The organism is Peptococcus niger (genome assembly GCF_900101835.1).
Lineage (GTDB): Bacteria > Bacillota > Peptococcia > Peptococcales > Peptococcaceae > Peptococcus > Peptococcus niger.
Genome location: NZ_FNAF01000010.1, coordinates 1 through 57,671, shown reverse-complemented (window position 1 = coordinate 57,671; position 57,671 = coordinate 1). Strand labels below are relative to the sequence as shown.

48 protein-coding genes (1 of these 48 running past the window's edge) are annotated in these 57,671 nt (G+C 50.8%); 44 read left to right on the top strand and 4 right to left on the bottom strand.

What is annotated here, in order from left to right; all coding sequences use genetic code 11:
* The 24 genes from BLQ16_RS07615 to BLQ16_RS07500 form a co-directional block, all read left to right on the top strand.
* Positions 1 to 1,815: the 3' portion of an FAD-dependent oxidoreductase gene (locus BLQ16_RS07615; protein WP_091792144.1), read on the top strand. The gene continues 78 nt to the left of window position 1, outside the view; the window shows 1,815 of its 1,893 coding nt (coding positions 79–1,893); the start codon falls outside the window, past its left edge; its stop codon occupies positions 1,813 to 1,815.
* A 32-nt stretch (positions 1,816 to 1,847) separates the two neighbouring features.
* On the top strand, positions 1,848 to 2,771 hold the full coding sequence (locus BLQ16_RS07610) for a DUF1385 domain-containing protein (protein ID WP_091792143.1): 924 nt from the start codon (positions 1,848 to 1,850) through the stop codon (positions 2,769 to 2,771).
* Between the two features lie 24 nt (positions 2,772 to 2,795).
* A complete protein-coding gene (locus tag BLQ16_RS07605; RefSeq protein WP_091792142.1) occupies positions 2,796 to 3,428 on the top strand; it encodes a GNAT family N-acetyltransferase in 633 nt (210 codons plus the stop codon).
* Positions 3,425 to 4,891 carry a nitrite/sulfite reductase gene (locus tag BLQ16_RS07600; RefSeq protein ID WP_091792141.1) on the top strand — a complete coding sequence of 489 codons (1,467 nt, stop codon included), beginning with the start codon at positions 3,425 to 3,427 and terminating at the stop codon, positions 4,889 to 4,891. Before BLQ16_RS07605 ends, BLQ16_RS07600 begins: the two co-directional genes overlap by 4 nt.
* 95 nt (positions 4,892 to 4,986) lie before the next feature.
* On the top strand, positions 4,987 to 6,063 hold the full coding sequence (gene prfA / locus BLQ16_RS07595; RefSeq protein ID WP_091792140.1) for a peptide chain release factor 1: 1,077 nt from the start codon (positions 4,987 to 4,989) through the stop codon (positions 6,061 to 6,063).
* A complete protein-coding gene (gene prmC, locus BLQ16_RS07590) occupies positions 6,053 to 6,886 on the top strand; it encodes a peptide chain release factor N(5)-glutamine methyltransferase (protein WP_159428040.1) in 834 nt (277 codons plus the stop codon). The genes prfA and prmC overlap by 11 nt, the downstream gene beginning before the upstream one ends.
* Position 6,887: 1 nt before the next feature.
* On the top strand, positions 6,888 to 8,312 hold the full coding sequence (locus BLQ16_RS07585) for a DHA2 family efflux MFS transporter permease subunit (protein ID WP_091792138.1): 1,425 nt from the start codon (positions 6,888 to 6,890) through the stop codon (positions 8,310 to 8,312).
* A gap of 156 nt (positions 8,313 to 8,468) precedes the next feature.
* Entirely contained in the window at positions 8,469 to 8,723 is a 255-nt protein-coding gene (locus tag BLQ16_RS07580; RefSeq protein WP_091792137.1) for a GlsB/YeaQ/YmgE family stress response membrane protein, read from the top strand.
* Positions 8,724 to 8,738: 15 nt separating this feature from the next.
* The gene (locus tag BLQ16_RS07575) at positions 8,739 to 9,389 is read left to right on the top strand and encodes an HAD family hydrolase (RefSeq protein WP_091792136.1); all 651 of its coding nucleotides are present in this window, start codon (positions 8,739 to 8,741) and stop codon (positions 9,387 to 9,389) included.
* Positions 9,390 to 9,463: 74 nt separating this feature from the next.
* Positions 9,464 to 10,411, top strand: coding sequence for an NAD(P)-dependent oxidoreductase (locus BLQ16_RS07570; RefSeq protein WP_091792135.1), 948 nt, complete (start codon positions 9,464 to 9,466; stop codon positions 10,409 to 10,411).
* Positions 10,412 to 10,639: 228 nt separating this feature from the next.
* Positions 10,640 to 11,077 carry a division/cell wall cluster transcriptional repressor MraZ gene (mraZ, locus tag BLQ16_RS07565; protein WP_091792134.1) on the top strand — a complete coding sequence of 146 codons (438 nt, stop codon included), beginning with the start codon at positions 10,640 to 10,642 and terminating at the stop codon, positions 11,075 to 11,077.
* An 8-nt stretch (positions 11,078 to 11,085) separates the two neighbouring features.
* The gene (rsmH, locus tag BLQ16_RS07560) at positions 11,086 to 12,021 is read left to right on the top strand and encodes a 16S rRNA (cytosine(1402)-N(4))-methyltransferase RsmH (protein WP_091792133.1); all 936 of its coding nucleotides are present in this window, start codon (positions 11,086 to 11,088) and stop codon (positions 12,019 to 12,021) included.
* A 14-nt stretch (positions 12,022 to 12,035) separates the two neighbouring features.
* Positions 12,036 to 12,500, top strand: coding sequence for a septum formation initiator family protein (locus BLQ16_RS07555; RefSeq protein ID WP_091792132.1), 465 nt, complete (start codon positions 12,036 to 12,038; stop codon positions 12,498 to 12,500).
* Positions 12,497 to 14,707, top strand: coding sequence for a penicillin-binding transpeptidase domain-containing protein (locus tag BLQ16_RS07550; protein ID WP_091792131.1), 2,211 nt, complete (start codon positions 12,497 to 12,499; stop codon positions 14,705 to 14,707). Before BLQ16_RS07555 ends, BLQ16_RS07550 begins: the two co-directional genes overlap by 4 nt.
* 92 nt (positions 14,708 to 14,799) lie before the next feature.
* Positions 14,800 to 16,170 (top strand): UDP-N-acetylmuramoyl-tripeptide--D-alanyl-D-alanine ligase, encoded by a 1,371-nt coding sequence (locus BLQ16_RS07545; protein ID WP_091792130.1) that lies wholly within the window; start codon positions 14,800 to 14,802, stop codon positions 16,168 to 16,170.
* A gap of 18 nt (positions 16,171 to 16,188) precedes the next feature.
* Entirely contained in the window at positions 16,189 to 17,184 is a 996-nt protein-coding gene (gene mraY, locus BLQ16_RS07540; protein ID WP_159428039.1) for a phospho-N-acetylmuramoyl-pentapeptide-transferase, read from the top strand.
* Between the two features lie 2 nt (positions 17,185 to 17,186).
* Entirely contained in the window at positions 17,187 to 18,536 is a 1,350-nt protein-coding gene (gene murD, locus BLQ16_RS07535) for a UDP-N-acetylmuramoyl-L-alanine--D-glutamate ligase (RefSeq protein ID WP_091792128.1), read from the top strand.
* Position 18,537: 1 nt separating this feature from the next.
* The gene (locus BLQ16_RS07530; protein WP_159428038.1) at positions 18,538 to 19,944 is read left to right on the top strand and encodes an FtsW/RodA/SpoVE family cell cycle protein; all 1,407 of its coding nucleotides are present in this window, start codon (positions 18,538 to 18,540) and stop codon (positions 19,942 to 19,944) included.
* 52 nt (positions 19,945 to 19,996) lie between these two features.
* Positions 19,997 to 21,112, top strand: a complete 1,116-nt coding sequence (murG, locus tag BLQ16_RS07525; protein ID WP_091792126.1) for an undecaprenyldiphospho-muramoylpentapeptide beta-N-acetylglucosaminyltransferase — start codon at positions 19,997 to 19,999, stop codon at positions 21,110 to 21,112.
* A gap of 19 nt (positions 21,113 to 21,131) precedes the next feature.
* Positions 21,132 to 22,511: a UDP-N-acetylmuramate--L-alanine ligase gene (gene murC / locus BLQ16_RS07520; RefSeq protein WP_091792125.1), complete on the top strand. Its 1,380-nt coding sequence runs from the start codon at positions 21,132 to 21,134 to the stop codon at positions 22,509 to 22,511.
* Between the two features lie 27 nt (positions 22,512 to 22,538).
* Complete coding sequence (locus BLQ16_RS07515; RefSeq protein ID WP_091792124.1) at positions 22,539 to 23,516, top strand: cell division protein FtsQ/DivIB; 978 nt, start codon at positions 22,539 to 22,541, stop codon at positions 23,514 to 23,516.
* 108 nt (positions 23,517 to 23,624) lie between these two features.
* Entirely contained in the window at positions 23,625 to 24,707 is a 1,083-nt protein-coding gene (gene ftsZ, locus BLQ16_RS07510; RefSeq protein WP_091792123.1) for a cell division protein FtsZ, read from the top strand.
* Between the two features lie 176 nt (positions 24,708 to 24,883).
* Positions 24,884 to 25,093, top strand: coding sequence for a hypothetical protein (locus BLQ16_RS07505; RefSeq protein WP_091792122.1), 210 nt, complete (start codon positions 24,884 to 24,886; stop codon positions 25,091 to 25,093).
* 18 nt (positions 25,094 to 25,111) lie between these two features.
* Positions 25,112 to 25,504, top strand: coding sequence for a hypothetical protein (locus BLQ16_RS07500; protein ID WP_091792121.1), 393 nt, complete (start codon positions 25,112 to 25,114; stop codon positions 25,502 to 25,504).
* A 248-nt stretch (positions 25,505 to 25,752) separates the two neighbouring features.
* Here the strand turns inward: BLQ16_RS07500 and BLQ16_RS07495 are convergent, their stop codons facing one another.
* The 4 genes from BLQ16_RS07495 to BLQ16_RS07480 form a co-directional block, all read right to left on the bottom strand.
* Positions 25,753 to 27,210 carry a DUF2828 family protein gene (locus BLQ16_RS07495; RefSeq protein WP_091792120.1) on the bottom strand — a complete coding sequence of 486 codons (1,458 nt, stop codon included), beginning with the start codon at positions 27,208 to 27,210 and terminating at the stop codon, positions 25,753 to 25,755.
* Positions 27,211 to 27,691: 481 nt separating this feature from the next.
* The gene (locus BLQ16_RS07490; protein ID WP_091792119.1) at positions 27,692 to 28,597 is read right to left on the bottom strand and encodes a WYL domain-containing protein; all 906 of its coding nucleotides are present in this window, start codon (positions 28,595 to 28,597) and stop codon (positions 27,692 to 27,694) included.
* Complete coding sequence (locus BLQ16_RS07485) at positions 28,584 to 29,831, bottom strand: helix-turn-helix transcriptional regulator (protein ID WP_091792118.1); 1,248 nt, start codon at positions 29,829 to 29,831, stop codon at positions 28,584 to 28,586. Before BLQ16_RS07485 ends, BLQ16_RS07490 begins: the two co-directional genes overlap by 14 nt.
* A gap of 215 nt (positions 29,832 to 30,046) precedes the next feature.
* Positions 30,047 to 30,628 (bottom strand): 5-formyltetrahydrofolate cyclo-ligase, encoded by a 582-nt coding sequence (locus tag BLQ16_RS07480; RefSeq protein ID WP_091792117.1) that lies wholly within the window; start codon positions 30,626 to 30,628, stop codon positions 30,047 to 30,049.
* Positions 30,629 to 30,815: 187 nt separating this feature from the next.
* On the opposite strand from BLQ16_RS07480, the gene BLQ16_RS07475 reads away from it, so the two are divergent.
* From BLQ16_RS07475 to nifJ, 20 genes are all read left to right on the top strand, one after another.
* Entirely contained in the window at positions 30,816 to 31,103 is a 288-nt protein-coding gene (locus BLQ16_RS07475) for a co-chaperone GroES (RefSeq protein ID WP_091792116.1), read from the top strand.
* 46 nt (positions 31,104 to 31,149) lie between these two features.
* Positions 31,150 to 32,775 carry a chaperonin GroEL gene (gene groL, locus BLQ16_RS07470; protein ID WP_091792115.1) on the top strand — a complete coding sequence of 542 codons (1,626 nt, stop codon included), beginning with the start codon at positions 31,150 to 31,152 and terminating at the stop codon, positions 32,773 to 32,775.
* 153 nt (positions 32,776 to 32,928) lie between these two features.
* Positions 32,929 to 34,782, top strand: a complete 1,854-nt coding sequence (gene asnB, locus BLQ16_RS07465; protein ID WP_091792114.1) for an asparagine synthase (glutamine-hydrolyzing) — start codon at positions 32,929 to 32,931, stop codon at positions 34,780 to 34,782.
* A gap of 93 nt (positions 34,783 to 34,875) precedes the next feature.
* The gene (locus BLQ16_RS07460; protein WP_091792154.1) at positions 34,876 to 35,154 is read left to right on the top strand and encodes a GIY-YIG nuclease family protein; all 279 of its coding nucleotides are present in this window, start codon (positions 34,876 to 34,878) and stop codon (positions 35,152 to 35,154) included.
* A complete protein-coding gene (gene polA, locus BLQ16_RS07455) occupies positions 35,151 to 37,736 on the top strand; it encodes a DNA polymerase I (protein ID WP_091792113.1) in 2,586 nt (861 codons plus the stop codon). Before BLQ16_RS07460 ends, polA begins: the two co-directional genes overlap by 4 nt.
* 16 nt (positions 37,737 to 37,752) lie before the next feature.
* A complete protein-coding gene (mutM, locus tag BLQ16_RS07450) occupies positions 37,753 to 38,583 on the top strand; it encodes a bifunctional DNA-formamidopyrimidine glycosylase/DNA-(apurinic or apyrimidinic site) lyase (protein ID WP_091792112.1) in 831 nt (276 codons plus the stop codon).
* Between the two features lie 8 nt (positions 38,584 to 38,591).
* Positions 38,592 to 39,194 carry a dephospho-CoA kinase gene (gene coaE / locus BLQ16_RS07445; RefSeq protein WP_091792111.1) on the top strand — a complete coding sequence of 201 codons (603 nt, stop codon included), beginning with the start codon at positions 38,592 to 38,594 and terminating at the stop codon, positions 39,192 to 39,194.
* Complete coding sequence (locus tag BLQ16_RS07440) at positions 39,181 to 40,359, top strand: MFS transporter (RefSeq protein ID WP_159428037.1); 1,179 nt, start codon at positions 39,181 to 39,183, stop codon at positions 40,357 to 40,359. Before coaE ends, BLQ16_RS07440 begins: the two co-directional genes overlap by 14 nt.
* Positions 40,360 to 40,496: 137 nt before the next feature.
* A complete protein-coding gene (gene rpsB / locus BLQ16_RS07435) occupies positions 40,497 to 41,219 on the top strand; it encodes a 30S ribosomal protein S2 (protein WP_091792109.1) in 723 nt (240 codons plus the stop codon).
* An 80-nt stretch (positions 41,220 to 41,299) separates the two neighbouring features.
* Positions 41,300 to 41,959, top strand: coding sequence for a translation elongation factor Ts (gene tsf, locus BLQ16_RS07430; RefSeq protein WP_091792108.1), 660 nt, complete (start codon positions 41,300 to 41,302; stop codon positions 41,957 to 41,959).
* A 60-nt stretch (positions 41,960 to 42,019) separates the two neighbouring features.
* The gene (gene pyrH / locus BLQ16_RS07425) at positions 42,020 to 42,748 is read left to right on the top strand and encodes a UMP kinase (protein WP_091792107.1); all 729 of its coding nucleotides are present in this window, start codon (positions 42,020 to 42,022) and stop codon (positions 42,746 to 42,748) included.
* A complete protein-coding gene (gene frr, locus BLQ16_RS07420; protein WP_091792106.1) occupies positions 42,741 to 43,298 on the top strand; it encodes a ribosome recycling factor in 558 nt (185 codons plus the stop codon). Before pyrH ends, frr begins: the two co-directional genes overlap by 8 nt.
* Positions 43,299 to 43,516: 218 nt before the next feature.
* Positions 43,517 to 44,281 carry an isoprenyl transferase gene (locus BLQ16_RS07415; RefSeq protein ID WP_091792105.1) on the top strand — a complete coding sequence of 255 codons (765 nt, stop codon included), beginning with the start codon at positions 43,517 to 43,519 and terminating at the stop codon, positions 44,279 to 44,281.
* Entirely contained in the window at positions 44,278 to 45,069 is a 792-nt protein-coding gene (locus BLQ16_RS07410) for a phosphatidate cytidylyltransferase (RefSeq protein WP_091792104.1), read from the top strand. Before BLQ16_RS07415 ends, BLQ16_RS07410 begins: the two co-directional genes overlap by 4 nt.
* Before the next feature lie 19 nt (positions 45,070 to 45,088).
* Entirely contained in the window at positions 45,089 to 46,243 is a 1,155-nt protein-coding gene (dxr, locus tag BLQ16_RS07405; RefSeq protein ID WP_091792103.1) for a 1-deoxy-D-xylulose-5-phosphate reductoisomerase, read from the top strand.
* Complete coding sequence (gene rseP / locus BLQ16_RS07400) at positions 46,243 to 47,310, top strand: RIP metalloprotease RseP (RefSeq protein WP_091792102.1); 1,068 nt, start codon at positions 46,243 to 46,245, stop codon at positions 47,308 to 47,310. The genes dxr and rseP overlap by 1 nt, the downstream gene beginning before the upstream one ends.
* 7 nt (positions 47,311 to 47,317) lie before the next feature.
* A complete protein-coding gene (gene ispG, locus BLQ16_RS07395; protein ID WP_091792101.1) occupies positions 47,318 to 48,385 on the top strand; it encodes a flavodoxin-dependent (E)-4-hydroxy-3-methylbut-2-enyl-diphosphate synthase in 1,068 nt (355 codons plus the stop codon).
* Positions 48,382 to 50,091 carry a proline--tRNA ligase gene (locus BLQ16_RS07390; RefSeq protein ID WP_091792100.1) on the top strand — a complete coding sequence of 570 codons (1,710 nt, stop codon included), beginning with the start codon at positions 48,382 to 48,384 and terminating at the stop codon, positions 50,089 to 50,091. The genes ispG and BLQ16_RS07390 overlap by 4 nt, the downstream gene beginning before the upstream one ends.
* A 10-nt stretch (positions 50,092 to 50,101) precedes the next feature.
* Positions 50,102 to 53,788, top strand: coding sequence for a PolC-type DNA polymerase III (locus BLQ16_RS07385; protein ID WP_091792099.1), 3,687 nt, complete (start codon positions 50,102 to 50,104; stop codon positions 53,786 to 53,788).
* A gap of 226 nt (positions 53,789 to 54,014) precedes the next feature.
* On the top strand, positions 54,015 to 57,533 hold the full coding sequence (gene nifJ / locus BLQ16_RS07380) for a pyruvate:ferredoxin (flavodoxin) oxidoreductase (RefSeq protein ID WP_091792153.1): 3,519 nt from the start codon (positions 54,015 to 54,017) through the stop codon (positions 57,531 to 57,533).
* Positions 57,534 to 57,671: the final 138 nt, after the last annotated feature.

Below are 57,671 nucleotides of genomic sequence, written 5' to 3'. Positions count from 1 at the left end.
AGCGGTGACCAGGAATCGAGTGCCTCTGGGGTGACGAATGCCAAAAAAGTGGCCTCCAATTACGATGTGATTGTTGTCGGCGGGGATCCGGAAGGGATTTCCGCAGCCGTATCAGCGGCTCGTAACGGGCAACAAACCCTTCTCTTGTGCGCATCTGACCAGCTTGGCGGTTTGTATACGGACGGTGAGTTGAATTTTATTGACGTGCCGGAAACACGTGCTGGCAAGCAATTGGTCTATGGCATTTACGATGAATTTTTCAAAGCGGTCGGCGGGTCCGGATTTGACCTGGAAAAAGCTCATAAAACTTTTTTAGATATGGTTCAAGCGGAAGAAAATTTAACCCTGCGGATGAACAGTCAATTTGATAAGCCCCTGATGGATGGCAATATTTTGCGTGGCGTCACCGTCAAAGAAGACGGCAAAGATAAGACTTATCGTGGAGATGTTATTATTGATGCCACCACCGATGCGGATGTTGCCGCTGCAGCCGGTGCGCCTTACACCTATGCCGGGGAAGACATCGGTGAAAAAGACCGGGCCATGGGGGTGACCCTGGTCTTCGGTCTGAAAGGGCTGAACTGGGATAAGATCACACGTCACCTGAACGTGCAGAGGGCCAAGGGGGAAGTCACCGGCGGTTCAACGGACATGGGCGCCAAGGATAACTTAGCCTGGGGCTATCTTCGGGAAGGCTATGACTACAAGCCGAGCAATGACGCCATTCGCCTGCGCGGATTCAATATGAGCCGCCAGGAAAATGGAACGGTCTTGTTCAATGCTTTGATCATATTTGATGTCAATCCGCTGGATCCCAAAAGTCGGGCCGACGGCATTGCCCGTGGTAAAAAAGAATTGGAGCGGATTGTCCCTTATTTGAAGAAAACCTGTGTCGGCTTTGAAAAGGCTGAGTTGGCCACGACCGCAAAAGAATTGTACGTGCGGGAGAGCCGCCATATTGATTGTGAATATATGTTGACCGTTGACGATGTGCTGGAAAACCGGCCTCAGCCGGATATGATTGCCGTGACGAGCTACCCGGTAGATGTTCAACCGACCAAGACCCAGTCTTTCGGCATTGTTGTCGGCTTCCCGGACCAGTACGGTATTGGGCTTAAATCCTTGGTGCCGAAAAAAGTTGACCATCTTTTCGTTGTCGGGCGCAGCGCCGGTTTCCGCTCTATGGCAGCCGGCAGTGCGCGCATCGTACCGACCGGGATGGCCTGCGGACAAGCGGCCGGTGCAGCAGCTGCCCTGGCCAGAGAGAAAAAACTGACGCCGCGTGAACTATGCTACAGTGAGGCAGACATTAAGACCTTACAGAAACGGTTAAGAGATCAAGGGGTCAATTTGAACCACCAGCAGACAAAAGAAGCGGTTATGGACAACTGGGCCTATCCGGGCCTTAAAACGCTCCGCAGTCTAGGCTTTTTGGGCGGCGGATATGACAACAATTACGAGCTGGATGAACCCTTGAGTAAAAATCGCTATCAGAATATGCTCAACGGTTCTTTGCGCAAACTCGGTTTTCCGCCGGAGCCGGCAATTCAAGTGAACGATGATCCTCCAGTACGCCAAGTCATTGGGACGATGGCCCGGGCCGCGGCACAGCTTGAGGGCGTCTCCCTGCCGGATGATTTTGATACCTACAGGGGGTATTTAAGTCAGAAAGGGATTTTGACAGAAGACCTGGCCCCCTATTTCTCAGAAGCGGAAAAACGACCGAATGGTGCTGAAACCATCCAGCTGGTGGCCAATTTCTACCACTGGGGATTAAAAATTCCCGGAGCCCGGCAATTGATTGCCGTGGACTGACCAGATTGCAAGACAGATGAAAGGCGGTTTTTATGCAAAAATCTTACGGCGGACAAGCGTTGATTGAAGGGGTGATGATGCGTGGCAAACATCATCAGGCCATGGCCGTACGATTAGATAGCGGGCAGATTGAAAGTGTGGTTGAACCCATTTCTCCTTGGGGCGACCGGCATCCGATTTTGCAACTGCCCTTGATCCGCGGCAGCGTGAACATGGTTGAGTCCATCGTGATCGGCATGAAGGCGCTGAGCTGGTCAACCAATGTGAATTTGAGTGGCGGGACAGAAGAGGAAGAGGCCTTAAAACCTTGGCAAATGGCCTTGACGGTCATGTTTTCCTTGGTCATGTCCATTGGCATATTTTTCCTTCTGCCGGTGCTCCTGGCACATGCCGCCAATGGAATCGTTAGCGGTACTTTGGCACAAAATATTTTAGAGGGTGTGTTGCGGGTCGGTGTATTCTTGCTGTACATTTTTCTTATTGCCCAGATGCCGGATATTCGTCGGGTCTTTCAATACCACGGTGCGGAGCACAAGAGCATTCATTGCTATGAAGCCGGAGCTCATTTAGTGCCTGGTGAAGCGGCGCATTTTTCGCGGTTGCACCCCCGCTGCGGCACCAGCTTTCTCTTTATCGTTATGATCATCAGCATTTTCGTTTTCTCTTTTACAGGGGTGGACAATATTTTCTTGCGCCTGGTCTCCCGGGTGGTCCTCTTGCCGGTGATTGCAGGCATCAGCTACGAGCTGCTCAAGTGGACCGGACGCCATATGGATTCGGCGGCGGTGCGGGCCATTGCTTGGCCGGGATTACAGATCCAGCGGATGACAACGGCAGAACCGGATGAAGACATGCTGGAAGTGGCCTTAACAGCCCTGGAAAAAGTTCGCCAGGCAGAAAAAGAAGCGGACGCGCTGCCGGTGAACAAGGCCTGCCCGGCCCCGGTGCGCAGTTAATATCCGAAAGGAGTCGGAACCGGCATGAAAGATATCGCTCGCATACGGTTGGCAAGGCTGGCGGACAGCGATGCATTGCTGGATATTTACCGCCCCTATATTAGCATGACCTGGCTGACCACCGAGGAAGAAGTGCCAACGTCTGCTGCCTTTCAGGCGCGTGTGGCGGCCATTATTGACCAATATCCATACGTCGTTGCGGAAGTGGGCGATGAAATATGTGGCTATGCCTATGCCCATCGTCATCGCGACCGGCCGGCCTATGATTGGAGTGCAGAGTTGTCCATTTACCTGGATGACGATTGGTCCGGTTACGGCTTGGGTAAACTTTTATACGGAACGGTGATTCAACTGCTGGAGTACCAGCATGTTCAAACCGTTTATGGCATGATTGTGAGGGACAATGAGCCGAGCGCCGGCTTGCACTATGGCCTGGGCTTTACACCGATTGCCAGGTACACGAAAGTGGCCTACAAGCGAGGCGCTTGGCTGGATTTAGTCCTATTTGAACGCCATATTGGCGATCATCCGATTCCACCGGCGCCCTTTATCCCCATTGATAGAGTGACAAAAGACACAGTAGACCACATCTTAACGGTGGCAAGCAGAACATTTGTAAGTGAGTTGGAGCAAAAGCCCATGAGGAGGAGCAAATGACACAAGAAAATCGATACGATGCGCCGACCCTGCCGGGGACGTATTGGGAACGGGATGCGGAGCACGTGGTCGTGCGGGCACATTTGGCTGCCGGCCGGATGTCCGTTAGCCAATGGCATACCCTGCGGCAGATTTTGGACGATTATCCGGACTTGGATTTGCGCATTACCACACGTCAAAACGCGCGCATTTACGGCGCCGATAAAGCCTTGGCTGAAAAACTCTTGTCGCGTTTAACGGAAGCCGGATTTCAGCCGGTTGGTAAAAAAGGAGATATTGTCATCAATTGGGATTCCGGTTTGCGCAGTGATGAAGTTTTTGACATTTATCCCTATGCCTTGGCGATCAGTGATTGGCAAAGCAGTGGCCTGGGACGGGCTGCCCAGGTGCCGGGTAAATTAAAAACATCTATGACATCATCACCGGGTGCTCTGGAAACGGTGTCCTATGCGGATCTGGGCTTCATTGCCAAACGCAATGATAAGGGTGAACCCGGTTTTGCCGTCGTTGGTGGGGGTAGCTTAGGGGCCATGCCGCGTCTGGCTGCCCAGCTGTTAGACTTTGTTCCGGCAGGGGATATCTTGCGCGTCATGGAGGCTTATGCGCAGGTGTTCATTGATTTATTTGCAGAGAGCAAGGTCGGTAAAAAACGGATGCGTTTTGCCATTCGCAAAATGGGCGAGGAAGCTTTTGTCGCCGCCTTTCATAAGGCTTATGATGACGTTAAGGCAAAAAATTTGACCGGTCTGCCGCAAAATGCCCTGCGCAAGCGGGATTGGGGGGAAGGGATTGACGCCAACCACCCCAACTTGCGGGCCACGCGTTTTGAAGGGATTTACAGCCTTTACCTGCCAATTCCCGCCGGTATCGTACCGAATGAGTTTGTAGCGGCCCTGGATGATTTTGTCAATTACTTGGAATACCGTCCGGAACTTGCCTTGGCTGCAGACCAGGCAGTGGTGGTCCGCGATTTGGCAGGCGATGACGCTTTGGCGCTCTTGGATGCCTTGGCCCCTCTGATGGAAAAATTCGGCATCGGGGCGGCCCAGTCTCACATTGCCTGTGTTGGTGCTGACCTTTGCCGGTTCGGCCTGGCCCATAACTCGGCTTTAAGTGCCGTGCTGCGCCGCTTTAATGCGGAAGAGCTGCCTGAAATCGGCATTTCCGGTTGCATGAATTCTTGCTCCGGTCATCAGGTAAAGCCCTTGGGCTTCTGGGGCAAAAAGTCTGATCATAATGATTTTGCCAACGATATTTATGAAGTGGTCATTGGCGGGTCAGCTTGCCGCGATGCGGCCGGTGCCATTATCGGTGAAAACATCGGCAGCCTTTCCGTTAAGGATGTAGAGGCCTTCCTCACTGATTTGATTGCTCAGCAAAAGGATTCAGGTGAACCCTGGGAACAGTTTGTTGTCAATCACGCCGACGCTTTAAAGGCCTTGGTTGAGACCTACAAGGCCTAGGCTTGCCAAGAGCGAATAATACGCGTAAAATAGATATGCCCCTGGACTTGTCAGGGGCATTCTTTTGTAAACCATCAGCTCAAAAGGAGACGACCATGTTTGAACAACTTCCTGCATTAGATAAACGTTTTGAAGAGCTTAATCTGGCCATGGCCGACCCGGCCCTCCTGGCTAATCAAGAGGAATTTCGCAAAACCGCTAAAGCCCGTGCCGACCTTGAAGATGTGGTGATGGCCTGGCGGGCTTACAGCGCTTTATTGAGCGAAAAAGAAGATACCAAAGAAATCATTGAGGCTGAAGACGATCCGGACATGGTCGAAATGGCCAAGGAAGAGTTGCACAGCTTGAACGATCAGATTCAGGCCTTGGAAGAAAAAATAAATGTCCTGCTCTTGCCCAAGGATCCCAATGATGAACGCAACGTTATCATGGAAATTCGCGCCGGTACCGGTGGGGATGAGGCGGCTCTCTTTGCCAGCGATCTTTTCCGGATGTATGCCAGGTATGCAGAGGATTGCGGCTGGAAAGTGGACATTATGAACTCTAACATGACCGATGGCGGTGGTTATAAAGAAATTACCTTTATGATTGTCGGCAAGGGGGCCTATTCAAAATTGAAATTTGAGGGCGGCGTTCATCGGGTGCAGCGGGTCCCGGCAACGGAAAGCGGTGGCCGCATTCATACCAGCGCGGCAACGGTTGCTGTGCTGCCGGAAGCTGAAGACGTGGAAGTGGACCTGGATATGAACGATGTGCGTGTAGACGTCTTTTGTTCCTCCGGGCCGGGCGGGCAGAGTGTTAACACCACCCAGAGCGCCGTTCGCGTCACCCATGAACCGTCCGGGATTGTGGTCAGCTGCCAGGATGAAAAATCCCAGCAGATGAACAAGGAAAAGGCGCTGAAGGTGTTAAAAAGCCGCCTTTATGAAAAAGTAATGGCCGAACAGCACGGCGCAGAAGCTGAAGCCCGTCGCTCCATGATCGGCTCCGGAGACCGGAGCGAACGGATCCGCACCTATAACTTCCCCCAAGGGCGGATCACCGATCACCGGATCAACTTGACCCTACATAAGTTGGACCAGGTATTGGATGGTCATCTGACCGAGCTGATTGATGCCTTGGTTTCCACCAACCAGGCGCGCCAACTGGATGAGGCAGCCCGTGACCTCTAAAACATGGCGGCGCCTTTTGGCCGATGCCCTTGACCTGCTGGGCCCTGCAGAACGGTTGTCAGCAGAGCGGTTGATGGCTAAGGTACGGGGTATGAGCCGGGCTTCTGTCTTGGCCCATTTAGACGACGCACCATCGGCGGAAGAAGCAGAAGCCTTTCAAAAAGATGTAGGGGCTCTGCACGAGCATACGCCGCTTCAGTACTTATTGGGGGAAGCGCCCTTTGCAGACTTTAGCTTATGCGTTGATGACCGTGTGCTGATTCCCCGTTTTGATACGGAAATTTTAGTGGGCCGGGCTGCAGAGAAGGCTCAAGGCGGTTGCAGACGCATCTTAGACCTTTGTACCGGCAGCGGGGCGGTGGCCCTTGCTTTGGCTCGGGCCTGTCCTGAGGCCGAGGTATATGCTTCGGATATCAGCGGCGGTGCCTTGGAAGTGGCTCAGGACAATGCTCGGCGGTTGGACCTTGACTTGACCTTGCGCTGCGGAGATTTGTTTGCCCCCTGGCAGGGGGAAAGCTTTGACCTCATTACAGCAAATCCACCCTATATCAGCACGGCGGAGATGGAAACCTTGGCACCGGAAGTTCTGCGTGAACCGCACAGGGCCTTGTGGGGGGGCGACGACGGGCTCTTATTTTACAAGCGGCTGGTCAAAGAGGCGCCGGCCTATTTGAAGCCGGACGGTTACCTCTTGTGTGAAATCGGCGCCGGCCAAGGGGCAGCGGTATCGGCTATTTTTGAAAGGGCCGGCTTTACAGATCTTGTTATCAGTCAGGATTGGGGTGAGCGGCCGCGGGTTGTTGAAGGAAGAAGGGGGAGATAAGGTGTCCAATAAAAAAACGCCGACGCAAACGGCCCTGGAAAGCCGGAAAAGAGAGCGGGCAATGGGGGGCATTATTCTCATTGCCGCTTTTTTGGCTCTGTTTAATGTATCGTCGGTGAACGTGGCAGTGCCACGCTTTATGACTGAATTTAAAACGTCGGTGACCCTGGTTCAGTGGATCAGCATCGGCTATACCTTGGCAATGGGGGTCGTCAGTCCCCTGGCCGGCTATTTCACCAGACTGTTTACCCTGCGTGGTTATTTTATTATGAGCATGGGTGCTTATGTGGTGCTCTCGATTGTTTCCGGCCTGGCGCCGAACATTTATCTTTTGGTGGTGGTGCGGGCCGTACAAGGCCTGGCCGGTGTGGCCCTGATCCCGACGACGATGATCATCATTTACAGCTACATTCCGCGTCACCGTCAATCCCTGTACCTGACCGTTCAGAATATGAGCCTTTCTTTAGGGCCGGCGCTGGGACCGGTGATTGCGGGGCTTATTTTAGCGGTGGCCTCTTGGAAATGGATTTTTTGGTTTAACGTTCCCCTGGGGCTTGTGGCCATTTTCCTGGCGATGCACTATTTGCCGAAAGAGCTGGCGGACCGCAGTGAAAAAGTCGACTGGCTCAGCTTCGGCCTGGTTGCCATCGGTTGCTTACCGGTCTTGCTGTCCTTTAGCTTGGCCACCAACCTAGGCTTTAGCTCGCCGATTGTACTGGGGATGCTTGTCGGTGGCAGCATTTTTATTGTTTGCTTTGTGCGCCGGCAATTGAAGTTGGAAAATCCGGTATTGGATTTTACAGTGATGCGCAACCGGGAGTACACCTTGACCTTAATTGGCAATGCCCTCCTGTCCATGGGGCTGGCGCTGGGGCCCTTTATTTTTGCCATCTACTTTCAAGTGGTCAAGGGCTACAGCCCACTGACCATGGGACTGCTCCTGCTCATTCCGGCTATTTTTTCAGTCGGTGGCGCCCCGGTGGCCCAAGCCATGTATGACCGGATGCCTTCCAAGACGGTTATTATTTTGGGCTGGATTGCGATTGTCATCGGCAGTGTGACCTTGGGCTTTATGAAGCTGACCACGCCCATTGCCGTGGCCATGATTTTCTTTTGCTTCCGTTACTTGGGCATCGGCCTTTTGGGCATGCCCATTACCGACCATGGCATGCGTGAATTGCCCAAAGCCAGCAGCGATGACGGGTCTACCTTAATCAACTGGGTTAAGCTGATGATTACCGGTCTGTCTTTATCGGTTTTTACCTTGCTGTATGAACGGGTGACGGCTTTCTTTTCTGGGTCAATGTCTGTACAGGGAGCCACCCTCATGGGTGTGGACGCTGTCTTTCTCTCTTCCGGCATCACCTGTGTTGTTGGTTTGGTCTTATCACTGATGCTGAAACGTGTCCACCCTAAAGAGGATTAATTTTTAGCGCTGCCTCGGGCGGCGCTTTTTTATTTATGGGTAGGCGCAAGCTAGGTGAAAGAATTTTTGTTCTGACCGTAAGTTATGTTTAAAGTTTTCGCAGAGTGTTTATATAAAAATTGTCGAATAAAGTGAAGGAATAAAGGAGGTTTTATCATGGGCATTATTTCTTGGATTATTGTAGGTGCCTTGGCCGGCTGGATTGCCAGCATGATTATGGGCAAAAATGCACAAATGGGTGCTTTGGCAAACATTGGTGTAGGGATTGCCGGTGGCTTTATCGGTGGTTTTTTGCTGTCACTGATTGACAAGGGACAACTCACCGGTATTAATGTGCCGACCATTGGTACAGCTGTTTTAGGGGCTGTTGTTTTGCTCTTTATCGTTGGCAAGGTACAGAAAAAATCATAATAAAAGAGGTGTCGTATGACGGTCAAAGGTATTGTTTTCGACCTTGACGGTACGCTCTTGGATACACTGAACGATCTCGCAGATGCCGTTAATGCCGCACTGCGAGATTTTTCATTTCCGGAGCGCCGCCTGGAAGAGGTGCGTCGGTTTGTGGGCAACGGTGTTGGCAATTTAATTCGCCAGGCCGTGCCCGACCATACCGATGCAGAAACCATTGCGCAAGTGCATGAACACTTTATGAAGTATTATATGAACGGGCTTATGAACAAGACAAAACCCTATCCGGGCATTGTAGATCTTTTGGAAACGCTGAAACTGTCCGGCTATCGGCTGGGTGTTTTGAGCAACAAGCCCCATAAGGCCACCCAAGACTTGATTCAACATTATTTCCCGGATGTTTTTGACCTGGTTTTGGGCCACCGGGCTGAGGCACCGCGAAAACCGGATCCGACGGTGCTCTTGCAGATGCCGGCAGCCTTTAATTTATCGGCTGAAGAAGTCTGCTATATCGGAGATTCGGAAGTGGATGTGGCCACGACCCTGGCGGCAGACCTTAGGGGAATCTTCTGCTTATGGGGATTTCGCTCTGAAAATGAATTGCGGTCGGCCGGTGGTGAATGCTTTATTCATGAGCCGGGTGAGCTGCTGCAACATTTATTTGTTTAAACAGTGGGATTGCGCCGCAGACAGAATTGTTGTATATTTTAATCAATTGGCGTGCCAGAAAGAAAGGTGATTTTATGAAAAAGATTGTCGTATTGGAACCGTTGGCGGTTTCAGATGACCTGCTGCACCGGTTGGTTGATGAAAAGCTTGGCGGACAAGCTGAGCTGGTGCTTTATGACAGCCGGGCAAAAGATGACGATGAAATGATTGAACGCGCAAAAGATGCGGAAATCGTTGTTATTGCCAACCAGCCGATGAGTGAAAAAGTGGCTCGGTCTTTGGAAAAAATCGAACTCTTGGCTGTCGCTTTCACAGGCTTTGATCATATTCCGGTGGATGTGTTTAAAGAACGGGGCGTTACCGTTTGCAATGCCTCCGGTTATTCTAACGAAGCGGTAACGGATCTTGTTTTCGGGATGGTCATTACCTTACTGCGCAATATTCGCGAATGTGACGCGGTGGTGCGCAAAGGCGGCACGAAAGACGGCTTGGTGGGCCAGGAGTTATCCGCTCTTACCTTCGGGGTCATCGGTGCCGGTGCCATTGGTCAACAAGTCATTAAAGTGGCCAATGCCTTCGGTTGCCGGGTCCTTGCCTTTAACCGGAGTAAAAAAGAGGTGCCCAATTGTGAATTCGTTGATTTGGACACGCTCTTGACCGAAAGTGACGTGGTTTCAATTCACCTGCCGAATAATGCAGAAACCCGTGGCTTTATCGGTGCTGATGAATTGGCAAAAATGAAAGCAACGGCACTTTTGATCAACTGTGCTCGTGGGCCGATTGTGGATATTGATGCTTTGGCCAAAGCCTTAAAAGCGGGCGCCATCGGTGGCGCAGCGGTAGATGTTTTCTACACGGAGCCTCCTTTGGAAGCGGACAATCCGCTCTTCGATACCCCCCATACCCTATTGACGCCGCACGTGGCCTTTGCAACGGATGAAGCCTTTGTCAAGCGCGCACATATTGTCTTTGGCAATATCGAAGCCTTCTTACAGGGGAAACCGGAAAACGTGGTTGTATGACCGGTTTATCAATCAAATTATCTAATCGAAAAGTATAACTAAAACTTATTTACAAGCCGACCGCTATAGGTCGGCTTTTTTGATGGGAAAGAACGTTCGGAACATATGTCTTGGAAATCCCTGGACGGCGTGGGGACTGGATATTCTTGGCGATGTGGTGTAAAGTGGTGTAAAGTGGAGTAAAAGGGGTGGAAAAGGGCGCATAAAAGTCAGAAAGGGGATGACAGAATGTTTTTAGGCGAATATCAGCACAGTTTAGACGCCAAAGGCCGTCTGATTGTCCCCAGCAAATTTCGCGATGGGTTGGGAAATCGTTGCGTCATCACCAAGGGCTTGGATGGCTGTCTCTTTATCTTCCCTATTGACGCCTGGCAAAATCTTTCTGAAAAGTTGGCCCATTTGCCGCTTACGCGCCAGGACGCCCGCTCTTTTACGCGCTTCTTTTTCTCCAGTGCCAGTGAACTGGACTGTGACAAGCAGGGGCGTATCGCCATTCCGCAAGGCTTACAAACGTATGCGGATTTGGGAAAAAATGTGGTGGTCATCGGCATGAGCGAACGTATTGAAATTTGGAGTACTGAGCGCTGGCAAGCCTATGAGGCCGGCAACGCCGGTTCTTTTGAACAATTGGCTGAGCTGATGGAGCCCTTTGATATTGGGTTATAGGAGGATCTATGTTTCAACACATACCGGTTTTAGCGGACGAAGTCATCAGTTACTTGGCCGTTCAACCGGGCGGCAAGTACGCAGATGGCACCCTGGGCGGGGGCGGTCATGCCCGGCTCTTGCTTGAAGCGTCGGCGCCGGATGGTCAATTGATCGGCACGGACCGCGATGAAATTGCTCTTGCGGCAGCGCGGGAAAATTTGGCCGAATATGGCTCTCGCTTGCTCAGCTTTCACGCCAATTATACAGAACTGGCCGGCTTTATTAAGACCCATTATGCCGATGGGGCGGATGGCATCTTACTGGACATCGGTGTATCTTCACCGCAAATTGATACCCCGTCTCGCGGATTTAGCTACATGCACGATGCCCCCCTGGACATGCGGATGGATCAGACTTGCGGTCAAAGCGCCAAAGACTTGATCAATACCCTTCCCCAGGCAGACCTGCGGCGCATCATCCAGGAATACGGTGAAGAAAAGTGGGCCGCTCGAATTGCCGATATTATTTGTGAACGGCGGGCCCTGGCGCCGATTGAAAGCACTTTTCAGCTGGTTGATGTTATTGAGCGGGCAATTCCCAAAGGCGCCCGTGAAAAAGACACCCATGTGGCCAAACGCACTTTTCAAGCCTTCCGTATTGCCACCAATGATGAGTTGGGGGCCTTGGAAAAAGCCATTGATGACCTGGTCGGGGCGCTAAAAACCAGCGGTCGATTGGCAATTATTACCTTTCATTCTTTAGAAGATCGTATTGTTAAAAATAAATTTAAATACTTGGCGGCTTCTTGTATTTGTCCGCCGAAATTACCGGTCTGCACCTGCGATAAAGTATCGGAAGTTCGCATCATTACGCGGAAACCGGTTACAGCCGGACAACATGAATTAAAGAACAATCGACGTGCTGCCAGTGCGAAGTTGCGCGTCGTTGAAAAAATCATCTGACAGGAGAGATAAAGATGACGCAGTCAGGCTATTATAATGACTACAAGGGCCGGGTCAATGGATTTGACACAACGGCACCGGACCTGCGCTACAAACGGGCTTTACGGCTTAAGAAAAACAAGGCCGAAACCGCTAAACCGGCGGCCGCGTCTCGTACTTTTTTTAGGTTTCCGCGGCTGCGTGCTGTTGCCTTGATTTTCCTCTTGGGCCTCTTGGTGGCAGCCCAATACAGCGCCGTCCAGACGATGGGCTACCGGGTCAGTGAAGCCCAATCAAAGCTTTCAGAAATTAAAGCGGTCAACGAACAACTGGAGCAGGAGTATGCTGCCTTAGGCAACCTGTCGCGGATTGAAAAACGGGCAACGGATAAATTGGGCATGGTGATGCCGGAAAAGGTCCTAACCTATCAACCGTCGAAAGCCACCGTTGATGCGCAAAAAAAAGAGGCTGATGAAGCCACCGCTGGGGGACGCGGATGAACAGTAAAAATCGTATCGGCGTCATCATGGGCATTGCTTTTGTCATCGGCTTCTTGATTATGGCGAAATTGCTCTATGTGCAAGTTTTTGCCAATGAGGCCTATAGCAGCATGAGCCTGTCCAATCGTTTGCAGGAAGTTTCTATCATGCCGGATCGCGGATTGATTTACGATTGCAAGGGTGAGGCCCTGGCCATCAGCGTTAAGCGCAAATCCGTTTACATTACCCCTTCTGAAATTCGCAAGTTGAAAAACAAAGAAAAAGTTATTAACACACTGGCAGAGACCTTGGCCATTCCTAAAAGAGATGTGGAAACGGCTGTGAATACGAAAGACAGCGATTTCCGCTGGCTGAAACGGCATGCCGATACGGCTGCCGTGAAAAAATTGGAAAAAGAAGATTTCCGCGGTGTGGGCTTTACGGATGAAAACAAAAGGGAATACCCGAAAGAACGCCTGGCTTCCCAGGTCCTGGGTTTTGCCGGGATCGATAACCAAGGCTTGAGTGGTGTTGAATTACAGTTTAACGATGTGCTGGCCGGCAATCCCGGGAAATTACTGGTGGAATATGACGGCAAGGGCAACATTATCCCGCAATCAATTCGAGAATCAACGCCGGCCACAGCCGGCGATGACGTTTACTTGACCATTGACGGGACCATCCAATACATTGTGGAGCGACAATTGGCGAAAGCTGCGAAACAATATGAACCCCGACAGATTACCTGTATTGTCCAGGAAGTTGATACAGGTAATATTCTGGCCATGGCCAGCTTGCCGGATTTTGACCCGAATAATTATGGGAAATCAGACGAAAACACTTGGAAAAATGCGGCCATTTCAAAAGTTTACGAGCCCGGCTCTGTTTTTAAGGTGGTCAGCGCCTCCATGTTCCTGGACGATGATGTGGCCACCCCACAAAGTCAGTACAACTGCCCGGGTAGTATCATGATTGACGGCCATGAGTTGCGGTGCTGGACTTACCCGGACGGTCAGGGTCCCATGACGCTGCGTTCCGGCGTGGCCATGAGTTGCAATATTGTGATGGCAAAAAGCGTGGCCCGCTTGGGCAAGGAACGGTTTTACGATTACCTGCACGGTTTCGGGTTTACCCGCAAGACCAATATTGACTTGCCGGCTGAATCAGACCCGGTCCTGGTGCCAAAAGACCAGGCAGTTCCCTTGGACTTGGCGGCTATGGCCATTGGTCAGGCAAATGCCTACACGCCGATTCAAATGATTGACGCCATATCGGCCATCGCCAATGGTGGGACCTTGATGAAGCCGCAAATTGTTGATAAAATTACAGACCGTAAAGGGAAAACCGTTCGTCAAAACAAACCGGAAGAAGTGCGCCGAATTTTAAGCAAGGAGCGCGCCGAACAGGTCCAGGAAATGATGGAAGCTGTTGTGACGGAAGGCATTGGGAAAGAGGCGGCTGTGCCCGGCTATCGCGTAGCCGGTAAAACCGGGACAGCTGAGATTGCGCGTGAAGGCCGCTATGAAAAAGGCGATTACATTATGAGCTTTGGCGGTTTTGCGCCGGCAGGTGATCCTAAGATTTCCTGCATTGTCATTGTGAATAGCCCACGGACGAATGCCTCCAGTGGGACCGTTGCCGGCCCTGTTTTTTCGGCCATTGTGAAAGACGTCATGCGGTATTATGAAATCCCGTCATCGCTACCGGATAAGAGCATTGAAGAACCTTCGACAGGGAATTTGACCAAGATGCCGAAGGTGTCCTATCCCATCGACGTGAACAGCTTCCAGGCAGCCGTTCAAAAAGCCGGCCTCACTGTTGACTTTGTCGGTGAAGGGAGCCAGGTGGTCAGCGCCTTACCCTTGGCCGGTGCGCAAGTGTCCGGCGGTGATAAGGTGCGCGCTTATTTGAGCGAACCGGATGCAAAAGAAGTAACATTGCCTGATTTTTCGGGAATGACGCTTAAAGAAGTAGACCATATCCTGTCCGGATTCGGCTTACAGGCAGCCTTGGAAGGCAGCGGCTTGGCCTGGTACCAAACCCCGGCCGCCGGCAGTCGTGTCAACGTCGGCAGCAGTGTGTCGGTGCAGTTTGCATCAACAGCTGAACAATCCGAAATTCGCAACGTAGAAGAGGAAAAGGCGGCCAAAGCAAAGAAAAAAGCCGCCCAGGCTGCGGCAAAAACCAAGGCAAAACAGACGTCAACAGGATCACCTCCGAATCCTTGAGGTGAATTGATTTCATAGCTAGAAGAATGATCCGGGTTTTCCTTGCCGAGGACCCGGCTTCTTCGTTTTATCAGATAATATTGAGGTGACCCATGTATCAATTAAACACAGAACAACTGGCACATGCGCTGGGCTACGCGCATCGCGGTGCAGCGGTACAAGCGCAACGGGTGGTATTTGACAGTCGAGAGGTTTTACCGGGAGATTTGTTCGTGGCCATAAAAGGTGCCCGGGTGAACGGGGCCGACTATATAGACGCTGCTTTGGAGCGAGGGGCAGTGGCCTTTGTAGCAGCTGGCGATATAGAGCGGTCTAAAGCGAGTCAGATTGTGGCTGGCGACGGCCTTGAATTTATCCAGAAGCTTGCCCGGCTCATGCGCGCCCGGTTTAATGGGCCGGTGATTGCCGTTACCGGCAGCCAGGGCAAAACCAGCAGCAAAGACCTGCTGACCCATATTCTAAGCCGACACCACCAAATCGTGGTGACGCATGAAAACCAAAACAATGAACTGGGCCTGCCCTTGACGCTCACCCGGCTGACAGAGTCTACGGAAATGCTGGTGGTGGAAATGGGCATGTCCGACTTTGGCGAAATCGCTTTTTTGGCGGAGATTGCCCGTCCCACCCACGCGCTGGTGACCAACATCGGCATTGTGCATGCTGAAATTCTTGGCAGTCAAGCCGGAATTGCAAAAGCAAAAACAGAATTATTCCCATATGTGTCGCAAAATGGTACAATTGCAGTACGGGAATCGGACAAGCCGCTTTTGGCCCCGTATTTGCCGGAAGCCTTGGCGGATACGCTGTGGACAGCCATGGACGGTGCGCCTGGTGACGGCGGCTATTGGGTTGAAGACCTGCAGCTTTCGACCGAATACAGCGACTTTGTTTTTTGCGGTAGAGGCGAACCCTTTGCTGTGCGGTTAAATTATGCCGGCCGCCACCAAGTGGAGAATGCTCTCCTGGTCATTGCCACAGCCCTGGCACTGGGCGAGTCGCCTGAAACGATCCGTACAGCCTTGGCTGAAGCCACGCCACTGTCGTCCAATCGTATGGAAAAAATTGCGCATGGCCAGGGCTTTATTTTAAATGACAGTTATAATGCCAACCCTGCGTCGGTTAAAGCAACGCTGGCCATTTTGGCCGGCTATACCGATAGACCGCGCTGGGCTTGCATTGGCAATATGTATGAATTGGGCCCTTATGAAACAGAAGGCCATCGCGCTGTGGGCCAACAGTTCGCCCAATTGGGATTAGAAAAATTAATTTGTGTCGGTGAATTGACGAAAGATACCGCTAAGGCAGCCTTGGCTGCCGGTGTTGCCGCTGAGTCGGTGGTGACCGTCAATAACAGCCAGGAAGCGCTGGCGTATTTGCAGGCGCATTTACCATCTGATGCGGTCCTCTTGGTAAAGGGGAGTCACAGCATGGATATGGCTGCGATTGTGAGCGGCTTGGTCTGACGTCTGGAGGGAGCTATTTTGAATTTTTTACTGTCGATATTGGCCTTGGTTATCGGATTTCTTGTTGCGGTTTTTGCAACGCGTCGGCTGATCCCCTTATTAAAGCGGATTAAATTAGGCCAGGAAATTCGTGAAGAAGGGCCGCAGAGTCATTTGCAAAAGCAAGGAACGCCCACCATGGGTGGCGTCGTTTTTTTGCCGGCGGTGGCCTTGGCCACTTTTATCGGCAATGGGATTAACCGTTACTCGGTTTTTTTAGTCCTGTGTGCAACCTTATTCGGCTTAATCGGCTTTTTGGACGATGGCTTGAAATTGCTTCACCATCGCTCCTTGGGCCTGCGGGCTTGGCAAAAAATTGCCGGGCAATTGATCGTGGTGGTCATCGTCTTGGCTGTGGGCATTGGCATGGTGGACCTATTGCCACATTTCTGGGTGCCCGGTTTTCAACTGACGCTGAACAACGCAGCCTTTTATGTGGCGGTTATGTTTGTCGTTTTAATTGGCACGACCAATGCAGCCAACTTAACGGATGGCTTAGACGGCTTGTTGAGCGGCACCAGCGTCATCATCGCTATCGGCTTTTTTGTCATCTCGACTTGGTTCCTCTTGCCGGCAGGGATGGTGTTTTCAGCGGCCTTAGTGGGGACCTTGTTGGGCTTCTTTTATTTTAACCGCCACCCGGCTGCTATTTTTATGGGGGACACCGGCTCCTTCTTTGTGGGCGGTGCCATGGCCGGATTGGCCATGCTGACCAAGACGGAGCTTTTGCTGCCGCTCTTGTGCTTAATTTATGTGCTGGAAGCCTTGTCGGTAATGATTCAGGTGGCTGTATTTAAAAAGACCGGTAAACGTGTTTTTCGCATGTCGCCCCTGCATCACCACTTTGAATTGGGTGGCTTAAAGGAAGAGCAGGTCCTCTATTTATTTGCGATTATCACCGGCATCAGCGTGTTGTTGGCCTTGCTCGTGGTGCATGGCGCAGATCCGGCTTTACTGCAGCAGTTAAGGAGATAGATATGAAACGCTATTTGGTCATCGGTGCGGCGAAAAGTGGATTGGCCAGCGCCGCCTATTTGCTCGACAGGGCGGATACGGAAGTCATCCTGAACGATTCGGATGTCACAAAAAAAGAAGCGGTGGAAGGCTACTTCACCGATAAAAAACCGCAATTTATCTGGGGCTTGCCGGATGTGGCGGAAATTAAGCCGGACCTTGTGGTGCTCAGCCCGGGTGTCCCGCCGCGGATTAAACCGGTGCAGGCGGCACTTGCAGCCGGGATACCGGTTATCTCCGAGCCGGAACTGGCCTATGAAAACAGTTCTGCCCGTTGGTTCGGCATTACCGGAACCAACGGTAAAACCACCACCACCGCCTTGGCGGCCCATTTGCTGGAAGGCTTCGGTGCACCTGTCTTTTGCGGTGGCAACATCGGCACGCCGCTTATTTCAGCGGTGCCGAACCTGCCGGCCGAGGCAGTGGTGGTGGCTGAACTGTCCAGTTTTCAGTTGGAACTGATCAACCGTTTTCATGCAAATGCAGCGGTCTTTTTAAATTTAACGCCCGACCACTTGGACCGGCATGGCAGCATGGCGGCCTATGGGGCAGCAAAGGCACGTATTTTTGAAAATCAAGGGCCACAAGACGTTTTGATTGCCAATTATGACGATGAAAGGGTACGGCAAATGGCGGAAAAGGCACCAGGTAAAGTCTGGTACTTCAGCTGTCAAACAGTACCCCCCTTAGGCATGTGGCAGGAAGAGGGCCGCTTGATGGTTCGCTTATCTGAAGACGAACCGGCGCATGCCCTGATTGACCGGGCGGATATCGCTTTGCCGGGCCGTCACAATACAGAAAATATTATGGCTGCTGTCCTAGGGGCCCTCTACTTCGGGGCATCTGAAGCCCATATCTGTGCCCAGCTGAGAACCTTTAAAAGCGTTGCCCATCGCTTGGAAGCCGTACGTACCGTTGACGGCGTTTTGTATGTCAATGACAGCAAAGGCACCAATCCGGATGCGACGGAAAAGGCTTTGAATGCCTATGAACGGCCGATTGTGGCCATTATGGGCGGACGCAATAAGGGCAATTCTTTCCTGCCCTTGGTCCCCTTGATTGACGAAAAATGCCGCCATGTTGTTTTGGTCGGTGAAGCAAGGGGGGACTTCATAGAGGCCTTTCAGGAAAAAGACTTTCATCGCTACAGCCTAGCCGATGATTTTGAACAAGCGGTTGACCAGGCCCGTTTAGCGGCTCAAGAGGGTGATGTTGTTTTGCTGAGCCCGGCTTGTGCCAGCTGGGACATGTTCCCGAGTTACGAAGTGCGTGGTGATTTATTTAAGAAGTTGGTGAATGATATAGATGGCTAAGATGCCCAGAAATCGATGGTCCGACCAAAGTGAAGCGGAAGATCATCGGCGAAAATCGCAAAAAGAAGCGATGGTAAGACAGCTTAGCGGGGAAAAAGAACCGGTGGAGCCGGTTCAAAGGGTGCACCCTCACAAGGCGCCTTCCACTTTGGCCCAGACCGCCGAAACAAAAAACCACCGGCAGCCACAGGGGCCAGGTTTGCACCAGACCAGGAAAAAGAAAAAGGCGAACAAGAAAAATCATAAAAGATCAAAAGGATGGCTGAGCGGTTATCGCCGGGCGGACTGGGCACGTGTTCGCGGGATGTACAGCGGTCCAGACCTGATGCTGCTGCAGATTTCGCTTATTTTACTGGCCATGGGCCTGGTGATGGTTTTTTCATCCAGCTCCTATGAAGCGCTTATGCTTTATGGCAAAGGTGGCTATTATTTTCTGCGTCAATTGACAATGGCGGTGGGCGGTCTGCTGATTGTTTTCATCCTGCTCTTTGTGAACACGGAAGTGGTCCGGCGAATTGCGCCTTACTTGTTATTTATCTCGGTTGTCCTAATTCTGGTGGCATCGTTTTTTACAGAAGCCCAATACGGGGCACACCGCTGGATTACTGTGGGGCCCATTACTTTTATGCCCTCTGACCTGGCCAAACCGCTCTTGGTCGTGGTTGCTGCAGGACAACTGGAGCGCGTACGAGACCGGCTGGATTCCTTGCCGGAATATGGCATGACGCTCTTGACCATGATGATTATTCCCTGCTTGGTTCTAATTGAAGACCTGGGCACAGGCGTGGCAATGGCCGGTGCCTTGTTTGCCATGCTTTACATTGCCGGGGCGCCTAAGCAATATGTGGTTGGCACCATGGGGCTGGGCCTGATGGTTTTTGTGGCGGCGGTTATTGCAAAGCCTTATCGGATGATGCGGTTGACCAGCTTTATCAACCCCATGGATCCTGATAAAATAGAGGCTGGCAGCTTTCAGCTGGTGCAAAGCCTTTACGCCTTTGGCGATGGAGGTCTCTTCGGTGTCGGTTTAGGTAACGGGGGGCAAAAGATGAGCCACTTGTTTGGCTCGCACACCGACTTTATCTATGCCGTCATCGGAGAAGAATTGGGGCTTATCGGGGCCCTTTGTGTCTTGGCGCTGTTTATTGCTTTTGCTTGGCGCGGATTTTGGCTGGCCATGCACATCCGTGATTTCTACAAATCGCTGATTGTCTTTGGCTTGACGGCCATGATCACCCTGCAAGCGCTCATCAATATGGGCGTTGCCGTCGGTGTTCTGCCGGTCACCGGGATTGCCTTGCCCTTTATCAGTTACGGGGGCTCTTCTTTGGTGGTCACCTTGGCAATGGTCGGCTATCTTTTGAATTTATCGCGGTACGTGCAGCGCCCCAATAAAAGAAAGTCATGAATCCTTGCGCATTGCATGCTATAATTAGCCGAGACGTGAAGGGAGACAGAGTATGGGCGTTGTGGTGACAGGCGGCGGCACAGGCGGGCATATTTATCCGGCCCTGGCCATCGCCGAAGCGATACAGAAAAAACATCCCGGAATTGATATTCTATACATTGGCAGCGAGACAGGCTTGGAGGCGGATATTGTCCCGAAAACAGGCTTGCCTTTTGCTGCGGTCAGTGCCAAGGGCTTGAACCGTCAGTTGTCAATAGATACCTTGCGCACCTTGACGACAACCGTTAAGGGGCTGGATATGGCCCGGCGGATTCTTAAGAAATTTAAAGCCAATACCGTCATCGGAACCGGCGGATTTGTTTGCGGACCGGTGATGTTGGCCGCGAAAGGGCAAGGGGCCAGCCTGTTCTTACATGAACAAAACGCTTATCCGGGCATTACAAATCGTCTTTTAGCGCCTTTGGCTGATGGGGTGATGCTGAATTTCAGTGAAGCACGCGCCCGGTTTAAGGGCAGGACCCCACTTTATGTAACGGGCTTGCCGGTAAGACATGATGTTGGCAGGTATTCCCGGACGGAAGGGGCAGCGCATTTCGGACTGGATCCATCTAAAAAGACCCTTTTGGTGACCGGCGGAAGCCGGGGCGCCCGTACCATTAACCGCACCATGGCACAAGTATTGCCCCAGCTTTTGCAGCGCCCGGACCTACAGGTGATTTTTATCAGTGGCCGCAATGGTTATGAAGAAACCCGGGGGCTTTTAACAGCCACCGGCCTATCACCGACGGACACGCCGGGCCTTGTCTTTATCGATTATTTGTATGAAATGCCACTTGCCCTGGCAGCGGCAGACCTTGCTATAGGTCGCGCCGGGGCAACATTTTTGGCAGAGTTGTCGGCCTGTGGTTTACCGGCTGTTTTATTGCCCTACCCATATGCCAGCGAAAACCACCAGGCCCATAATGCCCAGGCCATTGTTGATGCCGGCGCTGCTGAGATGATTTTGGATGCGGATTGTACAGGGCCCTTAATGCTGGATACGGTGGCGCGGTTACTGGATGATGACAATCGTTTGGCCACGATGGCTGTACAAATGAAGGCCTTGGCTAAGCCTAATGCCTTGGCGGATATTATGCAGGTGTTGGAGGAAGGTGGACACCTGCAATAAGAGAGGAGTGGGCGCATAGATGACGCTTGAAGGAATGAAGAAAATACATTTTATCGGCATTGGTGGCATTGGCATGAGTGCCATTGCTGAGATTCTCTTGGCCCTTGGCTATGAGGTCAGCGGATCGGACGTTGCCTTGTCATCGCGCGTAGAGCGCTTGATGGCTTTAGGGGCTCAGATCAATATCGGTCAGTCGGCCGAGCATATTCGACCGGATATGGACTTGGTGGTGCATTCTACCGCTATCCGACCGGAAAATCCTGAGCGTCAGGCGGCCAGCCAACAGCAGATCCCGGTTTGTCATCGGTCGGAAGTCTTGGGCGAACTCATGCGCACCCGTAAAGGTATTTGCGTCGCTGGCAGTCACGGCAAAACGACAACCAGTTCCATGATTTCCCTTATCTTGGAGCAGAATGGACTTGACCCGACCATTGTGGTCGGTGGCGTGATCAATGAAATCGGCAGTAATGCCAAGCTGGGCAAAGGCCCTCATTTGGTGGCAGAAGCCGATGAAAGTGACGGAAGCTTTTTGAACCTATACCCTTGGTACACCATTGTGACCAATGTAGAAGAAGATCACCTGGATCATTACAAGGACATTACCGCCATTCAGGAGATTTTCAGGCAGTTTGTTCAAAAGACGGATGAGAATGGTCGCGTTGTTTTATGCGCGGATTGTCCGGAAGCCTTGGCCTTGCGTGAAAAATCGCCGGCAAAGGTCGTCACCTACGGGTTTTCGGAGGCGGCAGACTATCAAATCCGTCACCATGCGCAAAAAGGGGCGCTTAATGAAGCGGATATTTATTACGCTGGGGACCGGCTTGGCCATTTAAGCTTGACCATTCCGGGTAAACATAATATGTTAAATGCCTTAGCCGCTACGGTGTGCGGCTTGGACCTGGGCCTTCCCTTTGACAAGGTTGCCCAGACCTTGTACGCCTTTCACGGCACACGACGCCGGTTTCAATTGGTTGGCGCTGTAGCAGATATTCAAGTGATTGATGACTATGCCCACCATCCGACGGAAATCGCTGCCACTATTCAGGCAGCCCATGATTGTCATGAGGGGCGTGTGGTTGCTGTTTTTCAACCGCACCGTTACAGTCGCACCAAGTTTTTGGCGGAAAAATTTGCAGAAGCCTTATCGGCAGCGGATGAAGTCTATTTGCTGGATGTCTACCCGGCAGGTGAAGACCCCATAGAAGGCGTTTCCAGTCAGCTGATTTTGGATTATTTGCCGAAGGGGCACGAAGGCGTTTTATTTAAAGAAGAAGCCATGGCACATGAATTGCTGGACCACTTACAGCCGGGCGATATGGTTTTGGTCATGGGCGCCGGTTCCATTTGGCAGGAAGCCCCCAATATTGTGGAAGCATTGAAGGAAAAATATCTGGCTTAGTGGATAGGGAGCATAAGGAGGTGAACGATGCTTAAAAGAAAATATTTTGCGCAAAACGCTCATGTGGAACGCGAAACAGATGATGCCGAGGTCAATGCAGAACGCACGGCGGACAAGGGCCGTACGCCACGCAAACGACGTTTCAGCCGTGAATTTATTCTGACTCTGGTATTATCCCTTGTCTTTACAGTCATCGTTGCCATCGCCCTGTCACCGCTGATGAACATTGATGCGGTTACCATTACAGGCAACCGTGCCATCAGTGACCAGCATGTCACCCGTTTGGCAGGAAGGCCGGTCGGAACCAACCTTTTCCTATATAAAAAGAGCGATGCGGTACGCGCCTTGGAAAGTCATCCCTATGTCAAAGAAGTCACCATTCATCGTCACTTGCCGCACAGTCTTTCCATCAGCATTAAAGAGCGGCGTGCCGTCGGCGTATTGGTGAATCGGGGAATATTTCTTCAGTTCAGCACAGACGGCTTGCTTTTAAACAGCACTCCCACCTTGGAAAACACGAGCATTCCTATCATTACCGGGATTTCTTTGGCGTCTGTCCCACAGCCCGGTGGTAAAATAAAAAACGATGCTTTTGAACAGGCTTTGGCCGTCATCAATGCGATGCCGAAAGAACTCCTGGGCAATATCCAGGAAATTAACGTGGCAAAAACAGATAATATTTTGGCCTACACATCCAACGGCATAGAAGTCCGTATCGGCAATACACGGAAAATTGACGGGCGGATGTCGGCCTTGAACGATATTATGAACCAGATTATTTTTTCCAATTCGATTCAAGGTCAAGTCGAATATATCGATATGCGCTACAGTAAATCTCCCATTCTGAAATTAAAAGGAAAAGACGCAGCCGATATTGATTTGGATATGGACGGCGCCAGCTTAAATATTTCTGCAGAACGGGAAGCCCAGCGTGTCCAAGGCACCACGGAGGCCGTTGTTGAAGAAGACCCGAATGGGGACAATGATACCAACACAGCCAATTAGTAGATCTGATTTTGATATAAAAGCTGATTCCAGCAAGAATTTAATTGCACGAAAGGGTTATATGGTATATCATAAAGATAAATATTGCGATTTTGCGGAGGGGATAGCATGTTCCAACTTGATGATAATGTTGAAAATAACGCCGCTGTCATTAAAGTCATTGGTGTAGGCGGTGGCGGCGGTAATGCCGTTAATCGTATGATTGAAGCAAAAGTTCAAGGTGTCGAATTTATTGTTGCCAATACGGATGCCCAGGTTTTGGCGCATTCGGAAGCGGATCAAAAAATTCAATTGGGCACCAAGTTAACACGCGGCTTAGGTGCCGGCGGTAACCCTGAAGTTGGTGAGAAAGCGGCTGAAGAAAGCCGTGAAGAGTTGGCTGCAGCCCTGGAAGGGGCAGACTTGGTCTTTGTAACCGCCGGTATGGGCGGCGGCACCGGGACGGGCGCTGCACCGGTTGTAGCAGAAATTGCCAAAAGTCAAGGCGCCTTAACCATTGGTGTGGTGACCAAGCCCTTTGCCTTTGAAGGCAAAAAACGCAAGAGCAATGCGGCTGAAGGCATCTCTATCTTGACAGAAAAAGTGGACTCATTGGTGACCATTCCCAATGATCGTTTACTGGAAATTGCCAGCAAAGAAACCACCCTGGAAGAAGCCTTTGACATTGCCGATGACGTTTTGCGCCAAGGTGTTCAGGGGATTTCCGATACCATTACCAAGGTGGCCATGATTAACCTTGACTTCGCCGACGTTCGCTCGACGATGCAGAATACCGGTACCGCCTTAATGGGTGTCGGTTACAGCAAAGGGGAAGACCGTGCCGTGTCTGCCGCTAAGGCTGCTATTTCCTCGCCCCTCCTGGAAACGTCTATTGACGGGGCCACAGCGATCCTGATGAACATCTCCGGTGACAACCCGACCCTTTTAGAAGCACAAGCAGCTGCTGACTATATTTATGAAGCAGCCGGTGCTGATGCGGATGTTATCTTTGGGGCCATCAACGATCCTGATGCGAAAGATGACATTAAAATTACCGTTATTGCAACCGGTTTCCATCCGGATGACCGCAACACCTATGACACAAATGCTTATAAGCCGAGCAGTGCCCCAAGGTCTGGCCGGTCTTCAAGCGGAAACTTTGCAGACGTACACATTCCTGAATTTTTGAGAAAAGGAAACCGCAACTTTTAAGCGAAACATCAGTGTCTTAAACAGCGAAGCTTAGCCGCTTCGCTGTTTTTATCGTATTGTTCTTTAAAAATACGAACATACAATCGAAAAATCTCTTGACAACGAATATGTGTTTGATAAAATATAGGAAAACATGTTCTAGGAACACATGATCTTAATTGTCGGGAGGTTATAAGATGAAATACATCGGCATTGCTTTTTTAACTTTGGCATCAATGGTTTCGTTCGTGGCATCTGTTGGCTTATTAGAGAGTTCGACGCTTCCTTTATTTGTAACGTCGTTAACCACATTATTGAGCATTTTCGGTCTGTTTATCGGTTTAGCGGCATTGCGAATTATTGAATTTCGCCCGTATTTGACAGATGCGCGAACCCATCGTGATTGATGCCCGATAGGAGGCAGCATGGGTAGAAAATATTCACGTAGTGGCAAAAAAAAGAGATCCCAATATCGGAAAACAGCAAAAGAACAAGAAAAAATGACGACAGTCATCACGCCGGAGCAACGCTTGCAGGAAAAGAAACGTCTGCGTTTTAACGGCGTTGCGCTGGGCCTATTGACGGCAGCCCTGCTCCTGATGCTGGGGGCCCCGCAGTTTGACCGTATGGGGCTGCCATATCATGTCAGCACTCTTTTGGCCTACGTCTGCTCTTTGATTGCAGGGGCTCTGATGCTTTATTCCGTTAAATATGCCCGTGAAGAAAAGAAAAAAACCGCTCGGATTACCGGCGGCTTGATGGTGGGGGTCGGCTTCATTGGCCTTCTAACAACGCTTTCGCCCTTGTTAATGGGTTAGCTAGTGATTGTGACAGAAAGCCTATAAAAAGAGTTATATTAAAATAAGCAAGGCACCGTCCGGCAAAAGGAATTTTTAAATTCGACTTTTGCCGGGCGGTGCCTTGCTTTTATCTTTTTCTCGGTTTCAAATACTAGCTGTATCCTTCGCTGAACAAACAAGATAAGACCTAGCCTTGTTCGCTCTGATTTTTACCTTGTGCACCTGTCTAGAGGCTTTTTTAAGTATTGCTCACCCAGAGTTTCCACCTAAGCGACAATGCTGGCATAGCGATTAGTGTCTAGGAGGTCCATCATGGCGGTATAGGGGGTTAGGCCGCCGACGGTAATCATGGTAAAAAGCCGGGGGCTGCAGCCGGAGACAAGGACGACGCCGGCTTCATTCATGGTGACAGGTTGGTAGCTGTTACGGCTAGCAACGTTCCAGAAGACGATGTTTGGCAGTTGGTACCCATGGAGGGCGAATTGCTGCTTGGCATTTTCGTAGTTAGACAGGGAAGCGTTGCGCATACAGATATTAAATTCCATATCAGAAATTATGTAGAGGGTTTCCGGAAGCTCTTCCTGGGGGAGCTCGTTGTGTACGGCGGCAGCCAGGATGAGGCTAAAGACGGCTTCAATATTGGTATCGGCAACTTGAGTAAAAGTGGACAGGTAGGACAGACGGTCGGTAAAGGTCTTGCCTTTGATCTCAAGGAGCTGGGGGGTATCGGAGAACTCAATAAAGTGGTTGTGGAAGAAGCCGGTATTGCGTTCGCCGAAATAAAGGCCCAGGGAGAAAGCCACTGCAGCAGGTAGGCCCTTATCATACCAGTACATAGACGCGGAAGTGTCTATGATGGCCAGGGCATTTCGGTTGTCGCAATAATCCGGTAGGGCCGCCCATGAGGCGTTCAGGCTGGCTTTTTCTCCTTCGGACAGCTCATTCAGAGGGCTGCTAAAGGCGGAGCGGACGATTTCATAGGGGTAGAGCGCATCGGTGTGGAGTTTGGCTTCTCCACGTTGAACGGCAGCTAAAAAGGCTCTATAGCGTTCACCGTCATGATGCAGGAAGGCTTTGCGGTATTTGAACATGGCTTTAGAGGGCTGCTTGGCGTAGTCAAAGGTATAGTCCTTACTGCAGAGATGGTGTTCCAAAATATTGATTCTTTTTCTCAAGGCCGTCAAGGTTTTGCGATACTGGCCATCGCTCATGCCCAGGAAGCGCGCTAGGCGTTTGGCGCGGCGGACTGTCTCGGGATTTGAGGCATTGACCGATGGGAGCCACTTAGCCAAAAGGGAAACCTCGCCCGTTGAAGTAAGGTCTGCCTTCAGCTGGTGACGAATCAAACGAAGGGCGTCTTTTTTACAGGGGGTATCTAAAAGGGCTAGGAGATCGTCATATCGGCCGTATTCCGGAATGCGGTCGATATTTTTACGGACAGAATCCGGATGGTAGCCGGCTAACCAACGGAGAATAATACGAAAAAGGCGGCGTTCTCCCAATCCGCCACGCACATCTCGACCAAAAAATAGAATTTTCATGGCGATGTCCGCATCTTCCGTGTAGGCTCGGAGAAAGCGATGAATGATGGCTTCCTCTTCGGCATTGCGAAGGGCACCAATATCGGCAAAGAGGTCTAAACAATCGGATAAGCTGCTGGCATGGGTCACAGCGTCGTTTTCAGTGCGCGCCCTATTGGCTTCGGCTTTTAGTTGGTCTAACATATCCTGTCTCCTAACCGGCGGTATGGTGCCGTGTGGTTTGCAAGTCTCATGAGATAAAAAATCCCCATTATCTTTCCTGAGAAGAGTCGGTAGGATGACCGTGGATTGATGAAGGGGGCTTTATAAAAAGGCTTAGGCCTTTATATGACATTCCAGGCACTCGTAGAAGAGGACCATAAATGACGGGGTCATCTGCTGATGATGGTCCTTTTTCTCTTGGCCGAGTGCCTTTTCCAAGATGCCTTTTTCTGAATGACTTGCCCTCAGATAGGCTAGGTTTGGTAAAATGGCTGGAGGCATCTTTCTAGCAAGGTACAAGTAACAGCATCAGCATCTGTAGGTTGCAAAGGATTTTATGCCCCTAACTGTAAAATGGCTGTTTGTACCTTTTAAGATTTAAACAACGATGACTCGTTGCACCTTGTAGACTCATTATATCCATGGGCGGGACCTTTATCACGGAAAAAAAGCTGCGAACAGGTTAAAGTTCACAGCTTTTTTGGGCCAAAAGGCGGTCTTTGATCAAGTTAACAAAGTCATCCGGCGCTTCCACCTTCACATAAGGGCCGAAGGCCAAAACCCGGATAAGCAATTCTTTTTCATCGGAGGCATAGTAGCTGATTTGGAGACGGGTGCTCCCGTCGGCCAAGCGCTCAGCTTGCTTGCTAAAATGGGCAAAGTGGAGCATGACCCGCTCTAGGGTATTGCGCTCATTCTCAATCAGCAAGACCAATTCTTTTTGCCGGTCGGTCAAGGGATTATCTGTTTGGCAATCGCTTCCCTGGTAAAGCTTGCAATGGTCAATTCGGGCCAAGTTGAAGTAAGGGTAGCGACAACCTTTCGCCAGGACGCGAATTTTATCGTCCTTTAAAGAGTATTCAAAGCCGGTGGGATAAAAGTGGATTTGAATCTGCCGGCCATAGCGGTTGGTCATGGTAATTTGCACCGGGTGGGAGGCTTTGATTGCTGCCAAAAGGAGGCGGAAATGATGAATATACCGGTGGCTGTTAAAGGGGTCTCCATCCGTATAGCGGTCAAAGACCCTGTAGTCCTCTTGGGTGAAAAGAGGGTCTAGCCCTTCTAAATCAGGAAAAGTGACATCAAATAGTTGGATGCGGGGGTCTGCCATAATGGCCTTGAGCCAGCGCTTTTCCAAGAGGGTTAGGGGTAGGGTTGGCGGATGGCATAAAGATGAGGTTAGGTCCTCATTTAAAAGGGGCCAACGCCCTTCTGTCAAGGCCGGAAGGATGGTCAGGACGCTCTCTGAAAAGGCATTTTCCTGAATGCAGCGACCAAGGTCTTCTGATGTTGTTTTTCCGGCCAAGGCCATGTTGATAATTTTAGCGACGGTCTTATAATATGTTGAATAGAGCTCACTGAAAATCACCCGGTCCACCTCCTTCCAGGTCGTAAAGACGGTACATCGCTTCTAAGTCGCTCTTAAATTTTTCCTTTGTAAGCGGGTTGGAAAAATCAAGCCTGGTGATCCGACAGATAAAGGTGCGAATCCAGGGGAGCAATTCATTGGCATCAAAAACATTTGCGGTAAAGCGGTAATGGTTAGGGTCAAGGCGGTCAACTTGACCACAACGCTTTTCCCGTTTGAGACGACGGATGATGTGGTTTTCGTCATCACCTATTCGAAGCTCGAAGGTTACCTGTTCCAGGGTCTTGCCGAGTCTTTTGCTGGATACGCCCCACATATGCCTTTCGAGCCGGGTCAGGTCAGCCCGGCGGTTGGCAAAGTTGTCGGAGACGGTCTTTTTAAGTTGAATGTTTTTCATTTTATCCAGCCGGTAAGCGTAGATCCGGTTTTTCGCTTCGTTGAAGGCCATGAGATACTGTCGGCCGTTTTGGACACTTAGGTAAATTTTTAAAGGTAAGAGACAAAGCTTTTGAAATTTGCCGGTCTCTTGTCCCGGATAATCCACGGTGACGGTTACCCTGTCGTGCATGGCTTGAAAAATTTGGGCCATGATGTCACTATCCATGGTTTGGGTGATGTAGTGGTGCTTAAAAGAGAAAAGAGGCTCATGGTCGGCCAGCCGATCCTGCAAAAACGAACCGATAACCCCGCAGGGCGCCACTTCACTAAAAAAATCAAGGGCATCCGCCAAAGGCTGAATGTCTATCAGCGGGCTTCGATGGTAGAAATTTTTGCGGCCAATTTTTTCCACTTGGATGATTTCGGCAGCGATGTAATCATTTAGCTTTTTGCGCAAGGTGGATTCATCAAAGGTCAGTCGAGAGGCTAGACGAGCATCAATGGCTTCAGTGAGGTCTGCCAAGGTCATTTTTACCCTTGGACTATAGAGAACATCAAAGATAGCAAAGTGCAGGGTAATCGTGGCATCGGTAAAACGCTTGGCCTTCCAGGCTTTGTAGAGCGGGTTTTGCTTGCTGACCCGGCTGTCTATGGCCAGGAATACGTTTTTTCCATCGGCTGTTTGATGGAACTGCATATAATCTCCCAACCAGGATTCCAAACGGCGGCGCTCGTCATCATAAGAACGGGCGCTTTTATGATCGTATTCCAGCCGGCTTTTGAGGCCGTAGACGTAAAAGGCTTGCATGTAGTCGCGGATTTTTTCAAAGTTTTTTATGCGTTCATCATAAGCCATGCTGCCGGCCTCCCTTGTTTTTCTCCCTTTATTTTACACAGTTTAGTCCGAGACCTCAAATGACCTTCTGGTCCAAAGGGAGTGCTTATATTTTAAGTCTAGGGGGCAGCTTCTCCGGTAAAGAGCCCTCCTGCCATCTGGTGAAAAGGTATAACATTCAATCAAAAAGAACTGTACCGAATGACTTGAAAGTCATTCGGTACAGTTCTTTTTGATTACAGCATTTTTGTTGACCGATAAATGCCTTGCTCCGTAACGATCATTGGCAGGCGGACATCTGTGTCCTTTTGGGGAATGGGGCTGTTTTTAATCACTTGGCAGTCATAGCCGGCGCCGATAATGGCGGTGCCCTCTGATAAACGGGGTAAGAACCTGTCGTAGAAGCCGGCTCCGTAACCGATGCGGGCGCCGGTGTCATCAAAGACCAGGCCCGGGACCAGGCAAAAATCAATATTTTCCGGTGGAACTTCCTGGATGGCTTCCGGTGCTATTTCTTCCAAGCCCATACCGGTGGTGATTAAGGGGGTGGTGGGGGTGTAAACGGAAAAGATCATATGGTAGTCTTTTTGGCAAATTGGCAATAAGACTTGTTTTCCTTCTGAAAAGGCTGTTTCAATAACGCTGCGTGTGTCCAACTCACTGCCAAAAGATAAAAATAGGGCGACAGTATCGGCGCGGAGCCATTCCGGCAAAGCACAAAGGCGTTCGGTGAAGCTTTGAGCCGCGGCTTCACGTGCTTCCGGCGATAGGGCCTGGCGCGCTTCGGTCATTTGTTTTCGCAATTCTTCTGCTGTCATAAGGCACCTCCTATGTTGGCTGCATTATAACCAATGCTGGAATGAATTGCAACCGGGGTAAAAAATATCAAAAAATAGAAAAAGACTTGCATTTTTAAGGGAGTGTGATATGATATACATATGATGTTAGCACTCGTGAAAGATGAGTGCTAACACTGTGACCGATATTTCATAAGGAGGCTATTTTATGAACATTAAACCCTTAGGCGATAAAGTCGTCATCAAACCTTTAAAAGTAGAAGAAAAGACGCAAAGCGGCATCGTTTTGCCGGGCTCTGCTCAGGAAAAACCGCATCAAGGCGAAGTCATTGCTGTGGGCAGCGGTGTGCTGAACGATAAAGGCGAACGCGTTGCCTTGGAAGTCAAACCGGGCGACAAGGTTGTCTATGGAAAATTCGGCGGGACAGAAGTCAAGCTGGATGATGAAGAAGTGGTTATTATTGCTGAAAAAGATATTTTGGTCGTGCTCGGCTAAGGTATTTTTGTCATATACTGTTGTATTTTTAGGAGGTTAATGATAGATGGCAAAAGAAATTCGTTTTGGCGCTGAAGCGCGTGCGGCTCTTGAAAAGGGCGTTAACGCCGTTGCTGATGCAGTAAGTGTTACCCTTGGGCCTAAAGGGCGTAATGTTGTCCTGTCTAAACCCTATGGTGCACCACTCATTACCAATGATGGTGTTTCCATCGCTCGTGAAATCGAGTTGGAAGATCCCTTTGAAAATATGGGGGCTCAGCTCTTAAAAGAAGTGTCCATTAAAACCAACGATGTGGCCGGTGACGGGACCACCACTGCTACTGTTTTGGCACAGGCAATGGTTCGTGAAGGCCTGAAAAACATCGCTGCCGGGGCAAATCCGATTATCTTGCGCAAGGGCATGATGGCCGCTGCTGAGAAAGCAGTTGAAAGCATTGAAAAAATCTCCAGCCCCATTAAAAATAAAGAGGCAATTGCACAAGTGGCCGCTATTTCTTCCGGGGATGAAGAAACCGGTAAATTAATCGCGGATGCCATGGAAGTTGTTGGCAATGATGGGGTTATCACGGTAGAAGATTCGCAAACCTTCGGCACATCTTTGGATGTGGTTGAAGGGATGCAGTTTGATCGTGGCTACATTTCACCGTATATGGTTTCCGATACGGAGAAAATGGTGGCAACCTTAGAAGAACCCTACGTTTTGATCACAGATAAGAAAATCGGTAATGTTCAAGAAATTTTGCCGGTTTTAGAACAAGTGGTGAAAACCGGTAAGGCCCTGCTCTTGATTGCGGAAGATGTGGAAGGCGAAGCCCTGACCACGATGATTCTCAACAAATTGCGCGGCACCTTTAATTGTGTTGCCGTCAAAGCACCGGGCTTCGGCGATCGCCGTAAAGAAATGCTGGCCGATATTGCTGCCCTGACCGGCGCAACGGTTGTGACAGAAGAACTGGGCTATAAGCTGGAAGACGCTACAGTCGATATGCTCGGCTCTGCTCGCCAGATTACCGTTACCAAAGACAACACCACTATTGTTGAAGGCAAGGGGGCTAAAGAAGCCATTGATGCTCGAGTGGCCCAAATTCGCGTTCAACTGGAAGAAACCACTTCTGAATTTGACCGTGAAAAATTGCAGGAACGCTTGGCCAAGTTGGCTGGCGGTGTTGCTGTTATTCAGGTCGGTGCGGCTACGGAAACTGAACTGGCTGAGAAGAAGTTGCGGATTGAAGATGCCTTGTCGGCTACCCGCGCAGCCGTTGAAGAAGGGATTGTGGCCGGTGGCGGGACAGCCTTTATTTCCGCAATGGCTGCTTTGGATGAGCTGAAGCTGGAAGAGCCGGATGCTGTTACCGGTGTGGCCTTGATTAAGAACGCTCTGGAAGCGCCGGTGCGTCAGATTGCTGAAAACGCAGGTATGGAAGGCTCTGTCGTTGTAGCGGCTGTTAAGGCGAAAGAACAGGGCGTGGGCTACAATGCGCTGATGGACCGTTATGAAGACATGATTGCTGCCGGGATTATTGACCCGGCCAAGGTGACACGCAGTGCGTTGCAAAATGCCGTCTCCATTGCGTCCATGATCTTGACCACTGAAAGTCTGGTGGCTGATACGAAGACAGAAGACCCGATGGCTGCTGCCGGTGCAGGTGCGCCGGGCATGGGCATGATGTAAAGGATATACGGTTAATACAAAACGGATGTGGGCATGGTTCCACATCCGTTTTTTTTATTGAGCGAGAAGGCCTGTGCTTGAGCCTGGCCGGACATTCCAGTATAATAGCAAGAGGCCGGAGTGACCGGCGCGGCAAAGTGAAGGAGGCTGCCTATGTGCGGAATTGTCGGCTATATGCCGGGAGTAAGGGAAATTGACCATCAGACTGTTATCGGTGAAATGTGCGATGCCATGGTGCATCGTGGCCCGGACAGTGATGGAACGTTTATATCCGATAAAATGGTATTGGGCTTTCGGCGGTTGAGCATTATTGATTTGAGAGATGAGGCGGACCAGCCTCTTTTTAATAAAGATAAATCGCTGGCTTTGATTTTTAACGGCGAAATTTACAATTATAAAGCCTTGCGGTCAGAACTGGTGGACTTGGGCTATGAATTTATTTCCGAAACGGACAGCGAAGTCTTGGTTCACGGCTATGACGCTTGGGGCGACGGTGTTCTGCAAAAGGTGCGCGGCATGTTTGCCTTTGCCATTTGGGATGCCCGCAAAGAGGAACTTTTTCTGGCACGCGATTTCTTTGGCATCAAGCCCTTGTATTACGGTGCACCCTCCGATGATGGCAGCTTCTTTTTTGGATCGGAAATCAAGTGCTTTCTCAAGCATCCGGCCTTCCAAAAAGAGGTGAACGCCAAGGCCTTGCGTCCCTACCTGACTTTTCAATATCCGGCAACGGAGGAGACCTTTTTCAAGGGGATTTATAAACTGACACCCGGGACCTGGATGAAGGTCAAGGACGGTTCTGTCATAGCGCGAGGGCGGTATTGGGATTTCAACTATCGGGCAGCAGACTTAAGCGATGATGAGGCGGTTTCTGCCATCGGCGAGACGCTCCGGGAGAGCGTCCGAGCCCATCAAATGGCGGATGTTAAAGTGGGGGCCTTTCTTTCCGGGGGCATTGATTCCAGCTTTATCACAGCCCTGTTTCGCCCGGAAGAAACCTTTTCCGTGGGCTTTAAAGACTATGATGGCGTTTTTAATGAGACGAACCTGGGGGCTCGATTATCAGAGCTTCTGGGCTTTACCCACCATAAACGCTTAATTGACGCGGATGACTTTTTCGGCGCCTTGCCGGTCATCCAATACCATATGGATGAGCCGCAATCGAACTTATCTTCGGTGCCCTTGTATTTCTTGGCCCAACTGGCCTCAGAACATGTCAAGGTTGTGCTTTCCGGGGAAGGGGCTGATGAACTCTTCGGTGGCTATGACAGCTATATGGACACGCCACACCTGGCCTTGTATAAGCGGTTGCCGGCTTTTGTGCGGCGCGGCTTGTACCGGACAGTGGGGAAAAGCTTCCCCCATTCCCGCCTTGGCGACTTGGCGGTGCGGGGGGGTCAGCCGCTGCGCGAAAGCTTTGTTGGACAAGCTAAAATTTTCCCGGATGATGAAGCCCTGGCCTTGTTAAAACCGGCCTATCGAAGCGGCCCATCAGCGGTTGAGCTCTTGGCGCCGTATTATGACAGCCTGAGTGGCCGGGATGAGTTGACCTGTAAGCAAGTGATTGATATTCGCACCTGGCTGCCTGGGGATATTTTGCTCAAGGCGGATAAGATGAGCTCGGCTCACTCGCTGGAGCTGCGGGTCCCCTTCTTGGACAAAGAAGTGATGCGCCTGGCGAGCCGGTTGAAACCGGACCAACGGGTCAAGGATGGTGTGGCGAAGATCTCCCTTAGGAAGGCGGCTTTGGCCGAATTACCGGAAGAATGGGCGAAGCGACCAAAGGTGGGTTTCCCGGTACCCCTGAGAGATTGGCTGCACCAGGAAAAATATTATCTGGCGGTTAAAGAAATCTTTAGCCGACCCTATGTCAGCACTTTTTTTGATCAGGAGAAGCTCTTGGGCTACCTGCAAGAGCATTATGAAGGAAAGGCCTTACGCCAACGCTACATTTACACAGTGCTCTGCTTCCTCATTTGGTATGACGAATATTTTGTGAAACGATAAGATGACAATCGAGGCGGACCTGCCTCGATTTTTTTAGTGGCAGCATGTGTCGGTGGCGGCAAATATGCTGTATATGGTGTATAATAAGTGAATATGAAGACAGAAAACCATCAAAATTATTACGCTTACCTGGTTGAGTGTGCGGACGGCACCCTGTATGCCGGCTACACTGTGGACTTAGCACACCGCTTGGCGACCCACAATGCCGGTAAAGGGAGCAAGTACACAGCGGCGCGGTTGCCGGTTCGTCTGGTCTACTGGGAGGCGTTTGAAACCAAGAATGAAGCCATGGCGCGGGAATATCGTTTAAAACGGCTCACCCGCCGTCAAAAATTGGCCTTGATTGCTTCCGGAAAGACAGGTGAATCATGAGTATATTTTATATTGTTGACGGCAACAGCATTGCCAATAGGGCTTTTTATGGGGTTCCCCCCTTGACCACCAAGGAGGGCGTTGCCACCAATGCCGTCTATGGGTTTATTAATATGCTGAAAAAACTGATTGCGGATGCGGAGGACCCCTATTTGGCGGTGGCCTTCGATGAGCGAGGCAAGGTGTTTCGCCACGCCCAGTATGAGGCCTATAAAGCCAACCGAAAAGGCATGCCGGAGGATCTGGCGGCACAAATGCCCTTGATCAAAGAGGCCTTAAGCTTGATGAAGGTTCCGATTTTGAGCTTGGCAGGCTATGAAGGAGACGATATCCTGGGGACCTTGGCGCCGAAGGCGAAGGCCGGCGGTTTTGATGTGGCCCTGGTCAGTGGTGACAGGGACACCTTTCAGTTGATTGATGAGCAAGTCAAGGTGATTTATCCGCGGCGCGGTTTGTCTGAGACGGAGACCGTTGATTTGGCCTTCTTGCGCGACCAGTATGATTTAACGCCGGCCCAAGTGGTTGACTTAAAAGGGCTTATGGGGGATGCTTCGGATAATATTCCGGGCATTCCCGGTGTCGGCATTAAAACGGCGAAGAAGTTTTTGCAAGAGTATGGTTCCATGGAAAATTTGTACGCTCACTTATCGGACTTCGAGGGCAAAAAAATGGGCGAGAAGCTGGTCACCCATAAAGACCAGGCCTTTATGAGCCGTGAACTGGCGACCATTCACCGGGATGTGCCGATTGATTTGCCCGACTTGGAAGCCTTTCGCCTCCAGGAACCGGATACAGATGGCCTGCGGGCCTTTTATGCGCGTCTGGAATTGCGGCAATTGCTGGACCGGCTGGATGCAGACCAGGAACCGGAAAAGCCGCCGGAAGGCAAGACCCTTTCCGACTTGGCAGAGATGGAGCGGCTGATCAAGGGCTTGGCGCCGGGGGACTGGACTGTCATTTTCAGCCTGGATGCTGGGGAAAAAGAGCTGACGGACATCGCCTTGCGGATTGCCGGAGAGAATTACCACCTCATTTGTGGGGAAGACGGAAAGCGCATTCTTGAAGCCATGGCGCCCCTGCTGTCCGCCGAAGAGACCCGCGTCATCACCGATGATGCGAAGGCCTATTACAAGGCCTTGCGACTGGCCGGGATTCGGGCCGACCATGTTACCTGGGATGCCGTCTTGTCGCACTACCTCTTGGATGCCGAAGCCGGAGACCACAGCTTGGATGGGCAATTGAAAAAACGCTACCGAACCATTTTTTCAGCGGACGCTTCAGAAGCTTATTTTGCTCGACTTGAGGGGCTGGAAAAGATGCATGAACCGGTGCTCTCTGAGCTTGCAGACGCAGGTATGATCCAACTGTACCGCGCTGTTGAATTGCCCCTGGCAAGCGTTTTGGTGGACATGGAATGCACCGGTATCCGGTTGAACATTTCCTATTTGGAAGACATGGAAAGTGAATTTGCCGCCCGCATTGAAAAATTGATGGCCCAGATATTTGACTTGGCCGGCGAACCCTTTAACGTCAATTCACCGAAACAGTTGGGCCAGGTTTTGTTTGAACGGTTGGGGTTACCGGTTTTGAAGAAGACCAAGACGGGCCCCTCCACCAATGCTGAAGTGCTGGACCAGCTGCGGACGGAACACGCCATTATTCCCTTGATTTTAGAATACCGCCAATTGAGTAAGCTGAAGAGCACCTATATTGACGGTCTTTTGGCCTTGGCCGATGATCAGGGCAAGGTGTACACCCACTTCAATCAAACACTGACATCCACTGGGCGTCTCTCTTCCAGTGAACCAAACCTGCAAAATATTCCGGTGCGGACAGAAGAAGGGCGGCGCATCCGGCAGGCCTTTGTTCCATCACAAGAGGGCCAAGTCTTGATTTCTGCAGACTATTCACAAATTGAATTGCGTATTTTGGCCGCTATGACCCTGGATGGCAATTTGGTAAACAGCTTTCGAGAAAAAGAAGACATTCACCGACGAACCGCTTCAGAAGTCTTTCATGTGCCCATTGACCAGGTGACGCGTTTACAGCGGTATGCGGCCAAGGCGGTGAATTTCGGCATCATCTACGGTCAGACCGATTTCGGCCTGGCCAAGGAGTTGGGCATCAGCCGGAAGGCAGCGCAAGAGTACATTGATAAATACTTTGAACGCTACCCACAGGTACAGGCCTGGATTGACGAAACCATTGCTGGTGCGCGGGAAAAAGGTTATGTATCAACGGTTTTAGGCCGGCGGCGTTACATCCGGGACATTCACAGCAAGAACCAGCACCAGCGGCATTTTGCCGAGCGCACCGCTGTCAATGCGCCAATTCAAGGCAGCGCGGCAGATGTGATTAAGCTTGCCATGCTGGATGTAAACCGGCGGTTGGCGGAAGAGGGCTTCAGCGCTAAGATGCTGCTGCAAGTTCACGATGAATTGATCTTTGAAGCCCCGCCCGAGGAGGCGGCCTTACTGATTCAAACCGTTCACCAAGCCATGGAAGAGGTCATTGAATTGCCGGTGCCCTTGCAGGTGGAAGTGAAAGTCGGCTTTAATTGGGAAGAAATGGAAAAGGTTTGATTTTAGGAGGTGGACGATGCCTGAATTACCGGAAGTGGAAACGGTGCGTCGCGGCCTTGCTTCCAGCTTAACAGGTGCCGTCATTACGGCTGTCGAGGTCAATCTGCCCAAGCAGGTCAGGCGGCCGCGAGGAGATGCCCAGGCCTTTGCCGAGGGCCTTACCGGCCGGCGCATCCTTGCCATTGACAGACGGGGCAAATACCTTATCTTTTCGTTTACAGAAGGCTGTTGGTTGCTGGCGCACCTTGGCATGAGCGGTCGCCTCTTGGTAAAAGACGGCTCAGCAGAAGTAGCTCCGCACACGCATATTGTCCTCCGCTTTGACAAGGGGCTGGCCTTGCACTATCAGGACGTCCGCCAGTTCGGCGGCATGGCCTTCTGGACGACCGACCCCTTTCAAGCGGCCCCCTTGGTCCACCTGGGCCCGGAGCCCTTGAGCGAGGCCTTTAGCGCGGCCTGGCTTTACAAAAAAAGCCGGGGACGAAAAATTGCGGTGAAAAGCTTTATTTTGAATCAAAAAATTTTAGCCGGCGTTGGTAATATTTATGCGGACGAAGCCCTTTTTCGTGCCGGGATTCGCCCGCGGAAGGCGGCCGGTCGGCTTAGCCGCGCAGACTGCGTCCGGTTGCAAAAGGCCATACAGGCGGTCTTGGAAGAAGGCATTGCCGCCGGCGGCAGTTCTATCCGCGATTATGTTGCAGCTGACGGGCATACAGGCAGCTTTCAGAGGGCCCATGCGGTATATGGCCGAAAGGGAGCCCCTTGCCCACGCTGTGGACGACCGCTTAAGGGGGTCCTTGTGGGCGGTCGCTCCAGCGTTTATTGTCCCCACTGTCAGTCATCATAGGAGGTCTTATGGCGAAATACATCGGCATTACCGGCGGCATCGGCTCGGGAAAATCAGCTGTGGGGGATTATTTGCTCAGCTTGGGCTATCCTGTCATCGATACAGATGTTATTTCTCGGGAAGTGGTGCAGCCGGGCAGCGATACCCTGGCTTTACTGACCAACACCTTCGGGCAGGATATCTTGTTGGCAGACGGCAGCTTGAACAGGCCGGAAATGGCCCGGCGCGTTTTTACCGATGTGCAGAAGCGCAAGCAGTTGAATGCGATTATGCACCCGTCCATTCATCGCCTGGTCAAAGAACGCATGGCAGAGGTGGCCCACCGGCCCCTGGTTTTTCTGATGGTGCCCCTGCTGTATGAAACCGGTTTTCAGCGTTTCTGTAATGAGGTATGGCTGGTTCAGACCAGTCGACAAAAGCAGGTTGAACGTTTGACTGCGCGGGACCAGATTGATGAAGCCTTTGCGCTCAAAAAAATAGAGGCTCAAATGAGCGATGCAGACCGCCTGGCCTATGGCCCGAAACCGATTGACAATAACGGAACGCTGGCAGCGCTTTACCGGCAAGTTGATGAGCTGTTGGCGGCGGAGAAGCCCTATGACAAATCCTGAACAAACGGAAGCGGTTAAGCTGTGGACACCGCCATTTATTGGCATTTTGCTCATCAATCTAATGCTTTTCTTGAGCTTTCAAGTACTGACCCCCACCTTGCCGGTTTACGCCAAAGCCATTGGTGCCGGAGACCGCAGCATTGGTCTGCTGATTGGCCTGATTTGCATTGCCTCCATTGTCACCCGCTTTTTAGCAGGGCTGCTCTTGGACACCTTTGGACGTAAAAGCATTTTTATTATCGGGATGGTGGCCCTGGGCGTCTTGACCTTTGGCATCGGCTTTATTTCGACGGTAGGGCTCCTGCTGGTGGTGCGGATGCTGCAAGGCTTTGCTTGGGGCATTGCCAGTACCTCTTCAAGCACCATGGCAGCCGACATCATTCCACGGCCACGCCTTGGCGAGGGCATGGGGTATTATGGCCTATCGACGGCTCTGGCCTTGGCCGTAGCGCCGGCCGTGGGCCTGTACTTGCTGGATTATGTCTCCTTTCATGCAGTGAGCAACCTGGCCACGGCCCTCTTGGCGCTGGCCATTGCAGGGATGGTCCTGTTTTCAGAACCGCCTTACGAGGTTGCCAAGCACGATGAAACGGCCGGTCGCCTCCACCGATTCTATGAAAAAAATGCCGTCAAACCGGCCATGATGATGTTTTTCTTAACCGCCGTAATGGGGGCCAATTCAAGTTTTATTGCTGTTTTTGCCTATGAACGCGGCGTGGCTAATATCGGTGCTTATTTTATTGTCTATGCCCTTGCCATGATTCTTTCCCGGCCGTTTATCGGCAAGTTGATTGACCGCTACGGCCTGTCCGTGGCTGTTTTTCCGGCCCTGGCGGCCTTGGCGGCATCGCTGGTCTTGACGGCTTTTGCCCATACCCTAATGATGTATTGCCTGGCCGGCATGCTCTTTGGCGCCGGCTTTGCCACAGGTCAAACGGCTTTTCAAAGCCTGGCGGTTACCCGGGCTGCGCGCGGTCGCATCGGCGCCGCCAACGGGACTTTTTTTGTCGGCTTTGACGGCGGCATGGCCGTTGGATCGGTTGTGGCCGGTTTTGCTGCAGCGGCCTGGGGCTACCAAGTCATGTATTTGTGCCTGCTGATTTTTGTCTGTCTGGCCATGGTCACCTATGCTCGGCTGGGAAAAGAATCGGCACCTTTATACTGAAAGGCTTGCGCAATAATAGCGGGTATGCTATACTACTTGAGGTAAAAAAACACACGGTCTTCATTACCTGCTTCCGGAGAGAAAGATGAGGCAGGACATGAGAGGATCGGAGGAAAATCCAGAAAGGAGGTGCCCAAATGTCCGTCGTTTCTATGAAACAACTTTTAGAAGCCGGTGTGCATTTTGGACATCAAACACGGCGCTGGAACCCTAAAATGGCGCCTTATATCTTTGCAGAACGCAATGGGATCTACATCATTGATCTGCAGAAAACAGTTCGCCTCATGAAAGATGCCTTTGACTTTGTCAAAGAAACTGTTGAGGAAAACAAACCCATTCTTTTCGTTGGTACGAAAAAACAAGCTCAAGAATCCATTCGTGACGAAGCCATTCGCGCAGGCGAATATTACGTCAACGAACGTTGGTTGGGCGGTATGTTGACCAACTACAAAACCATCAAAACGCGTATCAAACGTCTTTTCGAACTGGAAAAGATGGAAGAAGAAGGTACGCTCGAACTGTTGACCAAAAAAGAAAAATCTTTGCTTTTGGCTGAAAAAGAGAAGCTTGAACGCTACCTTGGCGGCATCAAAAATATGCCGGAACTGCCGGGAGCCATCTTCGTCATTGATCCGCGCAAAGAAAAAATTGCTGTGCATGAAGCGCGTAAGCTTGGTATTCCCGTAATCGCTGTAGTTGACACCAACTGCGATCCGGATGAAATTGACTATGTCATTCCGGGCAATGATGACGCGATTCGCGCAGTCAAATTATTGACTTCCGTTATTGCCGATGCCGTTGTTGAAGCCAAACAGGGCTTTGATGAAGACGTGGCTGAGGAAGCAACTGAAGCTGAATAGACGTCATAAAGGTAACCTGTTGGCATGGCCGGCGGTTACCTTTTTTAAAGACCGTTGTTGACAACTAAGGAGGTATCTCTGTGGCAAATATTACCGCTTCTATGGTAAAAGAACTTCGTGAACAAACCGGCTCCGGCATGATGGACTGCAAAAAAGCCTTGCAGGAAACAGACGGAGATATGGACAAAGCTGTTGATTTATTGCGTGAAAAAGGCATGGCCGATTCGGCGAAAAAAGCCGGTCGTATCGCCGCTGAAGGGGTCATTGCTTCCTACCTGCACATGGGTGGCCGGATTGGTGTTATGGTTGAAATCAACTGTGAAACCGATTTTGTGGCAAAGACCGATGCCTTTAAAGAATTTGCCCAAAACATCGCCATGCATATTGCAGCGGCCAACCCGTCTTACCTGACCGCTGAAGAAGTGCCGGAAGAAGAATTAAACCACGAACGTGAAGTATTGAAGGCACAAGCTTTAAATGAAAACAAACCGGAGCACATTGTTGAAAAAATGGTGGAAGGCCGTCTGAAAAAGTACTACGCCGAAAACTGCCTGATGCAACAAGCCTACATTCGCTCCGAAACTGACGAAACCATCGAGGATATTGTCAAATCCGCTATTGCTGAATTTGGTGAAAATATTAAAATTCGCCGGTTTACGCGTTACGAAATGGGCGAAGGCTTGGAAAAACGTTCGGAAGACTTTGCCGCTGAAGTGGCTGCACAAGTCAACCAAGGTTAACGGCCGAAAGGATCCATTTCTTATGAAATGGATCCTTTTTTTCGTAGATAGGAGGTTTGTATGGAAACACCTAAGTATAAACGTGTCATTATCAAACTCTCTGGTGAAGCATTGGCAGGCGATCAGGGCTTCGGTCTTGAAAACAGCGTATTGGATTCCTTGGCGGAACAGATTGGCGACATCATCGCCATGGGGGTTGAGGTCGCCGTCGTTGTCGGTGGAGGCAACATTTGGCGCGGTGTAGCCGGGGCCAAGCGCGGTATCGATCGCGCCACTGCCGATTACATGGGCATGTTGGCAACGGTGATCAATGCCTTGGCCTTACAGGATGTGCTGGAAAACCACAACATTGATACGCGGGTGCAAACGGCGATTGAAATGCGGCAAGTGGCGGAACTGTATATAAAACGCCGGGCCATTCGTCATCTTGAAAAAGGCCGCGTGGTTATCTTTGGCGCCGGCACCGGGAATCCGTTTTTTTCAACGGATACCACCGCTGCCTTGCGGGCGGCTGAAATTGAAGCCGAGGTTATTCTTATGGCCAAGAAAGTTGACGGCGTTTACGATTGTGATCCGCAGACGCATTCCGATGCAAAAAAATTTGATAAACTGTCCTATATTGACGTCTTAAATCGTGGGCTGAAAGTGATGGACAGCACGGCAACCTCTTTGTGCATGGACAACGATATCCCCATTATCGTATTTAATATGATGGAACGCGGTAATATGAAGCGCGCGCTGATGGGCGAAACCATCGGCACCTATGTAGGGAGTGAACAAGATGATTAACGATATTTTAAAAGACACAGAAAACCGTATGAACTTGTCCATTGAATCCTTGCGGACAGAATTAAGCCGCATCCGAACCGGCAAAGCCAATATCTCTTTATTGGATGGCATTACCGTGCCGTATTACGGTACCCCGACGCCCCTTAATCAAGTGGCCAATATCAGCGCCCCGGAACCACGTCTTTTGACGGTCCAACCTTGGGATAAAGCCATTATCGGGGAAATTGAAAAGGCCCTTCAAGCCTCCGACTTGGGCATTACGCCCAATAATGACGGGACCGTCATCCGCCTGCCCCTGCCTCAGTTGACCCAGGAAGTGCGTGAAGATTTGGCAAAACAGGCTCGGAAACGTGGCGAAGATGCCAAGGTCAGCGTGCGTAATATTCGCCGCGATGCCAACGACCAAATTAAAAAACTGGAAAAGGCGAAAGAAATTCCAGAGGATGATTCTAAATCAGGCCAAGATGATGTGCAAAAATTGACCGATGACGCCATTAAGCAAGTGGATAGCGTGGTGGCGGAAAAAGAAAAAGAAGTACTGGAGTTTTAATCAGTTGTTTGTTTTCTAAGCAGAGCCCTTTCTACCGGAGATTCGGTAGGAAGGGCTTTTTGTTTGGGCGCAATGATGGGCGGCAATATGCGCCTGCAGCCACTTCAGGTGAATCTGTAACCATCTCTGCACCCCTAAGCCTGTTCACTCGCCCGCGCTTATGATAAAATGATACCATGACAATAACATGAAACATTGAAAAGAGTCGGGGTGAACGAATGAGTCAATCTGAGTCAATCAATCAACGGATTAGCCAATTGAAAAAAGGCAATATACCGAGGCATATAGGTATTATCATGGACGGTAACGGGCGTTGGGCGACCATGCGAGGTTTGGTGCGGTTAAAGGGGCACCGGGCCGGGGTAGAAGCCATGGACGCCATTTTAGAAACGGTGATTGCTTTAGGCGTCGAGTATTTGACCGTCTATGCTTTTTCCACGGAAAACTGGAAGCGACCGACCAGTGAGGTCAACGGCTTGATGGCGCTTTTAGTGGAATATTTGGATCGCAAGTGTGATAAACTGATGCGCAATGACGTGCGCCTGATGGCCATTGGCGACAAAGCCGGCTTACCGGACAAGGTGCAGGCCAGCTTGCAGCGTGTGGAAGAAAAAACGAAAAATAATGCCACGCTGCACTTTAACATTGCCCTGAATTACGGTGGACGGCAGGAGCTGGTGCGAGCTGCCCGCTTGTTGGCGCAAGAAGTGGCGGCCGGTGACCGCTCGCCTGAAACGATTAATGAGGCGGCCATTGCTGAAAAATTATACACGGCGGGCCAACCGGATCCGGATTTTATTATTCGGTCCTCCGGGGAATTTCGCATTTCAAATTTCATGCTCTGGCAAATGGCCTATGCGGAACTTTGGCTGACAGATGTTCTGTGGCCGGATTTTTCGCCTGCTGACCTGCTGGAGGCAATCGGTGATTTCCAAGGGCGCGACCGACGCTTCGGGGGCATCGCCATGAAAGGAAAGATATGAGACAACGAATCATCACCGGAGCGGTGGGCATCCCTGTTATCCTGCTCTGCTTGTTTACCGTGCGTCCCTTGATGCTGCTTTTGGTGGTGGCGCTAACGGCGGGGGCCTTGTTTGAATTGGCGCGGATGTATGCGCCGAAACGGCCGCTGGCCTTTTTGTGGTTGCCTGCCTGTGGAGCAGTCGGCTTTTTTGTGACCTATTTGCTGCAGGTTCCTGATTGGCAGGGCATCGTTTTGGCCTTTTACCTGACTGTTTTGCTGGCGCTTGGTGTGTTTGCCTACCCGCACTTGCCCATCGGTGATTTGGGATTTTTGCTTTTGATGCTGATTTACGGGGCGTGGACGCTAATGCATGCCCTGGTCTTATATGACGCACCCCATGGCAGCTGGCTGCTGCTCATGGCCTTTTTGACGGTTTGGTTTTCAGACAGTGGCGCCTATTTTGTAGGGCGCGCCTTTGGGAGGCATAAATTGGCAGCCCAGCTTTCGCCGAATAAAACGGTGGAAGGGGCTGTAGGCGGTATTGTTTTGGCTGTTCTGGCCCTGCTCATCGCCAATGTCTTTATTAAAGCCCTGCCCGGTCCGGCGGCGACGGTTCTTTTTGCCGTTGCAATTGCCGTGGTGGGCATTTTAGGAGACCTATTTGAAAGTTTACTCAAGCGGACTTTCGGGGTAAAAGATTCCGGTAATATTTTGCCGGGCCATGGCGGCATCTTGGATCGCTTTGACAGTCTGATGCTGGTTTTGCCTGTGGTCAGCTATCTGTTGCCTTTTTTGGCGACCTTATAAGTTTTGAGAAAGGATCGATATGAAAGAAATAGCGGTATTGGGAGCCACCGGCTCCATCGGTCGACAAACGCTTCAAGTGGTGGAAGAACATCCATCACTTTTTTCTATCAGTGTATTAGCAGGGCATAGGAATGCAAACCTGCTTCGCAAACAAGCGCTGAAATTTCGCCCGAAAGCGGTTTTCATCACGGCGCCTGAAACCTATCGGGAATTGGCGCCGGAACTCAAGCAGGCGGGGATGGCTGTTTTTTCAGATTGGCAGGACTTGCAAGAGGCCTTGTCGACCGTTGACCTTGTTTTGGGGGCCATATCCGGGGCGGCCGGTATTCATCCGACCCTGCTTGCCTTGGAAATGGGAAAAACGGTGGCCTTGGCCAATAAAGAAACACTGGTTGCCGCCGGAGACTTGGTGGCCGATGCTTTGCAACGTTACGGTGGACGCATCATTCCGGTAGACAGCGAGCATTCGGCCATCTTTCAATGTTTGGAAGCCAACGGCAAGCCGGCGCGGATTCTCCTGACGGCATCAGGAGGCCCCTTCCGCCATTGGCCGCGGGAACGACTGGCTGAGGTTGGCCCGGAAGATGCCTTGAGCCACCCGACCTGGCATATGGGGCGGAAAATAACCATTGATTCGGCAACCCTGATGAACAAAGGGCTGGAAGTCATTGAGGCGGTTCGCCTTTTTGGGCTGCCGGCGGATGCGGTCCAGGTATTGGTCCATGAAGAAAGCGTTGTTCACTCTATGGTGCAATGGACAGACGGGACCATTATGGCGCAACTGGGCACGGCAGACATGCGTTTGCCCATTCAATATGCCCTCAGCTGGCCAGACCGTCTGGTCAACAGTTTTCCAACCCTTGATTTAGCAAAAATCGGGACCCTGCATTTTGCTGAACCGCGCTGGGCAGACTTCCCGGCCTTAAAATTAGCCTACCGGGCCATTGAGCAAGGAGGCATTATGCCGGCGGTCCTGAATGCAGCCAATGAAGTGGCTGTGGCCCAATTCTTAGATAAAAAACTTGGATTTTTGGCCATTGCTGATGTGGCGGCTGAAACCATGGCTGCTTTTAAGGCGGATGCCGTTGAAAGTTTGGCGCATTTGTCTGAAGTTGACCAAGCGGCGCGGGCCAAGGCCCAGGAACTTTGCCGGCAGGCGGGTGATCGGCTGTGATGTCCTTTGTGATTGCTGTTTTGCTGCTGGGATTTTTGGTTTTTGTCCACGAACTGGGCCACTTTATGATTGCAAAGATTTCCGGAATGAACGTGGAAACCTTCAGCATTGGCATGGGGCCGGCCATTACAACCTTCACCAAAGGTGGAACCGACTACGTCATTGCTGCTATTCCAGCCGGCGGTTATGTCAGCGTTACCGGCGCCAGTGGGGATTTAGAAGAAGAGAGCCCTTTGCCGGCTGATGACCCGCGGCGTTATCCGAACCGACCAATTTTACACCGGGCCTTTTTTGCAGCCGCCGGTCCCTTGATGAACTTGCTGGTGGCCGTCTTGATTTTTATGATTGTCTTCATGTCGGTCGGCGTTGAAGTGCCGAAAATGGAAATGGATACAGTGATTTCACAAGTGAGTGACAAGAGTCCGGCAGCTCATGCGGGGCTGCAGGCAGGCGATAAAATCACTGCGGTTAACGGAAAAGCTGTCAACAGTTGGGCCGCCTTGCAAAAAGCCATCGCCGATGAAAAAGGGGCTCAGCTGACGGTAAGTGTGTCACGCAAGGGTGAGGTGCACGATTTGCCGCTTCTGCCCAAATGGAGTGCAGGCGAAAAGCGGTATTTGATTGGCATTTCCCATGAAACGGTTTATGAACAACGCCGGTTGGATTTTTCGGAGGCAGCGACGGCCAGTGTCAAGATGACCAAGCAGATGTCCATGATCATCTTTGATGCGGTGGGGAATTTGGTCACCGGCAAAACGTCTGTCAGCGATAAGGAAGAAGGCCTGGCCGGGCCGGTGGGCATTGTTAAAGCCATTGATGAATCAACGCAGCATGGGGCAGTCAATGTCCTGATGCTGACGGCAGCCCTATCTGTCAATTTGGGCTTATTGAACCTGTTGCCCATTCCTGCCCTGGACGGGAGCCGCTTGCTCTTTTTGTTATTGGAAGCGGTGCGCGGTCGGCCGGTCAGCGCAGAAAAAGAAGGCCTGGTAAATTTGGTTGGCTTTGCCTTTTTAATGGGGCTTATGATCTATGTAACCTTTAACGATATATCACGATTGGTGTGAGGTTAGTATGCGACATAAAACGCGATCTTTTACAGTGCGAGACTTAGGGGTGGGCGGTGACCATCCGGTATTTATTCAGTCCATGACCAACACAGATACCCACGACAGCGCCGCAACGCTGGCACAGATTCATGCGCTGGCCGCAGCCGGTGCCCGGTTGGTTCGGGTGGCGGTGCCGGATAAGGCGGCCTTGTCGGCCTTGGAAACGATTGTAAACAAGAGTCCGGTGCCCATTGTGGCGGACATTCATTTTGACCATCGCTTGGCCTTGGCGGCCGTGGCCTGTGGGGTTGATGGCGTCCGGATTAATCCCGGTAACATTGGCGGTCATGACCGGTTTTTACAGGTAATCGAGGCCTGCCGCAAGGCGGAGACCCCGATGCGCATCGGGGTGAATTCCGGCTCGGTTGAACGGGACTTGCTTAAAAAATACGGCGGCCCGACACCAGAAGCCATGGTGGAAAGTTTGGTCAACCATGTGCGGGTCTGTGAGGCAGCTGATTTTCATTTGCTGGTCTTGTCGGTGAAGGCGTCCGGCGTTCAGGAAATGGTAGCGGCCAACCGGTTGGCGGCAGCCCAGCTGGATTATCCGCTGCACCTGGGTGTAACAGAAGCCGGCGGCGTGCGCACAGGCACGATAAAATCTGCTGTGGGCATCGGCGCCTTATTGTTGGACGGGATTGGGGATACCCTGCGTGTCTCCTTAAGCGGCGATCCGCTCAATGAAATTCCGGTGGCTCATGACATTTTAAAAGCCTGCGGGCTTATTGATTCAGGCGTTAACATCATAGCCTGTCCGACTTGTGGCCGCACCCAAATTGACTTGCTGCCGCTCCTGGAAGCGGTGGAGGAGTTGACCCGAGACATCAAGAAACCGCTTAAAATTGCCGTTATGGGCTGTGCGGTGAACGGCCCGGGTGAAGCGCGAGAAGCAGATATTGGCATTGCCGGCGGAAAAGGCAGGGGCCTTGTTTTTCGCAAAGGCGAAATTGTCGCCAGCGTGTCTGAAGAGGCCCTACTGGAGACCTTTGAACAACATTTACAAGAACTCTTACTGGAGGAAACAAAACTATGAGAATGACGACAGCGTTAATCCCCACCTTGCGTGACATCCCTGCTGATGCAGCAATTCCCAGTCATCAATTGCTGTTGAAAGCCGGCTATATTTTACGAACTGCAGCGGGCTTGTACAATTACTTGCCCTTAGGCCACCGGGTTTTGGCAAAAGTGGAAGCCATTGTCCGTGAAGAAATGGACCGTTTCGGTGGGCAAGAGGTCCTGATGCCGATTTTGCAGCCGGCTGAATTGTGGGAAGAGAGCGGCCGCTGGGAGGTCTACGGCGAGGAATTGATGCGCATTCGGGACCGACACGAGCGCCAATTCTGCCTTGGTCCAACCCACGAAGAAGTCATTACCGACTTGGTGCGCCAAACCATCGGCTCTTATAAAGCCCTGCCCCTGCGCTTGTATCAAATTCAAAATAAATATCGCGATGAACGTCGGCCACGGTTTGGCCTGATGCGGGGTCGCGAATTTGTCATGAAAGACTTGTATTCCTTTGACTTGGATGAAGCCGGACTGGACCAGGCTTATGAGGATATGTATAAGGCCTACACCGCCGTCTTCAGCAGGTGTGGACTGACCTTTAAGCCTGTTTTGGCCGATTCTGGTCAGATTGGTGGCGGCTATACCCACGAGTTTAACGTCTTGGCCGATAATGGCGAATCCGTTTTGGCCATTTGCCCCTCCTGTGATTATGCGGCAAACCAGGAAATTGCCGAAGTCACATCTGAGCCGGTGACCTATGCCGAAGATGATGCCGCCTATGAAAAGGTTTATACCCCGGATGCGAAGACGATTGATGCGGTAGGGGCCTTCCTGGATCTGCCGGCAGAGCAATGCGTTAAAACCATGATGTTTGAAGCAGACGGTGATTTGATCTGTGTCTTGACCCTGGGCAATGATGAGGTCAATGACATTAAAGTGCAAAAAATCCATCCCTGTGATCAACTGACCCTGGCCGATCCTGAAAAAATCCATGACCGCCTTGGTGCAGACCCGGGGTCCTTGGGACCGGTCGGCATGCCGGAGGATATACCCATTTATGCGGACCAGGCCTTAAAAGGTGCCAGGGGTGTCGTGGTAGGCGCCAATGAAAATGCCTATCATTATATCCATGTGGATCTGGAGCGTGACGCAAATATCAGCGCTTACGGTGACTTGCGCTTGTTGGTTGAAGGGGACCCTTGCCCGGTTTGTGGCGAAAAGCTTCAATTTACCCGCGGCATTGAAGTGGGTCAGATTTTTAAGTTGGGCACCAAGTATTCGGAAGCCATGGGCGCCACCGTTTTAGATGAGAACGGTAAGGCCCGCCCCCTCATTATGGGCTGCTATGGCATCGGTGTCAGCCGTACGGTGGCCGCCGCCGTGGAACAGCACCACGATGACCGCGGCATCATTTGGCCCAAGGCCCTTACGCCCTATCAAGTTCACCTAATTGCTGTCAACATGAAGAATGCTGAGATTGCCCAAATGGCGGAGGCTGCCTATAAGGCCTTAACCGAGGCCGGCATTGAAGTTCTTTTTGACGACCGCAAGGAGCGCGCCGGCGTTAAGTTTAACGATGCAGACCTGATTGGCATTCCGGTGCAGCTGATCGTCGGCAAGGGCAGCGTTGAAAATGGCGAAATTGAGTGGAAGGACCGTCGCAGCGGTGAAAAACAAACCTTGCAGCCGGCTGATTTAACCACTGCTGTTCAAGCCTTTTATGAGATAAAGTAGGAGGAAGTCTATGTCGATTCTAGTCAAAGATGACTTTTCGGGACGACTAGAAGAGAACGTAAAAATATTTTTGGAAGAAGCTGTCGTCCGACAGGTGCTTATTCAAACGCGGTCTAAGCGTTTGGTGGTGCTCTTGGAGGTCCCCTATTGGCCTGACCTGCCGCTGAAAGAGCAAGTAACGCAATACCTTCGCCAATGTTATCCGGCGGAGGTCAATTTGTCTGTCCAGATGTCCTGCGAGAGCTTGGCAGCCACCTCTGATCTGTTGGCGTCAAAAACACTTTTACTGGACTATTTGGCAGATGCCCTGCCCAGTTTGGCGCCTTGGCTGACTGAGTGCGATTTTTGTGAAGCCGGGGATCTTTTTACGGTCAGCGTGCACTCGGATATGGTGCTCAAACGCTTGCATAAAGCGGATGCTGAGCGTAGCCTTACCCAGTGGCTCGAAAAAATCGGCAAAAAAAATGCGCAGGTGCGCTTGCTGCGTAGTGCAGTTGAAGAAGAGCCCGCCAAGCCGCTCAACATCATCAGCACGTCGCCGACCCAGGCAGCGGTTGAAGCAAAACGGCCAACAGCGGCGCCGGTACGGTCGGCTAAAAGTGCCAAAGCTAGTAAGGCGGCCCATGTTTTATTTGGCAAGACCATCAAGCAAGTGCCGGTGACCATTGCTGAAATTACAGAAGAAAACAACCGCGTCTGCTGTGCCGGTCAATTGTTTGACCTGGAGGCCCGTGAATTAAAAAGCGACAGAGGCCTGGTCACCTTCAGCATTACCGACCAAACGGACAGCATCGAGTGTCGCCTCTTTTGCGATAAAAAAGAAACAGCCGACCTTTTAGAAACTTTGAAAAGTGCCGGCGGTATATGCCTGAACGGTCGCGCCCAAGTGGACCGGTACAGCCAAGAGCTGGTCATTATGGTCAACAACATCAACCAAAAGACCCTGGCCTGCCGCATCGATCAGGCCCCGGAAAAACGGGTGGAATTGCATTTGCATACTCAAATGAGCAATATGGATGGGGTTTCCAGCTTAAAATCGCTGGTCGGATTGGCGGCCCAGCTTGGCCATTCGGCCATCGCCATTACAGACCATGGTGTGGTTCAAGCCTTTCCCCAGGCCTATGACCTGGGCAAGAAACTAGGCATTAAAATTATCTATGGCATGGAAGCCTACATCTTTGATGACAGTATCCCGGAAAATCAAAAGCCGCGCACCTACCACTGTATTTTGCTGGCAAAAAATATGACCGGTTTGCTGAACTTGTACAAGCTGACCACCGAATCCCATTTGCGGTATTTTAAACGCCGGCCGCGCATTCCCAAGCGATTGATTGAATATGCCAGGGAAGGGTTAATCATTGGCAGCGCCTGTGAAGCCGGGGAACTGATGCAGTACCTGCTGGCCCATCCGGATGATGAAGCCGGCTTGGAAGCGCTTGCCGCCTTTTACGATTATGTGGAAATTCAACCGCTGGACAACAATGCCTTTATGATTCGCAAAGATATCGTTCATGAACGGGCAGATCTTCAGAAATTAAATGAACGCCTTTTTGCCCTGGGACGGAAGCTGGGCAAACCTGTCGTTGCAACCTGCGATGTGCATTTTGCCAACGCCGAAGATGCCATTTTCAGAACCATTCTCATGGCCGGCAAAGGTTTTTCAGATGCGGAGCAGCAGGCCCCCCTATATTATCGGAATACAGATGAAATGCTGGCTGAGTTTTCTTATCTGGGTGAAGCGGATGCTTACGACGTCGTCGTTACGGCGCCTAATGCCATTGCAGCGCAAATCGAAGACATTAAACCGGTGCCAAGTGACTTATACGCCCCGGAAATTGATGGCGCGGAAGCAGAGATAGAGCGGCTTACCTATGAAAAAGCCCACGCCTTGTACGGAGAAGAGCTGCCGGAATTGGTCGAAGCGCGCATCCAAAAAGAGTTGAAAGCCATTATTGGTAATGGCTTCGCAGTCCTATACTTGATTGCTCATAAATTGGTTAAACAGTCCAATGAGGACGGCTACTTGGTTGGCTCCCGTGGCTCTGTTGGTTCATCGGTGGTGGCTTACTTTACCAACATCACTGAAGTGAACGCCCTGCCGCCGCATTATCGCTGTCCGCAGTGCCATTATAGCGACTTCAGCAACAAGGCCGGCGCCGGAACAGGCATCGACCTGCCGCGTGCCGTCTGCCCCCATTGCGGAACGGAAATGGATAAAGACGGATTCGACATTCCATTTGAAATTTTCTTAGGGTTCAAGGGGGACAAGGTACCGGATATTGATTTAAATTTCTCCGGAGAGTACCAGCCCTCAGCCCATGCCTTTACCGAGACCTTATTTGGAAAAGACAATGTCTTTCGCGCCGGGACCATCGCCACCGTTGCGGAAAAAACCGCCTTCGGCTATGTGCGCAAATTTTATGAAGAACGTGGCGAAGTCCATCGCAGCGCTGAAATGAACCGCTTACGCAACGGCTGTACAGGTGTTAAACGCACCACCGGACAGCATCCCGGAGGCCTCATGGTTATTCCGAAGGGCCTAGATGTACACCAATTTACGCCACTTCAACGCCCGGCTGATGACGTGAAAACGGAGATCGTCACCACCCATTTTGACTACCATTCCATCAACGATCGTTTGGTCAAGCTGGATATTCTCGGCCACGATGATCCGACCGTCATTAAAATGTTGGGCGATTTGACCGGCCTGGATGCGCGACAAGTTCCACTGGACGATCCCGCTACCATGTCTCTTTTTTCCAGCACAGACGCCCTAGGGGTTACGGCGGATGAACTTGGCTCCCCGGTGGCCACCTATGGCGTGCCGGAATTCAACACCAAATTTACCCGGCAAATGTTGGAAGATATTAAACCACAATCTTTTGCAGAGCTTTTACGGATCAGCGGCTTTTCTCACGGGACAGACGTTTGGCTAAATAATGCCCAAGATTTGATTCGCAGTGGGACCGCTTCGGCTACTGAAACTATTTCAACACGCGATGATATCATGCTTTTTTTGATTGAAAAAGGCATGGATTTCAGCCTGTCCTTTAAAATCATGGAAAGCGTGCGAAAGGGGCGCGGTTTGAGCGATGACCACCATGCGGCTATGGTAGAAAGCAACATTCCTGAATGGTTCATCGCCTCCTGCGAAAAAATCAAATATCTTTTCCCTAAAGCCCACGCCGTGGCCTATGTCATGATGGCTTATCGGATAGCCTGGTTTAAGATTAACCAGCCCTTGGCCTTCTATGCGGCCTACTTTACAGTCCGTGGCGCAGACGAATTTGACCTGGCAACAGTCCTTGCAGGAAAGACAGCTGTACAGAAGAAAATTCAAAATATATACAATTGTGGTAGAGACGCCTCAGCTAAAGATAAGGCGGCTATCAGTGTTTTAGAGGTAGCCTTGGAACTCTTGGTCCGCGGCTTTCACGTTTTACCGGTCAATATTGACAGGTCCGACGCCTTAAAATTTACAATCGTCGACGATGCCCTTTTACCACCTTTAGTTGCTATTCCTGGACTTGGACAGACTATTGCGACAACTATCGCCGAAGCGCGATCAGAAAAACCCTTTATTTCTGTTGAAGATTTAAAAAATAGAGGAAAGGTTGGAGCTGCGATGGTGGAAGAGATGCAACGATTGGGTATTTTAGAGGGAATGCCGGATAGTAATCAAATAAATTTGTTTTAAAACCGTTTTTGTTGATAAAGTTGAAAAATAAATAATCCATAAATAAAAAAAACTTATCAAAAATCCGCTACAGATGGATTGTTAAAATTGAATTACGGTGGTGAATATGTTAAAGTACTCATAAGGGGTATACAACTTATTCATTTTGAGGAGGAAAACCGTGTCTATTAAAGAAAAAGAATCGGTCGTTTCTAACGCACCCGCAGGAAGCGGAAAACCGAAGAACATGAAAACCATGGACGGTAACACCGCTGCTGCACATGTTTCCTATTTGTTCACGGATGTCGCTGCTATTTACCCGATTACGCCGTCTTCTCCGATGGCGGAAAAAATTGATGTTTGGAGTGCTCAAGGTCGTAAAAACCTTTTCGACCAAACCGTTAAAGTTGTTGAGATGGAATCTGAAGCAGGCGCAGCAGGCGCTGTTCATGGTTCCTTGTCCGCCGGCGCCCTGACCTCAACTTATACATCTTCTCAAGGTCTACTTTTAATGCTGCCTGTGATGTATAAAATTGCCGGGGAATTACTGCCGACCGTATTCCAAGTTGCTGCACGTGCTGTTGCCACCCATGCCTTGTCGATCTTTGGTGACCATTCTGACGTAATGGCTTGCCGCGGTACCGGCTTTGCCATGTTGGCCAGCTCCAGTGTTCAGGAAGTTATGGATATCGGTAGTGTTGCGCAGTTGTCTGCCATTAAGGCACGTCTGCCGTTCATTCACTTCTTTGATGGTTTCCGTACCTCTCATGAAATTCAAAAGATTGAAGTGATTGACGAAGAATTCTTAAAGAGCCAATTGGATTATGAAGCTGTTAAAGAATTCCGTGACAAGAGCCTCAATCCGGAAAAACCGGTTATTAAAGGGACCAACCAAAACCCGGATATCTTCTTCCAACAACGTGAAGGCATCAACCAAAATTACGTTGATGTGGTCGATGTGGTTGAAGATTATCTGGCTGCCGTCTCCCAAGAAACCGGCCGTGATTATCGCATCTTTAACTACTACGGTGCCAAAGACGCTGAAAACGTTGTTGTTGCAATGGGTTCTGTCTGCGAAGCCTTGGAAGAAGTTATTGACTACTTGACCGAAAAAGGTCAAAAAATCGGTATGGTTGAAGTTCACCTGTTCCGTCCCTGGAGCAGCAAACACTTCTTTGACGTACTGCCGAAAACCGTTAAGAAAATCAGCGTTTTGGATCGTTCCAAAGAACCTGGTTCCCTTGGCGAAGCGCTTTATGAAGATGTTAAGACGATGTTCTATGATGCAGACATGCATCCGCTTATCATTGGCGGCCGCTATGGCTTAGGCTCTAAAGACGTTACCCCGGCTCAATTGATCGCTGTTTATGAAAACTTGGCGAAAGATGAACCGAAGAACCACTTCACCGTTGGGATTGTTGATGACGTTACCCATACTTCTTTGGAAGTTGGCGAACCGGTGACCACCAGCCCGGCTGACTGCATTGCATGCCGTTTCTGGGGTTACGGCTCTGACGGTACCGTTGGTGCCAACAAAGACGCTATTGCCATCATTGGTGACAATACCGATATGTACGCACAAGGTTACTTCTCTTACGACTCTAAAAAATCCGGTGGCGTAACGATTTCTTCCTTGCGTTTCGGTAAATCTAAAATCCGTTCCACCTATCAAATTGACCAGGCTGACTATGTGGCTTGCCATAAATCCAGCTATGTGAACTCTTATGATGTTCTCGAAGGCTTGAAACCGGGTGGTACCTTCTTACTGAACTGCACCTGGAGTCAGGAAGAACTGGATACCCATTTGCCGGCGCATATGAAACGCTATATCGCCAACAATAATATTAAGTTCTATACCATTGATGCGGCCACTGCTGCCCAGGAAATCGGTTTGGGCAACCGCACCAACATGGTGACCCAGACGGCTTTCTTCAAACTGACCGAAGTTATTCCGTTTGAAGATGCTGTTCGTTTCTTGAAAGCTGCCATCAAAAAGACCTACGGTAGAAAAGGCGACGCTGTTGTCAACATGAACAACGAAGCCGTTGATAAAGCCGTTGAAATCCTCTATGAAGTTCAAGTTCCGGACAGCTGGAAGAATGCGGAAGATACCGCCAGCAAGGGTACCCATTGCACCCATGAACCGGAATTTATCCGTAAAGTATTCCGTCCGATGTTGGCACAAGCCGGCGACAAACTCCCGGTTAGCGCATTCGTCGGTTTGGAAACAGGTGCTTATCCGAGCGGCACGACTAAGTTTGAAAAACGGATGCCGGCGCTCTTCGTACCTGAATGGATTCCTGAAAACTGCATCCAATGTAACCAATGCTCCATGGTCTGCCCGCACGCTGTTATTCGTCCCTTTGTCTTAGACGAAGAAGAGGCGGCCAATGCACCTAAGGACATGACCTTGGTCGATGCCAAGGGTAAAGAATTTGCAGGCATGAAATTCCGCATGCAAGTCAGCCCGATGGACTGCTTAGGCTGCGGCAGCTGCATCAATACCTGCCCGGCTAAAGAAAAAGCTTTGAAATTTGCTCCGGTTGAGCAAGAAGCGGCTAAAGAACGTGACCATTGGATTTACATGACCCATAAGGTCTCCAATAAAGCCAACTTGACCAACACCACCACCAGCAAGGGTGTTCAATTCAAAGTACCTTTGCTTGAATTCTCCGGTGCTTGCGCAGGTTGCGGTGAAACCCCGTACGCCAAACTCATCACCCAGTTCTTTGGTGACCGTATGATGATCGCCAACGCAACCGGCTGCTCCTCCATCTGGGGTGCTCCGGCGCCGAGCCTGGCTTACACCACCAATGACAAGGGCCAAGGTCCTGCATGGCAGAACTCCTTGTTTGAAAACAACGCCGAGTTCGGTATGGGGATGGTTATTGCCGATAAGCAAATGAAGCGCAAGTTAACAGATCTTGTGAAACAAGTTGCTGACGGCAACTATGACGCTGACCTAAAAGCAGCAGCTGAAAAATGGTTGGCCAATATTGATGACCGTAACGTTGATGAAGTCTCTGCAGCAGCAGAAGTTATTGCTAAAGCCGTTGAAGGCTCTGACGATGAAGTTCTGCATGCCATTGACGACGTTAACGGATTCCTGAAAGTTCGCAGCCAATGGATCTTTGGCGGTGACGGTTGGGCTTACGACATCGGTTACGGCGGTTTGGACCACGTCCTCGCTTCCGGCGAAAACATCAACGTCTTCGTCTTTGATACGGAAGTTTACTCCAATACCGGTGGTCAGGCTTCTAAATCCACCCCGACGGCAGCTATTGCACAATTCGCTGCTGACGGTAAGCGGACCAATAAGAAAGACCTCGGCATGATGGCTGTTACCTATGGCAATGTTTATGTTGCACAAATCGCCATGGGCGCTAACATGAACCAAACCTGCAAGGCCATCCAAGAAGCAGAAGCATATGATGGTCCGTCCATCATCATTGCTTATGCAACCTGCATCAACCACGGTATCCGCAAAGGCATGGGCATCAGCCAACAACACATGAAAGATGCTGTTGAATGCGGTTACTGGCATCTGTGGCGTTACAATCCGGAACTCAAAGAACAAGGGAAGAACCCCTTCATCTTGGATTCGAAAGAACCGGATTATGATAAATTTGATGACTTCATTAAAACTGAAGTCCGTTACACCTCTCTTGCTAAAGCGCTTCCGGAACAAGCTCAAAAACTCTTTGACCTTACCCGCGAACGCAGCAAAGAACGCTACGAAGCCTATAAAGCCTTGGCTGATAAATAAGCCATTTGCGCATCAAACCGTCCGGACATCTGTCCGGACGGTTTTTTTTGTTCGCTTTAGCATGAATAAACCACCAGCTATGCTGGTGGTAGGAATAAAAAGCTTTAGCTTTAAGTAAAAAAAGAACCTCCTATGATA

What these genes read in the sequence shown, in the direction of transcription:
- BLQ16_RS07530 (WP_159428038.1), top strand. Translation starts at nt 18,538, where the DNA reads ATGCCCAGAAATCGATGGTCCGACCAAAGTGAAGCGGAAGATCATCGG.
- BLQ16_RS07600 (WP_091792141.1), top strand. Translation starts at nt 3,425, where the DNA reads ATGACACAAGAAAATCGATACGATGCGCCGACCCTGCCGGGGACGTAT.
- BLQ16_RS07475 (WP_091792116.1), top strand. Translation starts at nt 30,816, where the DNA reads ATGAACATTAAACCCTTAGGCGATAAAGTCGTCATCAAACCTTTAAAA.
- polA (WP_091792113.1), top strand. Translation starts at nt 35,151, where the DNA reads ATGAGTATATTTTATATTGTTGACGGCAACAGCATTGCCAATAGGGCT.
- BLQ16_RS07500 (WP_091792121.1), top strand. Translation starts at nt 25,112, where the DNA reads ATGGGTAGAAAATATTCACGTAGTGGCAAAAAAAAGAGATCCCAATAT.
- BLQ16_RS07555 (WP_091792132.1), top strand. Translation starts at nt 12,036, where the DNA reads ATGACGCAGTCAGGCTATTATAATGACTACAAGGGCCGGGTCAATGGA.
- frr (WP_091792106.1), top strand. Translation starts at nt 42,741, where the DNA reads ATGATTAACGATATTTTAAAAGACACAGAAAACCGTATGAACTTGTCC.
- BLQ16_RS07515 (WP_091792124.1), top strand. Translation starts at nt 22,539, where the DNA reads ATGCTTAAAAGAAAATATTTTGCGCAAAACGCTCATGTGGAACGCGAA.
- murD (WP_091792128.1), top strand. Translation starts at nt 17,187, where the DNA reads ATGAAACGCTATTTGGTCATCGGTGCGGCGAAAAGTGGATTGGCCAGC.
- pyrH (WP_091792107.1), top strand. Translation starts at nt 42,020, where the DNA reads ATGGAAACACCTAAGTATAAACGTGTCATTATCAAACTCTCTGGTGAA.
- groL (WP_091792115.1), top strand. Translation starts at nt 31,150, where the DNA reads ATGGCAAAAGAAATTCGTTTTGGCGCTGAAGCGCGTGCGGCTCTTGAA.
- ftsZ (WP_091792123.1), top strand. Translation starts at nt 23,625, where the DNA reads ATGTTCCAACTTGATGATAATGTTGAAAATAACGCCGCTGTCATTAAA.
- BLQ16_RS07390 (WP_091792100.1), top strand. Translation starts at nt 48,382, where the DNA reads ATGAGAATGACGACAGCGTTAATCCCCACCTTGCGTGACATCCCTGCT.
- BLQ16_RS07460 (WP_091792154.1), top strand. Translation starts at nt 34,876, where the DNA reads ATGAAGACAGAAAACCATCAAAATTATTACGCTTACCTGGTTGAGTGT.
- BLQ16_RS07610 (WP_091792143.1), top strand. Translation starts at nt 1,848, where the DNA reads ATGCAAAAATCTTACGGCGGACAAGCGTTGATTGAAGGGGTGATGATG.
- BLQ16_RS07485 (WP_091792118.1), bottom strand. Translation starts at nt 29,831, where the DNA reads ATGGCTTATGATGAACGCATAAAAAACTTTGAAAAAATCCGCGACTAC.
- dxr (WP_091792103.1), top strand. Translation starts at nt 45,089, where the DNA reads ATGAAAGAAATAGCGGTATTGGGAGCCACCGGCTCCATCGGTCGACAA.
- asnB (WP_091792114.1), top strand. Translation starts at nt 32,929, where the DNA reads ATGTGCGGAATTGTCGGCTATATGCCGGGAGTAAGGGAAATTGACCAT.
- BLQ16_RS07505 (WP_091792122.1), top strand. Translation starts at nt 24,884, where the DNA reads ATGAAATACATCGGCATTGCTTTTTTAACTTTGGCATCAATGGTTTCG.
- rsmH (WP_091792133.1), top strand. Translation starts at nt 11,086, where the DNA reads ATGTTTCAACACATACCGGTTTTAGCGGACGAAGTCATCAGTTACTTG.
- BLQ16_RS07550 (WP_091792131.1), top strand. Translation starts at nt 12,497, where the DNA reads ATGAACAGTAAAAATCGTATCGGCGTCATCATGGGCATTGCTTTTGTC.
- BLQ16_RS07580 (WP_091792137.1), top strand. Translation starts at nt 8,469, where the DNA reads ATGGGCATTATTTCTTGGATTATTGTAGGTGCCTTGGCCGGCTGGATT.
- BLQ16_RS07480 (WP_091792117.1), bottom strand. Translation starts at nt 30,628, where the DNA reads ATGACAGCAGAAGAATTGCGAAAACAAATGACCGAAGCGCGCCAGGCC.
- mraZ (WP_091792134.1), top strand. Translation starts at nt 10,640, where the DNA reads ATGTTTTTAGGCGAATATCAGCACAGTTTAGACGCCAAAGGCCGTCTG.
- murG (WP_091792126.1), top strand. Translation starts at nt 19,997, where the DNA reads ATGGGCGTTGTGGTGACAGGCGGCGGCACAGGCGGGCATATTTATCCG.
- mutM (WP_091792112.1), top strand. Translation starts at nt 37,753, where the DNA reads ATGCCTGAATTACCGGAAGTGGAAACGGTGCGTCGCGGCCTTGCTTCC.
- BLQ16_RS07575 (WP_091792136.1), top strand. Translation starts at nt 8,739, where the DNA reads ATGACGGTCAAAGGTATTGTTTTCGACCTTGACGGTACGCTCTTGGAT.
- prfA (WP_091792140.1), top strand. Translation starts at nt 4,987, where the DNA reads ATGTTTGAACAACTTCCTGCATTAGATAAACGTTTTGAAGAGCTTAAT.
- BLQ16_RS07440 (WP_159428037.1), top strand. Translation starts at nt 39,181, where the DNA reads ATGACAAATCCTGAACAAACGGAAGCGGTTAAGCTGTGGACACCGCCA.
- ispG (WP_091792101.1), top strand. Translation starts at nt 47,318, where the DNA reads ATGCGACATAAAACGCGATCTTTTACAGTGCGAGACTTAGGGGTGGGC.
- BLQ16_RS07410 (WP_091792104.1), top strand. Translation starts at nt 44,278, where the DNA reads ATGAGACAACGAATCATCACCGGAGCGGTGGGCATCCCTGTTATCCTG.
- BLQ16_RS07545 (WP_091792130.1), top strand. Translation starts at nt 14,800, where the DNA reads ATGTATCAATTAAACACAGAACAACTGGCACATGCGCTGGGCTACGCG.
- BLQ16_RS07605 (WP_091792142.1), top strand. Translation starts at nt 2,796, where the DNA reads ATGAAAGATATCGCTCGCATACGGTTGGCAAGGCTGGCGGACAGCGAT.
- BLQ16_RS07495 (WP_091792120.1), bottom strand. Translation starts at nt 27,210, where the DNA reads ATGTTAGACCAACTAAAAGCCGAAGCCAATAGGGCGCGCACTGAAAAC.
- murC (WP_091792125.1), top strand. Translation starts at nt 21,132, where the DNA reads ATGACGCTTGAAGGAATGAAGAAAATACATTTTATCGGCATTGGTGGC.
- nifJ (WP_091792153.1), top strand. Translation starts at nt 54,015, where the DNA reads ATGAAAACCATGGACGGTAACACCGCTGCTGCACATGTTTCCTATTTG.
- coaE (WP_091792111.1), top strand. Translation starts at nt 38,592, where the DNA reads ATGGCGAAATACATCGGCATTACCGGCGGCATCGGCTCGGGAAAATCA.
- BLQ16_RS07415 (WP_091792105.1), top strand. Translation starts at nt 43,517, where the DNA reads ATGAGTCAATCTGAGTCAATCAATCAACGGATTAGCCAATTGAAAAAA.
- rseP (WP_091792102.1), top strand. Translation starts at nt 46,243, where the DNA reads ATGTCCTTTGTGATTGCTGTTTTGCTGCTGGGATTTTTGGTTTTTGTC.
- BLQ16_RS07385 (WP_091792099.1), top strand. Translation starts at nt 50,102, where the DNA reads ATGTCGATTCTAGTCAAAGATGACTTTTCGGGACGACTAGAAGAGAAC.
- BLQ16_RS07570 (WP_091792135.1), top strand. Translation starts at nt 9,464, where the DNA reads ATGAAAAAGATTGTCGTATTGGAACCGTTGGCGGTTTCAGATGACCTG.
- rpsB (WP_091792109.1), top strand. Translation starts at nt 40,497, where the DNA reads ATGTCCGTCGTTTCTATGAAACAACTTTTAGAAGCCGGTGTGCATTTT.